The following is a 55,619-nucleotide window of genomic DNA, read 5'->3' as shown; positions in this document are numbered from 1 at the left end:
GAAAATGACCAGGAAGCCGACCAGGAAAATCCACTCGAAACCACCGCCCATAGGGCCGGCAGCAGCAGGCGCAGCGGCGTCAGCCATGGCATTAGAGATAAAAAAGCTCATTTAGCACTCCAGTTGCAAATAGTGAATCTTAGGGTCGGAAAACTCAGTCCAAGGGCGGCACAGGGAGCCCGCGCTTGGCATAGAAGGCATCGACGAAGGCGGCCAATGTACCCTGTTGAATAGCCTCGCGCAAACCAGCCATCAGGACTTGGTAATGACGCAAATTGTGGATGGTATTCAACATGCTACCCAGCATTTCCCCGCACTTGTCCAGATGGTGCAGATAAGCACGCGAGAAGTTCTGGCAGGTGTAGCAGTCACAGGTGGGATCCAGCGGCGAATCATCATGGCGATGGAACGCGTTTCGGATCTTCAGCACGCCTGTATCGATGAACAGATGCCCATTGCGAGCATTACGGGTTGGCATCACGCAATCGAACATGTCCACACCGCGGCGCACACCCTCTACGAGATCTTCAGGTTTGCCAACGCCCATAAGGTAACGAGGTTTGTCAGCCGGCATCAGGCCCGGCAGGTAATCCAGCACTTTGATCATCTCGTGCTTGGGCTCGCCCACCGACAAACCGCCGATGGCCAGGCCGTCAAAGCCGATCTTGTCCAAGCCTTCCAGCGAGCGCTTGCGCAGGCTTTCGTGCATGCCGCCCTGGACGATACCGAACAGCGCCGCAGTGTTATCGCCGTGGGCGTTCTTCGAGCGCTGGGCCCAACGCAGCGACAGCTCCATGGAAATGCGCGCCACGTCTTCGTCAGCCGGGTACGGCGTGCACTCGTCAAAAATCATCACGATGTCGGAGCCCAGGTCGCGTTGCACCTGCATCGACTCTTCCGGCCCCATGAACACTTTGGAGCCGTCCACCGGCGAGGCGAAGGTCACGCCCTCCTCCTTGATCTTGCGCATGGCACCCAGGCTGAACACCTGGAAACCACCGGAGTCGGTGAGGATCGGGCCTTGCCACTTCATGAAGTCATGCAGGTCGCCATGCTTCTTGATCACTTCCGTACCCGGGCGCAGCCACAGGTGGAAGGTGTTGCCGAGGATGATCTCGGCGCCGGTGGCGACGATGTCACGCGGCAGCATGCCTTTGACGGTGCCGTAGGTGCCCACGGGCATAAAAGCCGGAGTTTCAACAGTGCCGCGCGGGAAGGTCAGGCGACCACGACGGGCTTTACCGTCAGTGGCCAACAGTTCAAACGACATACGACTCATAAAACTCCCTCTGGGCCGCGTGGCGCCGGGTTTCGGGTGATAAACATCGCATCACCGTAGCTGAAAAAACGGTACTCGTTGGCGATGGCGGCTTGATACGCGGCCATGGTTTCCGGGTAACCGGCAAATGCCGACACCAGCATCAACAGCGTGGATTCCGGCAAATGGAAGTTGGTTACCAGGCAATCGACCACATGGAACGGCCGGCCCGGAAAAATAAAGATATCGGTGTCGCCACTGAACGGCTTGAGCACGCCATCACGCGCCGCACTCTCCAGCGAACGCACGCTGGTGGTGCCCACCGCCACCACCCGCCCGCCGCGCGCCTTGCACGCGGCCACGGCATCCACGACTTCCTGGCTGACTTCCAGCCACTCGCTGTGCATATGGTGGTCTTCGATGTTATCCACACGCACCGGCTGAAACGTCCCGGCCCCCACGTGCAGGGTCACATAAGCGCTTTCGACGCCCTTGGCGGCAATCGCGTCCAGCAGCAACTGGTCGAAATGCAATCCGGCTGTCGGCGCGGCCACAGCACCCAGGCGCTGGGAGTACACCGTCTGATAGCGCTCGCGGTCCGCGTCTTCGTCGGGGCGGTCTATATAAGGAGGCAACGGCATATGGCCGACACGCTCCAACAGGGGCAACACCTCTTCGGCGAACTTGAGCTCGAACAACGCGTCATGGCGCGCGACCATCTCGGCCTCGCCACCGCCATCGATCAAGATGCTCGACCCCGGTTTCGGCGACTTGCTGGAACGCACATGGGCCAGCACGCGATGGCTGTCCAGCACCCGCTCCACCAGAATTTCCAGCTTGCCGCCAGAGGCTTTCTGGCCAAACAGCCGTGCCGGAATCACCCGGGTATTGTTGAACACCATCAAATCGCCTGGGCGTAAATGCTCAAGCAAATCAGTGAATTGACGGTGTGCAAGGGCACCGCTGACCCCGTCCAGGGTCAGCAGTCGACTGGCGCGACGCTCGGCCAAAGGGTGGCGAGCGATCAGCGAATCAGGGAGTTCAAAAGTAAAGTCAGCAACGCGCATGATGGGGTTCGTCTAGCAGGGCCGGGAAGTCTAGCGGAAATAGTGAAAATAGACCATGAAACGTGATTGACCAACGGTAATCTCATCTCTATACTTCGCCGCCATTGAGCCCTGATGGCGGAATTGGTAGACGCGGCGGATTCAAAATCCGTTTTCGAAAGAAGTGGGAGTTCGATTCTCCCTCGGGGCACCATCTTAAAGAAAGACCTTGAAATTCAAGGTCTTTTTTTTCGCCTGTAGAAAAGTGAGTATGCGCAGGCCAACGCAGACGTTGAGGAGCCGAGACCATGGAATTGACGCTGGAAGCTGTTGCGCTTTTTGCTCTCAAGCTGGTGCATGAGACCGAAGGCGCGAGCCCGGTTCTGCGAGATGACCTCGTCATGGATGGGTATGAGCGCGAGGTGTTTGGGTTGTTGGTGCGCCAAGGAGATTTGGCCACGATTCAACGCAAGCTTGATGAGTGCATTGCCCAGGCCTTGAATACCTTAGGCGGCGCCGACACCGTACTCGGTCGCGAATTGCATAAGCTGACCACCGATGTGCAACAGGCCACCAGCCTTGATGAGCTAAGCGCGCCGCTGACCACCCTCCAGGACTATCTGAAAGATATCCAGTGAATCAATGATCAACATACCCGCCAAGTAAACCATCAGCACCGCAACACCAGCGTCCAAGCATCGCCAGACTACGGGCGCGCGAAACAGCCATGTCAAACGCTGACATCCCAGCGCCAACAGCACAAACCACACCAACGATGCCGTCATGGCCCCCGTCGCGAACAGTGCTTGTTGGCCTGCGGGTTTGGCCGCACCGATAGAGCCGATCAGCACCACCGTATCGAGCCAGGCGTAGGGGTTGGCGAAGCCGAGCACTATCGCCGTGCGTAACAGCCCGCGTTGCGAGTTACCGCCTTGAGTGTCCGGCATGGACTGGTTGCGGATGCAGGCCAGCAAGCGCTGACCACCGAACCACAGCAGATAGGCCGCGCCGGACAAGAGCATTATCGCCATCACCGCCGGCCAACTTTCCAGCACAGACCCTAACCCCGTCACGCCGATAGCGATCAGGAGGATATCGGCCAGCACACAAATAGCGACCACCCACCAGATGGGACCACGGCCGACACCTTGGCGGATCACCAAGGTGTCTTTTGGGCCGGGGGCGGCGAACAGTCCGATACCCAGAAGCAAGCCTTCGAGGTACAGGGCGTTGAAGTGAGGAAACATGGAATGTTCGAGTCCGCGAGGCGATTAGAGAAGTTGAATCGGCTGATTGCCGAAACCGGTATGACGAGCATTGACGGCGCTGTTCAGGTCAATGGGTTTGCGGCGAAAGAAGCTTGTCGGCTGCTGTTCCGGGCTCGGATTTGCAAAGTAAATCAACGAACTTCTGGCGACCGGTTGCTTAGGCGCCAGCACAGCATGGTAAGCAGCCGGAATGGACTGATCGGAAAGCTCAGTGAGCAACGACCCTGCCAGCACTGCAATCTCACCTTCCAGAAGCCGAACGGGCTCTAATGAAGCCCCCCTGACCAAGACCAGCCCTTCGCGGGTAGGCTTGATAAACGACAGCATGTGCCCATCTTCATGAGGGTCCTGAGCAAATTGACGCACGCCGTTTGTGGCCTGAGCACCGTAGACACAGAGTTGGATGTAAGACGCCAAACGCAAGGGCGCTAATGGAGCAACGCCGAACTCTGCACAGATGCCGTCCATCAATGTTTGGGCGAGCTCGCTGATCTGGCGCTCAAAACTATCCACAGCAGTGAAGAACGGGCTTTGGGTGAATTCCAAATCCGTTCGCTTCGGCGCATGCGCAGGCCAGTAACAGAAGCGTTCACACAGGTCCGGGTGGTCTTCGATGCTCGAATACTCGGCGCCAAAAGGGAAAAAACCGTCCGTGTCTTCGGCAAAGGAAAATGATTGCTTGGTGGTTTGGGAAATTGCCACGTACCCATCAATGATCTTTTTGTAGTCCTGCTGCATCGCATCTGAGATTTGCAGGGTGCCAAAGCCTGATCGAGCAATGGATTCACAGCACGCTTTTATCTGTTTCATAGCCATATCCAGAGATGGTTGTAAAGGAATGCAACAAACACGGGGTCGCAAGCATGCGAGAAACCGCGACACTGGATATAGCCAATCAAAACGCGGACTATCCATGTCCTTCACAACGTCGCCAGCAGGATGCGAGTGTGCATGGCCCACTAAACGTTGCGACGGGCAGGTTGTCCTTTTTAGCTAACAACGTGACGACTTTCACCAAGGACTGGGGATGAGTAATCAACTATGAGCATCAAGACGCGCGACACCCTCCGGGCGCTGGTCGTACGACGCAGCCGGGAACTGGGCAAATCCATGACCACCCTGGCCAAGGAAGCCGGCATATCCAGAACCTACCTTTATGGGTTGGCCGGTGGCGCCTCTCAAGATCCCTCGGTGCGCACACTGATTAAGTTGGCCAAGGCGCTTCAGGTTTCACCGCTGCTACTGTTCCGCTACTTCGCCGATTTGGCAGGCGCTCCGGTGGGCGCTCACTCAATGGCTGCCACTAACCGAGCTATCGGCCTGCAAGACCCTGGCGACGTTGCCGTCTTCAACGCAGACGTCTCCACGCCAGACCAAACCGTCGTGTTACCCGGTGAGACGTTTCAGAAGACCTGGGAGATCCAAAACCTCGGCGACCGCCCCTGGCGCGGCCGCAAGTTGGTGCGAGTAGACGGCGAATACGTGATCGCCCGACGCACCACCACGGGCGCGCCATTGGAAGTGGTGATGGACACGCACCTGCGCAGCCTGAACAACGAAATCCCCATCGCCGAAACACTGCCCGGCCAGCCGGTACACCTCACAGTGGAATTCGCCGCGCCCAAGGAAACCTGCACCGTCACGTCGATCTGGCGGATCGAGGATGAACACGGCCAGCCGTGCTATGGCCCCGCCTTCATCCTGCATGTGATCGTCAACGTCATGGCCCGCTGAGCACGAAACCAAACACTGTGTTGCCCCCACTTACCGCCGCCCTTCAACCGCCATCCTCACGGCTAAGCCCATCAACACCGAGCCCATCAGCCAACGCTGCAGCACCTGCCAACTCGGGCGGGTGACAAAGAACACCGCGATGGAGCCCGCCATGATCGCAATCACCGAGTTAACGCTTACGCTGATGGCAATCTGCGTAAAGCCCAGCACCAGGGATTGCGTCAGCACACTGCCATGGCCGTTCGGGTCGATGAACTGCGGCAGCAACGACAAATACATCACCGCCACTTTGGGGTTCAGCAGGTTGGTCACAAAGCCCATCATGAACAGCTTGCGTGGGCTGTCCTGGGGCAAATCCCGGACCTGAAAGGGCGAGCGGCCACCCGGCTTGACCGCCTGCCAGGCCAAGTACACCAAATACAACGCCCCGCCGAGCCGCAGCACGTCGTACGCAAAAGGTACCGCCATCACCAACGCGGTAATCCCCAATGCCGCGCACAGCATGTAAACCACAAACCCCAACGCAACACCGCCCAGGGAAATCAACCCAGCCGTACGCCCCTGGCAAATCGAGCGGGAAATGAGGTAAATCATGTTTGGCCCGGGCGTGAGCACCATGCCGAGTGAGATCAGGCCATAAGCAAGCCAGCTGGACAGTTCGGGCATGGCGCCGCTCCTGCATGAGTATGTTGGCCGTCATGGTAGAGCGTTGAAAAGCAGGGCGTCAGATACAGATCCGCGAGCAAAACGTCATACACCCGCACAGGCCTTTGCCGCACCACGCACTCAGGACAGGCACATGATCGACTTCAACAACAAAGGTTTCTTCAAACTCAAACAAAATAACGAATACGCCGAACGCGTCTCGGCCCTGCTGCTCGACGGCGAAGAAGTGATCGACGCCTACAAAGCCATGCGCGACGGCGTGGTCTTCACCACCCAGCGCATCATCGCCGTGAACGTGCAGGGAATTACCGGCAGCAAGAAGGACTTCACCTCGCTGCCGTACAAAAATATCGTCGCGTACTCAGTGGAAACATCCGGCACGTTTGATCTGGATTCGGAGCTGGAGATTTACTTTTCGTCGCTGGGGAAAGTGAAGTTTGAATTCACTGGGAAGACGTCAATTGTGGAAATCTCTCGAATCATTTCCAAGCACCTGCTGAGCTGACCCCTTATGCGCTTAATTGTTTATCAGCCGCTCAAGCTCGGTCGTTTGGAGGCCAGCGACAGATAAAGTAATTGACTAAACAAGCCTGCACAGGGAACTGTAGACCTCACCGGCAACACCCAAAGGTTCCTATAGCCCTTTGGTGATATGTCTTATGATCAATTCTCCCAGTCTCTTTCAACCGTTTCATACCGCCGCCTACGCGGACAACGCCTCAAGCCCTGATGCGCAGTCTGTCAGCCCGATACGAACCAAGCGCAACGTGATCGACCAAACCCAGCTCTGGCCCAATGGTTCGACGATCACGATAGCGCTATATGACGCTAACGAAGAGGAGGCAAAAGCGATAAAGGACGTGATCAACGAATGGCTGCCTTACGTCAATCTCAAGTTCAATTTTGTCTTGGGCGAAGAAGGCGACATCCGTATCGCTCTCAACCATATCAATAACACCTTCGGTTCTGCGGTAGGGACAGACGCGAAAAAAAAACCGCCACACCTGCCCACGATGATCCTGCCGGGCGATATCCATTCACCCAGATTCCGTTTCGTGGTGCTGCATGAGTTCGGGCATGGCTTGGGCGCGCTGCATGCTCACCAACACCCTAATTCAGGCATTCCTTGGGACAAGCAGAAGGCGTATGACCACATGCTCAAGCACTATGGTTGGACCCAGGACCTCGTCGACAAAAATATCTTCCCCCTAGAGCGTAGCGATAAGCACAGCTACCAACCTTACGACAGCGATTCGATAATGCATTACGAGGTCAGCCCCGACTGGACAGATGGCAGTTGGGGTCAATCGGAAACCTGGGATATCAGCGACGGCGATATCGCCCAAATGAAACAGGCTTACCCCATGCCGAAGCCACCTGCGCCGGCGCCTCTTTCCCAAGCGTTGCTTAAGCGCCCCCCCGATGAGCCAACATAACCCCTGACCAAGCGATACCGCCCGACTCGACGCACGCAGGGCATCAAGCACTTGCTCACCTCGATCAGCAGGCAAAAAAGACCTTGGCGTCCCAAGGTCTTTTTTACTGCCTGCACGGCTTAGCTGGTGCGCCTCGATCCAAACGTGGGAGCTGGCTTGTGGGGTCGCCGCATCGCTGCGAAGACGCCAGCCGCCGCCCCCCAATCAAATCACCCGCTTACACCGAAACAGCCTCGCCCTCCTCCAACACCCCATCCGCCAAATCATCCACCACCGCCTTCGCCATCTCTCCCAAATACTGTGCCGCCCAGGCGTAACGGTCCGCGCTCTTGTCCATGGCGGCATCCAACGCGATGCATTTTGGAACGGTGCAGCAGCTCGCAAGCATGCTCCAGGGCATCGCGAATGGGCACGCCGGCATTGACGCGGAATAGACAGTGGAGGTTGGGCTGTTTGCCGCAGGTGGAGAAGGTGATGACGCCGAGGGTTTTGTTGAGGGGTGGGTTGATCATTAGGCACCTCCGGGTTAAACGGTGGTGGTGACTACAGTGCTGCGAGGGTACGACCTGTCAGAAACCCTCATGGCTTAACTCCTAATGTAGAGAAGAGCCGCCACGTTCGTTTCCAGGCGAATGGGTGGCAGCTATGCGCAGGCTGGAAAACCGGGACAATAGGAACCCGGCAGACCCGAAGGCCTCCCGCACACAGCCGCCATAACACGGATATGCCAGCACAAAAACACCAGCACTCGTGATAAAAATAGTGGCACCTGTGCGCTATTGTTCCACGGGTTTCCAGGCCCGGTCGTCTCGTTAATGACGACGATCAGGACGGTAATCCGAAAATGTGAGACCTGAAGGCATGCTCTTGTATGTACAGATTTCGCGCACTGCCCCCCCATAAAATCAGAACGGTCCTACTCGCTCCAGGGCCGTTAATGCCCGGCTGACTTTTCCCACACTCACAGTCGGACATGGCCAATATCAGCCTCTGATTCTCCCTCGTAGGCTCACTCCTTCACACAAGGAAGTAAGGCCTTCAAAGATGGCTATGAAAATTGAACTGTTCTGGTACAAAAAGCTCTGCGATGACTTAAAAGCGGATGAGTACTCATCGGACATTGATGATGAGGACAGCATTCTTTACTCACTCGACCTGCATGAGGAACCAGAAATTTTTGCCGGAGTATTCAATGTCTTCCCCAGTTGGATAGGCATTCTTCAGCCGTACTTCCAGCATGTGATAGAGCCAAGCCTTTTCGACTACCAAATTTCCTTCCGCTACCAAGGCACTCGGCCGCCACCTCCTAAGCAAACCAGGAAGGAATCCTGACGCAATGAAAAAGCCCCTCCTCTACCGCTCATTCAATACCCGAACCCATGGCGTGCGACACGGTAGCGGTTTCGCCTATCGCTATGAACGGCACACTAAAAGCGAAAAAAGCTCGCTGTCCAGCCGCGGCTCAATGCACAGCCATCAACGACACGGTTTTGACTACACGCCGCTATTCCGCTTTCTCCTGTCCAAAGTCGGCCAGCCGTGGGACAAAGTTTTCAGCGAAGCCAACGCCCGATTAGATCGCCCGGAGCCGGTGTTCTGGATTGTCGCGTTACATGAGGTCGACAAGAAAGAGTATGTGGAAATGGGTGGATCTACCTACTACAGCGGCTTGTTCGTCGACCCCGCAGGCTTGCTGCAAAAAGTTAACCCACACTTGACGCCCGAACAGATGAAACCGTTTTGTAACTGCTGCACCCACACCTTCAACGGTGTGGTATTCCCGCAGGCCCCACGTTAAAACTCATCCCTACTTCACCCCACTCCCCGCCCCCTCAACCAACATCCGATTCGCCGAATCGGCCACATCAAACACCTGCTGCGCGCACGCGCCGCCTTTGAACTGCAACGCCACCCAATACACCTTCGCTCGCTCCGGCATGAAGCGACTGAGCAACGGCCCGCAAATTGAGTCGATCCGAAGAGCTTCAACGCTTACAGGGGCTGACGCGCGGGCTGCATGAAAGCGCGCGGCTGATGCTGTTCAAGAATGTGCGCGAGTGATCACTTGGGCTGGAAAGTTTCCAGGTAGGCCAGGATGTTTTCAATCTTCTCCGGGTCGCTGATGCCCCAGAAGATCATACGCGTGCCGCTGACCACCTTCTTCGGCGCCTCGATGTAGGCGGCGAGCTTGTCGCGGGTCCAGACCACGCCGGAGTTTTTCATCGCGTCGGAGTACTGGTAATCCGTGGTGGTGCCGGCGGGTCGGCCGATGATGCCGTTAAGCTCTGGGCCAAAGCCGCCGCGCGCACCTTCGCCGATGCTGTGGCAGCCGCCGCAGGTCTTGCTGAAGAGTTTGCCGCCTGCCTCGGCATCGCCCCCCGCAAAGGCCGGGCCGGTGTTGAGGATCAGGGCAAGGATCAGTAAGGCGTACTTCATGGTGGGCTCCACAGCGGGTGTTACGGCGATTATGCCTGTTTGTCAGGAGCGCATGCCCATCCAGATCACCGTTTCCGTCCACGCCGTGACCACCGGCGTGAGCGCCCTGAACCACGGGTCACGCACATCAATCTGTGCGGCCGAGTGGTCGTGGTGGTGTTGTTCCTCCTCGACGATCGAAGCAATCGCCGCCACGGCTAAGGGGTCGATGTCGTGCAAGGTATGAAGTTGATGCGCCAGGTGTTTGAGCACCACGCTTTCGACCGCGACCGTGGTAGCGACGATAGCCTTACGCCCGCACAGCCCGGTGATCAACCCCAACACCAGCCCACCCAGCCCGCAGAGCCAATAACTGCGGCAACGGCGATAACGACGGCGCTGCAACTCGGCCTGGAATATCGCACGGTGACGGCGTTCGTGGGCAAGAAACTCCTTCAACTGCGCAACCATGCCTGGGGCAAAAAACCGCGCCATAAACAATTGGCCACTGTAGATGCAGATCGCACCATGCTCGCCGGCGTGGTCGACTTTGATCATGCGGCTGGCAAGGTCTTGGTCGATCAACAGGGCGGAAGAAGCGTTCATGTTTGACGGCCTTATACGGTGGCCAGTGTGAAGCAGGCCGGTCCTTGGAGGGAAAGCGTCGGTATCGTGCAATACGCCCTGCAAATGCGCAATCTAGACCCTCCAAACGACCATCCATCGCCCCAAAGATATTCAATCGAACCTAATCATATCCGCCCCACTCCACCTTAATGAACCCTGATGGTGGAGTAAGGATCATGGCTCAGCCATCGATTTTAGTGCTGGAAGACGACGAGATCATTCGCTCGTTAATGGTCGACGTACTGGAGGACTTCGGGGCTCACGTCACCTCGTTTCCTTCGGCGGACGAAGGGATGATTTACCTGGAACGCGGCGATGATCCGGTGGACCTGATTGTCAGCGATATCCAAATGCCCGGCCTGCTCAACGGGTATGACCTGAGCAAGGTAGTGGCGCATCGTTGGCCATCAGTGCCGGTGGTGCTGACCTCCGGCAATACCAAACTGGCGGCGCAGTTGGGGGGCTCCGTGCGTTTTTTGCCTAAGCCTTGGAGTGCTGAACACCTGGTTGAGTGCGTGCAAACCGCACTGACCCAACAGGGCTCGTCCCTGCATTGATAGCACCGCAACATCACTTGAACCGAACTTGAAGCGCCGCTCTGTGGTCATTAATCACGCAAGGAGCGACTTTTCTGATCCGCCGGTCAGCCTTTTCGTATTGTACGTACAGTTGACGGCCATGAGTTGTGTAGAATCGTCGCCCGTTTCACTCGCGTCATTCATGGCCGAAAAGGCCCACACTTCGAGCCCATCGCATGCATTCACTGGACCCTGACGTTGGTGCGCCCTCATTGCTGGAAGCGCTGCGCTCAGGCACCGGCCTGTTGCATGTAGCGCTGGAAAAACGCCTGCCGTTTTTCTCTGAGTGCATGGATGCCGAGTGGTACCGGCGCTTGCTCCAGGCGTACTACGGTTTTTATGCACCGATGGAAGCTGCGCTGTACGACAGCGGCTTGATTCCGGATGGATTCGATACAGCGTTGCGGGTGAAAACGCCAACATTGCTGCGCGATCTCTACGCCCTTGGCCTGACTGACGATGCCATCAGTGCCCTGCCCCGTTGCTGCGAACACCGCACTTTCGATACCCCCGCCGCCTGCTTAGGTGCCCTATACGTGCTGGAAGGCGCGACCCTGGGTGGCCAAGTGTTACGCCGGGAAATGGCTCAGCGCCTGGGCATTGAGGCGGACAACGGCGGCGCGTTTCTTAATGTGTACGGTGCCGAGACCGGTCGGCGCTGGAAAGATTTTCTCGATTACCTGGCCCGCCAGCCACTGGACGCGCACGCCAAACAGCGCGCGGTGGCAGCAGCTTGTTCGACATTCAGCGGCTTCGAGCAATGGCTCGCCAGCCAGGAGGTACTGCTATGAACACCGAAGATTTTGAACAATTGCTTGCCAACTGTGCCGACGAACCCATCCGCACCCCCGGTGCAATACAGCCCCATGGTGTGCTGCTGACGCTGTCGGAGCCGGACCTGCACATTATTCAGGTCAGCGCCAACGTCGGCACCCTGTTCGGCCACCCGCCCGAGGCACTGCTGGGCCAGCCGCTGCACAACTTGCTGGGCGCGGAACACGCCCAAGCGGTGCGGGCCATGGCTGAACACAACACGTTTTCAGACGCGCCGGCGCTGCATGTCAGCTTCAACGGTGCGCAATTCGAAGGCCTACTGCACCGCCATCAAGACGTGCTGGTGCTGGAATTCGAACCACGCCTCACAGACTTCAAACCCCGAGCCCTGAATGGCCGCACCAGCGACCTGGGCAAGATGCTGCAACGCCTGCAGTCGGCGAAAACCCTGCAAGCGCTGTACGAAATCAGCGTGAATGAAGTCCAGGCCATGACCGGCTACGACCGGGTGCTGATCTACCGTTTCGAAGAAGAAGGCCATGGCCAGGTGATCGCCGAAGCCTCGGCGCCGTCCATGGAGTTGTTCAACGGCCTGTTCTTCCCCGCGTCCGACATCCCCGAGCAGGCCCGCGAGCTGTACCGCACCAACTGGTTGCGCATCATCCCCAATGCCGCCTATGAGCCGGTGCCACTGGTGCCTAAACTGCGCCCGGACACCGGTGAGCCGCTGGACTTGAGCTTTGCCACCCTGCGCAGCGTGTCGCCGATTCACTGCCAGTACATGCAAAACATGGGCGTGTTGTCGTCCATGAGCATTTCCTTGATGGCGGGCGACAAGCTCTGGGGGCTGATCAGTTGCGGTAACCGCAAGCCGCTGTTGGTGCCCAATGAACTGCGCATGGCCTGCCAAACCATCGGCCAGGTGCTGTCGTTGCAGATCAGCGCCATGGAAGCCCTGGACCTGAGCCGTCAGCGCGAAGAAAAACTCGAGGCCCTGGCCTTGCTTGAGCGAGCGATGAAAGCCTCTGAACAAAACGTGTTCGATGGCCTGGCCCAGCAACCGCACGTGCTGATGGACCTGACCCTGTCGGGTGGCGTGGCGATCATCGAAGACAAACAACTGCACCGCTACGGCAATTGCCCGGAGCCTGAACAAATTCGGGCACTGCACAAGTGGCTGCAAGCCAGTGGCGAGCCGGTGTTCTCCAGCCACAACCTGACCGCGGTGTACCCGCCAGCTGCCGAGTTCCAGCGAGTGGCCAGTGGTGTGCTGGCCATGACCCTGCCAAAGCCTGTGGATAACGGCGTGCTGTGGTTTCGCCCGGAGGTGAAAGAGAACATCAATTGGAGCGGCGACCCGAACAAGCCGCTGAACCTGGAAAATTCCGACGCAGGTTTACGCCTGCGCCCACGCACCTCGTTTGAAATCTGGAAAGTGGAAATGGCCGGCATCTCCACCAAGTGGAGCCACGGCGACCGCTTTGCCGCCAACGACCTACGCCGCTCAGCCCTGGAAAACGACCTGGCCCGCCAAGTGTTGCGCGAGCAACAAGCCGTGCGCGCCCGCGATGATCTGGTCGCCGTGGTGTCCCACGACCTGCGTAACCCGATGACCGTGATCTCGATGCTTTGCGGAATGATGCAAAAGGCCTTCAGCTCCGAAGGCCCACACACCTCGCGGCGGATTTCCTCGGCCATCGACACCATGCAACAAGCCGCCGGGCGGATGAACGTGCTGCTGGAAGACTTGCTCGACACCTCGAAAATCGAGGCCGGGCGTTATGTGGTCAAGCCGGTGGCGCTGGACGTCAGCCAGATGTTCGAAGAAGCCTATGCCCTGCTCGCGCCGTTGGCGATGGAGAAAGGCATAGAGCTGTCGTTCAACACAGAGCAGGGCCTGCAGATCAATGGCGACCCGGAGCGTCTGTTCCAGGTGCTGTCGAACCTGATCGGCAATGCCATCAAGTTCACCCCGCGCCAAGGCAACATCGGCATCAGCGCCATGAGCAACGGCGAGGAGATCGTGTTTTCGGTGCGCGATTCCGGCGAAGGCATTGCGCCGGAGCAGTTACCCCATGTGTTTGACCGCTACTGGACCCAGACCGAGAACAACCCCACCGGCAGCGGGCTGGGGCTCTACATCACCCAAGGCATTGTGCAGGCGCACGGGGGGCGGATCGAAGCGCAAAGTCAGGTGGGCCAGGGCAGCGAGTTTAGCTTTACGGTGCCTAAGGCCACAGAACAACTGCCTACCTGACGCGGTTAAAATGTGGGAACGGGCTTGCTCGCTCCCACATTTAGGTATCTTTTGTGTGTTGTTACACCACCACCCCGCCACCCCGGCGCTCGGCCAGAATCAACGTGCCGCCGCGCGCCAACATAATGGCCCACGACGGTTGAATGGCCCTTAGCCTTGTCACGTTTTGACCCATGACGTTTATAGCCACGTCGGCCAAGACTTTATAAGTTCAGGGCGTAGTCACAGCGCATTTTTACTTAACAAAACACTGACATCCACTGGGTTAATCTGCGGACCCTACTTGCACAGAGTCGTCATCCCTATGCTTCAAGCAGGCACACTGCCCGCCGTTCTTGCTGGACCGCTGCTGCGCCGACTGGAACCCCGGCGCCTGGTGGTGTGGCTGGTGGGAAGCCGCGAGCTGTCGCCAACCCTGCGGCTGCACGTTGACGAGCACACGCGAGATATCCCGTTGGATAAGGGCCAGTGCCAGGTGGTGCCGGTGGGGCGTCATGCCTTCATCCACTTGATCGACGTGCCGCTGGACGAAGCCCTGCCGTTGGACGTGGTGATTGGCTATGACCTGCTGATCGACAACGTCGGCATCGCCGAATGGGCGCCACACCTGTTGTATGCCGAAGGCCAACACCCGAATTTTGTATTGCACAGCCGCATCCACCAGTTAGTACACGGCTCATGCCGCAAACCGCACCATCGCGCCGACGAAGGCTTACTGTGCGTCGACCGCCTACTGGCCGAGGCACACACGCCGGGCCAACGCCCAGCTCTGCTGATGATGAGTGGTGACCAGATCTACGCCGACGATGTCGCCGGCCCAATGCTGCGAGCGATTCATGCACTGATCGCGCGCTTGGGGCTGTTTGACGAATACCTCGAAGGCGCGGTGGTGGATAACAGCGCCAGCCTCTACGGGCATCGCGCCAGCTATTACCGTCGCGCCGACCTGCTCCCGGCGCTGAACAGCAACGAGACGCTGCGCGAGCGCTTTTTTGGTGGGGTGAAGAAACCGATTTTCACCAGCAGTACCGCCGACAACCACTTGGTGACCTTTGCCGAAGTGATCGCAATGTACTTGCTCGCGTGGTCGCCCACGCCCTGGACGCTGATCGCGCCGCAACCACCGCAACTGAGCGAAGCGCAACAGCAGCGCTATGCCCGTGAGCAGGTGCACATTGAGCAATTCCGTGACGGCCTGCCGGGCGTCGCGCGGGTCTTCGCCCACCTCTCGACGCTGATGATCTTCGACGATCACGACATCACCGATGACTGGAACCTCAGCGCCCAGTGGGAAGAAACCGCCTACGACCACCCGTTCTCCAAACGCATCATCGGCAATGCCTTGCTTGCTTACCTGCTGTGCCAGGGCTGGGGTAACCAACCGAATGTGTTTAGCGAGCTGTTGAGTCAAACCCAGGCGCTGACTGCCCAGGCGACAGACCACCACCTGCAGGCCAGCGCACACGATGAGCTGCTGGAAGCGCTGCTGAAATTCCAGCACTGGCATTACGTGCTGCCCACCACGCCTGCGCTGGTGGTGCTCGACACCCGAACTCGGCGCTGGCGCAGCGAGTTCACGCTCAAGCAACCCTCCGGCCTGATGGACTGGGAAGCCTTGAGCGAGCTGCAACAGGCACTGCTGGACCACCCGTCGGCCATCATCGTTTCACCTGCGCCGATCTTTGGCGTCAAGCTGATCGAGACCGTACAAAAAGTGTTCAGTTGGTGCGGCTACCCGCTGCTGGTGGACGCCGAAAACTGGATGGCCCATCGCGGTGCGGCCCAGGTGATCCTCAACATCTTCCGCCACTCGCGCACGCCGGGTAACTACGTGATTCTCTCAGGCGACGTGCATTATTCATTCGTCTACGAAGTGCTGATCCGCCACCGCAACGCTGGCCCCCGGCTCTGGCAGATCACCAGCAGCGGCATCAAGAACGAATTCCCGCCGCGCTTGCTGGAATGGTTCGACCGCCTGAATCGCTGGCTCTACTCGCCGCGCTCGCCGCTCAACTGGTTCACCCGTCGCCGCACCATGCAGGTGGTGCCGCATATTCCGGAACATGCGCAAGCCGGTGAACGGCTCTGGAATTCAGCCGGGATCGGCCAGGTATTTTTCAAAGATCAGGGCCAACCTGAAGCGATCTACCAGCACAACGCAGATGGGAAACCTCGGACGCAGATGCTGGCGCCGCAGTAAGCCACACACCGAGATTAAATGTGGGAGCCAGCTTGTCGGGTCCCACACTCAATTTGCTTCGATTGGTGTGATAGCTCATAGCCGCACCATTAGAGCAGCGCACCCGCCCTATTTAAACCGCGCAATCCCCGATGTACAGTAGCGCCAGCCACGGAGTATCGGCGTCAACAAAGACTGGCCTTGCAAGCCAGCACACGCAGGGAAGCGCAAAGATGGACGATAACTCCGGCTATAAATCGGCTCACCGTGACTTTGCCGAATTCAACGCCGACATGTTGCATGCCGTCATGGAACTGGTCAGCGACGGCATTTGGGACTGGAACGCCAATACCGGCTTCGTCTACCGCAACCCTGGCTGGTACGAAATGCTGGGCTACCCCCGCCACTCTCTGGAGAACACTGTGTTCACCTGGGAGAACGTGATCCACGCCGAAGATTACCCCAGCGTGATGGCCGTGTTTGATGACTACATCAGCCAACGTGCGCCCCATTACCAGGCCGAGTATCGCTGCCGAAAACAAGACGGCACCTACCTGTGGATCGAAGACCGTGGCTACGTCATTGCCCGCAACCCCGACGGCTCAGTGGCGCGCATGGTCGGCGCGCACCGTGATATTCATTCACGCAAAAACTCCCTCGAACAGCTCCAGAAGCGAAACCAGTCGCTGGAAGCACTGGTGGCCGAACGCACCCGTGAATTGTCGCGGGTCAATCAGCAGCTGCAATTGCAGTTGGACGAGAACCGCTCCCTGGCCGAACAGGACGCCCTGACGCGTATCGCCAACCGTTATCGCCTGGAGAAAGTACTCCTGGAGGAATGCGAGCGTGCCGAGCGCTTCCGCTTGCCACTGGCACTGGTGGCCATGGATATCGATGACTTCAAGCCGATCAACGACCAACATGGTCACGGCATAGGCGACAACACGCTGGTGCGGGTGGTGCAAGGCTTGGAGGCTTGCGTACGCCCCGGCGATTTACTGGCCCGCTGGGGCGGTGATGAATTTATGCTGATCCTGCCCAAAAGCACCTTGGATACCGCCAAGCAACTGGCCGAACGGGTTCGGCACAAGACCACCGAGATACCCGCCGTAGGCGACTTCAAGGTGACTCTGAGCCTGGGTGTGGTGGAACGCCGTATGGGGGAATGCCCTGCCGCCTTGATGGCACGCGCCGATCAAGCGTTGTATCGGTCCAAAGCGGCGGGGAAGGATGTGGTGTCGGAGTAGATACAGCGCTCACACCGGCTCTGCCCGCTCAGCGAACCGGTGGCGCGTACTGAATACCGCCGTTGCTCCACAACGCATTGAGCCCGCGCTTGATCTTCAACACGCTGCCCTGGCCGATATTGCGTTCGAACACTTCGTCATAGTTGCCCACCTGCTTGACGATCTGCACCACCCAGTCCTTGCGCAGTTTCAAGTCTTTGCCGTAATCGCCATCGGCACCGAGCAACCGTGCAACCTCGGGGTTCTTGGTGGACTTGGCCTGCTCTTCGACGTTCTGCGAGGTGATACCCATTTCCTCGGCATTAAGCATGGCAAACAGCGTCCATTTGACGATGCTGAACCATTCATCGTCGCCCTTGCGTACCAGCGGCCCAAGCGGCTCTTTGGAGATCACTTCCGGCAACACCACAAACTCATCCGGGTGCGCCATCTTGATACGCTGGGCGTACAGGCCCGACTGGTCAGTGGTGAGCACATCGCAACGCCCGGCTTCGAGGCCCTTCGCGCTTTCGTCGGCGGTGTCAAAGGTGATCGGCGTGTACTTCATGCCGTGGGTGCGAAAGTAATCGGAAACGTTGAGTTCGGTGGTGGTGCCGGCCTGAATGCAAATAGTTGCGCCATCCAGTTGCTTGGCAGCGGTCACGCCCAACTTGTTGTTCACCAGAAATCCGATGCCGTCGTAATAGGTCACGCCGGTAAACACCAGGCCCATCCCCGAATCGCGGGAGCTGGTCCACGTAGTGTTGCGTGAGATCAGGTCGATTTCGCCCGATTGCAGCGCGGTGAAACGCTCCTTGGCGGTCAACTGGCTGAACTTCACTTTGGAGGCATCGCCAAATACCGCAGCGGCGACGGCGTGGCACACGTCTACGTCAATGCCGGTCATCTTGCCCGCGCTGTCCGGTACGCCAAAGCCCGGCAGGCCGTCGCTGACGCCGCACTGGATAAAGCCTTTTTTCTGGATCGCATCCAGGGTCACGCCCGCGTGGGCGCTGCCGGCCAAGGCCACAGCCGTAGCGGCGATGAGGGTTCTGAGGTTGTTCATGCGAGGCACTCCCTGTCGTTTTTTATTATTCGGCGCCGCACAGCCTGCGCCAGTTTATAGTGTTGCCGCGCAGTATTGACGGCTTTACTCCCCTGCCACAAACGACCTTTAGGCAAAGGCTCCTTCCGATTTGGAATGAACTGCATGATTTCAAAACGCTTGACCCCTTCAATGACCGCCCTGCAGTGCTTCGAGGCCGCCGCCCGCCACCTGAGTTTCACTCGCGCCGCCCAAGAGCTGCACCTGACCCAGAGCGCGGTGAGCAAGCAGGTTGCGCAGCTCGAAGAGATGCTGTGCCACAACCTGTTCGAACGGGTGCGCCAACGCTTGTACCTGTCGCCAGCGGGCTCGTTGTATTTGGCCGAGGTCCACAAGATCCTCACTCAGGTGGACATCTCCAGCCGCTATATCCTCAGTTATGGTGGCGAGACTGAAGTACTGCGCATCGCCACTCAGCCGACGTTCGGCGACCGCTGGCTGGTGCCCAAGCTTAAGGACTTTGCGGCCAAGCATCCGAACATTCACCTGGAGGTACGCAACGAACTTGAGCCCTTCGATGTGTTACAGGCCAAGGCTGATATTGCGTTTTTCTTCGGCCAGGGCTCGTGGCCAGGGGCGACGTGCATCGAGTTGTTTCGCGAAGCCGTGGTGCCGGTCTGCGCGCCAGGATTTGTCGCCGAGGGCAGCGATGCTTCGTCGCGCCACACCTTGCTGCAATGCACTTCACGTCCGCAAGCCTGGCACGAGTGGTTTCTGGAACAAGGGCTGCATTCGCAGAACAGCTACCACGGGCCGCGATTCGACACGTTCTACATGTGCATTCGCGCGGCGCAATCGGGCTATGGCGTGGCGTTGGTGCCGCAGTACTTGGTCGCCGACGAATTGGCCAGCGGGAGCTTGATGATCCCTTGGGATTACACAATGCCCAGCGCTGGCGCGCACTTTATCGCGCATGCCGAACATGCGGGTGAGATCCCCAAAGTGAAGGCGTTCCTCAGTTGGATGGTCGACTACTTAAACGCACATCCCGACTTTTAATAATGACCCGGCGACTTTATTTCGTTTGCGGCAAGGCCGGGCGCACGGCTTAGATAAAAAGACGCCCGCCATTGCCGAGTCAAAGATTCATGAGCCGCGAAACCATCAGCCAGTCGATTTCCATCGTCCACCCCATCAGCCTCAGCCACGGCAAAAACGCCGAGGTCTGGGACACCATGGGCAAGCGCTACATCGATTTTGTCGGCGGCATCGGAGTACTCAACCTCGGGCATTGCCACCCGGGCGTGGTCGAGGCGATTCAACAACAGGCGACCAAGCTGACCCACTACGCGTTCAACGCCGCGCCCCATGCGCCCTATATCGAATTGATGGAGCGTCTTACCGCGTTTATACCGGTGGATTACCCGGTGAGCGGCATGCTCACCAACAGTGGCGCGGAGGCCGCAGAAAACGCCTTGAAGATCGTGCGCGGGGCGACTGGCCGCACGGTGGTGATCGCCTTTGACGGCGCCTTTCACGGCCGCACCCTGGCCACACTCAACCTTAATGGCAAGGTGGCGCCCTACAAGCAAAAAGTCGGCGTACTGCCTGGGCCTGTGTATCACCTGCCCTACCCCAGCGCCGATAACGGCGTGACCTGTAGCGAAGCCCTCAAAGCGATGGAGCGTCTGTTCAGCGTGGAAATCGACGTCGAGGACGTGGCCTGTTTCATCATCGAGCCGGTGCAGGGCGAAGGCGGTTTCCTCGCCCTTAACATTGAGTTCGCCCACGCCCTGCGACGTTTCTGCGATGAGAAAAACATCCTGCTGATTGCTGACGAAATTCAGTCCGGCTTCGGGCGTACCGGCCAGCGTTTCGCCTTCTCGCGCCTGGGCATCGAGCCGGACTTGATCCTGCTCGGCAAGAGCATCGCCGGTGGCGTGCCATTGGGCGCGGTAGTCGGGCGCAAAGCCTTGCTCGACAACCTGCCCAAAGGCGGCCTGGGCGGCACCTACTCCGGCAACCCGATTGCTTGCGCGGCCGCATTGGCCACGCTGGATGCAATGACGGATGAACACCTGAAAGCCTGGGGTTCACAACAGGAAGAAGCCATCGTCAGCCGTTATGAACAATGGCGTGCGCAAGGTGTGCCCTATCTGGGGCGCCTGACCGGTGTGGGCGCCATGCGTGGCATCGAACTGGCTAACGCCGACGGCTCGCCGGCGTCCAAGCAATTGACCCAACTGCTGAGCCTGGCACGGGACGCCGGTTTGCTGCTGATGCCGAGCGGCAAGTCGCGACACATTATTCGGCTGCTGGCACCGCTGACCACCGAGCCCGCGGTGCTGGAAGAAGGCCTGGATATTCTTGAGGCCTGCCTCAAACAGCTGACTTAATAGCGTGCATCGACAGGCTTACCGCCGTTGGGCCAGTCTTTGACCTTGTCCGGGAAATCCGGGCGAGGTTGGCCGGAGAAATACGCCGCCACGTCCACCGCTTCCTGGTCCGACAAGCCGCCCTGCCCCAAAGGGAATTTCTCGTGGAAGCCGATCGGCATGTTGCGTTTGACGAACGCCGCCGCTGTGTAGGGCCGCGCCATGCCAGCGCCGATGTTGAACGACTGCTCGCCCCACAACGGCGGGTACACCCGCTCGCCGTCGGCACGCGCCAGGCCTTCGCCGTTGACGCCGTGGCACACCGCGCATTGCTTGGCATACACCTGCTTGCCGTTCTCAAGGTCCGGCTTGATCGACGGGTCGATCTTGCCCACACCGCGCCCGGCCACTTTGTCTTCGGGGCGGGTGTTGTTTTTCATCCAGTCGAAGTACGCGACCATCGCCTGCATATCCGCTGATTGTGGCGACAGTGGTTTGCCGTTCATGGAGCGACGGAAACAACCGTTGATACGCTCCTCCAACGTGACCACCTTGCCGGCGCGCGGCGCATAGCTGGGGAAGAACGCCGACACGCCCACAAACGGCGAACCATCCGCCACAGTGCCAGCGTTGAGATGGCAACTGGTGCAGTTGAGCGAGTTGCCGACGTTATCCGGCAGCAGCGCCTTGGTCTGCAAGTGCAGACGCATGCCGCGAACCACTTGGTCGGCATTCGGTGCAGCGAGCAAGTCGGCCAGGCGAGGGGTTTCGAAGGCCGACGAATCAGTGGTGGTGGGGTTGAGTTGGTCACGCATTGTTTTCACTTGGGCGGCGCTGATCGGCGTGCCCTCGTTGCCCCAACGGGTCCGCACGAAGCTCAGGATCTCGGCGATTTCCTGATCCGCCAACCGGCTGAACCCAGGCATGGTATAGACCCGTGGATGGGTGGCGGTTTGTGCGGTCTCCCAGCCGGTCAGAGTAATATGCAGCAGCGAAGTTGGGTTGCTGGCGGCGATGCTCGGGTTGCCAGCCAGCGGTGGGAACAAGCCCTTCACACCGCCGCCGTCACTGCGGTGGCAGTCGCTGCAAAACTGCATATACCCCAGGCCGCCACGGCTGGTGTACAGGTCGGCTGGCGGCGCGGCAGGCGTGCGGGCTACCGACGGCATCGGCAGATCGTCTTTACCTGGCGGCAGGGCTTTGAGGTAGCTGGCGATGGCCGTGAGGTCGTAGTCACTGAAGTGCTGAGTGCTGTGGTGAATCACATCGGCCATGTTACCCGCCACCGTGGCGAAGCGGTTTTGCCCAGTTTTGAGCAGTTGCACGGTGTCTTCCACGGTCCACAGGTTACGCAGGCTCAAGGCACGCCAGTGTTCGACGGTTTCGCCGGCCAGGTAATGCTGGCCGCTGCGACCGTCATCACTCATGGCTTTTTCCTGGAAGGCGATGCCGCGTGGCGTGTGACAGGAGCCGCAGTGGCCAAGGCCCTGGACCAGGTAGGCGCCACGGTTGAGCACCTCGTTACGGCCCGGGTCGGGCTGGAACGGCTGTTTGTCGAGAAAGACAAAATTCCACAGCGCCAGGCCCCAGCGTTGATTGAACGGGAAGCCCATGTCCGCCTCAAGGTTGGCCTGTTGCACGGGTTCTACGCCTTGCATCAGGTAGGCGTACAAGGCGTGCATGTCCTCCTCGCTCATTTTGGCGTAGGACGGATACGGCATGGCGGGGTAAAGATTCATGCCTGTGGGCGTCACGCCTTCGCGCATCACCTTGTCGAACTGCTCGAAGGTGTAGCTGCCGATACCCGTCTCCCGGTCCGGTGTGATGTTGCTCGAATAGATCGTGCCCATCGGCGTGCTCAACTCCAGCCCGCCGGCCATCACCTTGCCTTGCTTGGCGGTGTGGCAGGCGATGCAGTCGCCCAGTTGTGCAACGTACTTGCCGTGTTCCACTTCGGTGGCAGTGGCGTGCAGGGGTAGCGCCAGACAGAGCGTCGCCCCCAGCAAAGCTAGGCGGGACAGGGAAAAGGCCATGAAATTAATCCTTTAATCACCTGGCCGCTGTGGTCTGCGCGGCGCAGGTAGGTCGTCGTTTTTATGGGTTCATCAGGCCTTGGTGTTGTAACGGATTTCGCGGCGCGGGGTGTTGATGTGGGTCAGGGGCAAATCGATGGACAAACCCAGGGAGCCTCAACGACTATCCACCGCCTACCCACACTGCACGGAAGCCCCCATGCTCGATATCCTCCAAGGCACGCCCCTCTGGGTGTACGCCGTTTACCTGTGGATTTGTTACTACGGCATCAAGGCCTGCCTGGTCGGGCGTGAGAATCGTCGCTCGTTGATGATTCTGCCGGTGGTGCTGGTGGTGTGGTCGCTGATGTCGCTGGCGCCTTCGATCCTGTCGAGCGGCGCCTGGGTTTGCGGTGCATTGGTGGGCAGCCTGCTGGGCATGCTGCTGTTCAACGCCGACGGCGCGCGGCTCGATGCCAATGGCGAAACCCTGGTGTTGCCGGGCACGTGGAAACCCCTGCTGATCTCGCAGTTGTTCTTCGTGGTCAAATACTACTTCGGCTACCAACAGGCGGTGCATCCGCTGTTTTTGAGCACGCCGCAGATGCTGGTAGCGGTGGGCGGAGTGTCGGGGTTTACCGTTGGTCTGTTCTGCGGGCGCGCCGTGCGGCTGCAGCGGGCGCTGACGGCCTTGCGCCGCGACAAGGGCGTTGTGCTGCCTTGACCTGATCTCCCCAGCCACTGAAAATGCGCGACGCTTTTTTGTCCCGTTTACTGACGTAGTGAAATTTCAATGTCCGATTCTTACACCGAACAATCAGCCCAAGAAGAATCCGTAGCAGCCCTGCAATCCAAAGCTGAATACGAAAACGCCATCAATCTTTCACAGCATGTGCCTGCGGCCAAGATCATCAGCGAGATGGTGCTGGACGCGTTCCACACCTCCAAGGAAAGCGACCAGATCCGCGAGCTGCGCGTAGCTATCCGCCAGGCCCACGACGCCTTCGACGACGACAAGGCCTACGACCTGATGGGTCAGCTCAAGCAACTCAAAGACGCCGAGGCGGCCGATAACATCGCCTTGGAAGACCTCAGCAGCAAATTCTCGATCAGCCGCATCCTGTCCAGCTTCAAGGACGACCCGGAGTTTCAGGAACTGGTCTACGGCCTGGCCCTCAAAGTGCTGAACCAGTCTCACCAGGCGATCAGCAACCCAAGCGCCGGCAAGGGCAAAGCCGCACGGCCGAAGAAAGAAGCCGAAGTGTTTGTGATCAGCAAGGATGGCATCAGCGTCACCCTGCCGCTGCGCACGCCGCGCTCCAAGCTGAGCGTTGACCGTGAGGCGTTCGAGTTCCTGGGCTTCAGCTTTGTGGGCGAAGGCGATGAAGCGGAGCTTGAGGTCGAAAGTTTTGTGGATAACTCCGGCGCCGAGCAGCCGCTGAGCCGCAAGAGTGTGATCACTGCACTGCAGCAGCAGACGGCGTTTGATGGATACAGCATTGCGCAGCAGTAATACCGATGAACTAAAGGTGGGAGCTGGCTAACCCGCGCCCTTCAACCACGCTACGGTCTCATCACGCAACTGGGCGTTGAGCGCCTTGCGCTGTGGCAGCCGCTTGATGCCTAGCAGGCTCGCGCGGGGCCGAGCAAGGAGACGGCTGCCGGCACGTTGTCACCGCCGAACACAGCCAGCCGCGCCAGCACCGGCAGGGCTGCACCGAGGGAGAGAAGGGACCGACGACTTACGCTGATCCTGGGGGACTACTCCTTGTAGACGGGTGATCGATTCGCACAGTGCGTACAAGGAAGTATGACGAGGAACGTCTCAGCGGATTTAACCCAGCACTGGGGATTAACCCTCCAGGTAGTCAGCAATGGGATAGCGCGCGCACAAGGCTTCCACTTCGCTGCGCACCTGCTCACACACCACAGGCTCAAGCCGGTAGTCCTGCTCACCCAACGGCGTCACGCTGTCCAGCACACGGCAAACCAGCTCGATAACTCGCCGGCAGCCTTCGCGGTCGAGCCTGCGTTGCGCCAGGGAACCGGTGCCGATACACACCCCGCTGGTCACCCACGACGAGCGCGTTTCGCCCGGTACGCGGTGTTTGTTCACGACAATGGCGCAACGCTCCAGCGCCGATTCGGCGATGGCACCGGTCATCGCGCCCTGCAGCCGGATCAACACCGTATGGTTGTCGCTGCGCCCACCGACCACCTCGTAACCGTGGGCCTGGAACGCGCCAGCCACAGCATCGGCCAGCGTACGCACCCGCCCCATGCAGGCGTCGAATTCCGGCGATTTCGCGTAGCCCAACGCGGCGGCCTTGGCCGCGATCAGGTTGACCGCCGGCGCGCCCTGCATGCGCGGGAATACGGCCTGATCGAGCACGCGACTGAAGGTGGAGCGCAAGCCGAGAACCTTGGTGTTGGCGTCGCGGCCAGACAGAATCAGCCCGCCGCGAGGGCCACCGAGTTGCTTGTGGGTACAGGTGACGGTGACGTGGGCGGCGTTGATCGGGTTCGGGTGGCGACCCGTCACCACCAGCCCGGCGATATGGGAAATGTCCGCCAACAAGATCGCGCCTGCCTCGTCAGCAATCGCGCGAAACCGCTCGAAGTCCACCACCCGAGAGTAAGCCGACGCACCGCAAATAATGATACGTGGGCGATGTGCGAGGGCCAGGCTGCGCACCTGCGCGTAATCGATCAGGCCCTCGGCGGTGGTGCCGTAGCGGATGGCCTTGTAATAGGCCCCGGTGAAGACAGCCGGACTGCCAAGCGTTAGATCACCGCCGTGGTCATGGGCCATGCCGAGCAATGTATCGCCAGGCTCAAGCAGCGCCGAGAGCACTTGGGCAATCGCGTTGGACGCCGAGTGCGACTGCACGCTGGCATAGTGGGCGTCGAACAGTTCCCGTGCGCGTCGAATGGCCAGGGCTTCGACCAGATCGACGTTCTCGCAACCGGCACGCTGGCGTTTACCAGGCATACCTTCGGCGCTCACATTGACCAGTGCCGAGGCGCAGGCCACCAAGGTTCGTGGTTTGACCGCGCAGGAGGATGAAACCAGAGAGAGCGTACGGTGCTGACGCGAGACTTCGGCGTCGAGCAGGCTCGCCAGCTCAAAATCTTCAGCGTGTAGATCCGCCAAGCCACGACGCAGTAGGTCGGCCTGATCTTTGAGTTGTGAGCTATTGACTGCCATGAGTGCGGGTCCCTTCCTGGGCGTTGCGTGTCGGTCCGTCCTGAACCGAGGGATTTTATTAAACAGGAAGTTGAACAATAAATTAAACATTTTCCAAATTAAATGTTCTTTCTTGCGCGCTCAAAGGATCGCAGAAGCACCGGAGCAGCGCATCCGGGACTTTATTATTGGGGCCCACGCATGCAACACTCCCGCCGCCGCGACGCCGCAAGCGCCGCGCACAAGGACGGCTATGACTAAAAGGAAGTGGTGAACACGTGATACACAGACGGGAAAAAACCGAGCACTTGAAGAGCAACATCAAGTACTTGATTAAAAGTCGCGGTGAAACGCAGTTGTCGTTATGCAGCGCCGCCGGCCTGACCAGGACCACCATCTACAACATCCTGGAAGGCAAGGTCGTCAACGTCCAGCAGTCCACCCTCCGCAAGATTTCGGATTTCTTCGGTGTCTCTTACGACGAAATTGAAACTCTCGATTTTGAAGCCAAGGAAATCATCGAGAGCAGTATTTCCCCACAGGGCAACATGAACCCGGCGGCCGTGCCGATCCTCAAGGAAAGCCTGGTTATACAGAACCTGGATAAGCGCATTGGCGAATTGGCGACGTTGTACCCGCTGACCTACTACTTCGGCACCTCGCGCAACCTGATTGCGGTGCGCCTGGAACATGCAATCCCCGGCATTAATGAGCCTGGCGATGTGTTGATTGTGCAAAAAGGCTCTTCCAGCGACGGCAAAGAAAAGCTGGTGTATGACCGGGTCACCAAACGCATGCTGATTACCCTCGAAGCCTGTGCTCACTCAGATCGCCTGTGCGTGGTCGGCGATATCATTGAGGAGCGCTTCAATGACAACGCTTGAAACAGGTATCGAAAACAGCAAATACAAGCTGCTGGGCTTTGAAAATGACAAGCACCTGGCCGTGATCATGGTGATCGCCACGGGCAAGGTCATCAAGCTGAAACTGAGCGAAGTACTCAACAGCGAAATAATGGACGACCTCAACAAAATGGAAGTTAAGAACATGTACAAGAAGTTTTATTCACAAGGAGGGGCACTCACCGCCTACGACATAAACGACCGCAACGAAAACTCCTGGATGATTTACATCATCCTGAATTTGCTGCTGTTCACGTTTTACATCTTCACCAGTATTGCCGCGACCAAGCCTCTCTACCTCGAATCGCTGGGCATCATCGTCACGCCGGGCACGTTTCTATACCCGCTGACCTTTTTGATCGTGGACTTGCTCAACGAGCAATTCGGCTTGCGGTTGGCCAGACGCGCCATTCTGTTTGCGTTTGCCAGCAACGCAATGATCATCATCTTGCTCTATGGCTCGACCTTCCTGCCGGGGCTGCCAGGGTGGAAACTGGACGGGCCGTATAACGACGTGATCATTCAAGTGTCTTCGGTATTGGTCGCCTCCTCCGTGTCCTTCCTAGTGTCGGAGAATATAAACTCCTACCTGCTGTGCAAGATCAAAGAGTTGACCAATTCCAAATACTTGTACCTGCGCATTTTCCTCAGTACGTTCTTCGCGGTCATCATCGACAGCTTCCTGTTTTGCTTCATCGCCTTCTACGGCGCCATGCAAACCAGTGACATCCTGAGCATGATCTACGTGCAGATTGCGATCAAAGTCGGCTTTGCGTTCTTCAATATTTTGCCGGCCTATGGTGCGCGCGCGTTGTTCAAGCGCTGGATCACCGGCGCCGCTGCCTGATGCAAATCAGTTAAGGAGCAACACCGTACCTGTGGCCAGGGAGCTTGCTCCCTCGCCACACAGTGAGCGGTTTAGCTCAGCTGCAACTTACCCTTCAGGCTTTGCATCACCTGCGCCTTGTTCTGCAGATACTCATTCAAACCGCGTGCACGCAAGTTGCACGCGTCGCAATTACCGCAGCCACTGCCGATGATGCCGTTGTAGCAGGTCAGCGTCTGGTGACGGATCAGCTCCAGCTGGTTGTGGTAATCGGCGAGCGCCCACGTCTCGGCCTTGTTCAGCCACATCAGTGGGGTTTCCAGGCGCAATGGGTATTCCATGCCCAGCTCAAGCGCCTTGTTCAGGGCTTTGACGAACTCGTCGCGGCAATCGGGGTAACCCGAGAAGTCGGTTTCGCACACGCCGGTAATCACGCTTTGAGCTTTAACCTGATAGGCGTAGATCGACGCCAATGTCAGGAAGAGGATATTGCGGCCTGGCACAAAGGTGCTTGGCAAGCTGCCGCCAGCACTGTCCACGGTCGGTACGGGAATGTTGTCACGGGTCAGGCTGCTGATGGCCAGCTCGTTGAGCAAGGACACATCCATGACTTTGTGAACGGTGGCGCCCAGCTGCTTGGCGAGCTTCTGCGCGACTTCAATTTCCGCCACATGGCGCTGGCCATAATCAAAGGTGATGCAGTGCACTTCGTCATACAACGGCAATGCTTGGATCAGACAAGTCGTCGAATCCTGCCCGCCACTGAACACGATCACGGCTTTTTTACTCATTACGTTGCTTCCTGCATTTGTAGAATGTGCGCATAGTTTAAAGGCCACTCAATAAAAAACCCCGCGCTTCTTTCGAAGGCGGGGCTTTTTTTAATACTCAACCACTCAGTGAGCGTAGGTCAGCAACAGCTCTTTGGGCACTTGGAAATCCAGGGACATCATCACGCTGAGCGCGGTGATGGTGAAGATCGAGAACACGAACAGCTTGCGCGCCCAGACGGTGTCATCCACCGCCTTGTAGCCCGTCCAGGCCATGTACAACCAGTACATGCCCATGGCGGCGGCGACGGCGAGGTAGCTCATGCCGGCGTAGCCACTGAAGGTCAACATCAAGGTCGCCACGAGGAAGGCCAGGATGTAGAGCAGGATGTGTTTCTTGGCCACCTGAATGCCACGCTTGACCGGCAGAACCGGAATCGACGCAGCCAGGTAGTCATTGAAGCGGAAGATCGCGATGGCATAGGAGTGCGGCATCTGCCACAGGCTGAACATCACCAGCAGCACCAGCGCGGCCATGTCGAAGCTATTAGTCACCGCCACATAACCAATCACCGGCGGCATCGCGCCCGACAGACTGCCCACCAGCGTGCCGTGAACCGACTTGCGCTTGAGGTACAGACTGTAAAGGCCGACGTAGATAACAAAACCGATCACGGCAAACAGCGCCGCCAACGGGTTGGCCACCTTGTACAACAGTGCCACACCGGCAACACCCAGGACGGTCGCGTAGATCAGTGCCAGTTTCAGGGAGATGAGGCCCTGGACCAGCACACGATTCTTGGTGCGCTCCATCTTGATATCGATGTCGCGGTCGATGCAGTTGTTGAACACACAACCGGAAGCTACCACCAGGGACGTACCGATCATTGCAGCCAGGAAGATGGCCAGATCGACATGTCCCTTGGAGGCCAGGAAGAAACCGCCTGCCACAGAAAGCACGTTACCGAAAATGATCCCCGGTTTGGTGATTTGGATAAAGTGCTTAAGCGACATCGGGTCTTACCTCACTTCGCCATCATGAACGTATGGATGCTGAACATGATCCATATCGACAGGCCAACCAGCAGCAGGATCACAAGACCTGCGAACACGAATGCAATCACGTTATCGCGCTGCTCTTTGGAGCGGTCCAGGTGCAGGAAGTACACCAGGTGAACCAGCACCTGAATCACCGCGAATGCCAGAACGATCATCAAGGTGATGGACTTCGGCAGGGTCGGGTACATCACCAGACCAAACGGGATGAGCGTCAGGATTACCGACAGGATGAAGCCGATGGCGTACGACTTAACGCTGCCGTGGCTCGAATCATGGCTGTCATGGTCATGGGAGTGTGCATTAGCCATTACAGAGTCCCCATCAGGTAAACAACGGTGAAGACGCAGATCCAGACCACGTCCAGGAAGTGCCAGAACAAGCTCAGGCAGCTCAGGCGAGTCTTGTTGGTGTTGGTCAGGCCGTGCTTATTGACCTGATACATCATCACCGCCATCCACAGCAGGCCGGCAGTTACGTGCAGACCGTGGGTACCTACCAGCGTGAAGAACGCGGACAGGAAGCCGGAACGGTGCGGGCCGTAGCCTTCGGAGATCAGCAGGTGAAACTCGTTGATCTCCATGCCGATGAAGCCCAGGCCGAACAGGAAGGTCAGTGCCAACCAGCTCAGTACGCCTTTCTTGTTGCCCTTGTAGAAGGCCAACATGGCGAAGCCGTAGGTGATCGAGCTGAACAACAGCAAGGCGGTTTCGCCGAGCACGTAAGGCAGTTCGAAGATGTCGTGGCCCGATGGGCCACCCGCTACGTTGTTTACCAGTACCGCGTACACCGCGAAGATCGACGCAAACAAGATGCAGTCGGTCATCAGGTAGAGCCAGAAACCGAATACGGTCATTGGCCCCGAGTCGTGGTGATGGTCATCGTGCCCATGGTCATCGACATGGGCGTGTCCAGCATTGGTCACTAAGTTCGACATGGTTTAAGCCTGTTCCAACGAGGTTTCTACACGGTTGGCCGGAATTTTCTTCTCGGCTACCAGGCGAGCGTGTTGCTCGGCTTCGATGCGCTCGATCGTCTCGACCGGCACCATGTAGCCTTGATCATCACGGGCAGCGTGAATGATGAAGTAACCGATAGTGCCAACCAGGCCCACGATTGCCAGCCACCAGATGTGCCAGATCATCGCGAAACCGAACACAGTCAACAACGCGCCCATCACCACGCCAGTGGCGGTGTTGTTCGGCATGTGGATCGGCTCGTAGTGCTTAGGTTGCTGGTACGCAGTACCGTCTTCCTTCGCTTCGGTGAACGCATCGATTGTGTTCGCAGTAGGGATCACAGCGAAGTTGTAGAACGGAGGTGGCGACGAAGTCGACCATTCCAGGGTGTGGCCATTCCATGGATCGCCAGAGTCGCAGGCGTTCTGCTTGCGATCACGGATGCTCACGTACAGCTGGATCAACTGGCAGGCGATGCCCACAGCGATCATTACCGCACCGAACATGGCAACGTACAGGTACGGTACCCACTCAGGGTTGGTAGTGGCGTTCAGACGACGGGTCATGCCCATGAAGCCCAGTGCATAGAGCGGCATGAACGCGACGAAGAAGCCCGAGATCCAGAACCAGAATGCAGCCTTGCCCCAGCCTTCGTGCAGCTTGAAGCCGAACGCTTTCGGGAAGTAGAAGCTAAAACCAGCGATGTAACCGAATACAGCACCACCGATGATCACGTTGTGGAAGTGAGCGATCACGAACAGGCTGTTGTGCAGTACGAAGTCAGCACCCGGGATGGCCAGCAGTACGCCGGTCATGCCGCCGATAGCGAAGGTCACCATGAAGCCCAGGGTCCACAGAACCTGGCTGGTGATACGCAGACGGCCGTGGTAGATGGTGAATAGCCAGTTGAATAGCTTCACCCCCGTCGGGATAGAAATCAGCATCGTCGCCAGGCCGAAGAAGGCGTTGACACTGGCCCCCGAGCCCATGGTGAAGAAGTGGTGCAGCCACACCATGAAGCCCAGCACCGAGATCGCGCCGGAGGCGTAGACCATCGAGTGGTGACCGAACAGGCGCTTGCCGGTAAAGGTCGAGATCACTTCAGAGAAGATACCGAACGCTGGCAGGATCAGGATGTACACCTCAGGGTGACCCCATGCCCAGAACAGGTTCACGTACATCATTGGATTGCCACCAAGTTCATTGGTGAAAATGTGGAAATCCAGGTAACGGTCAAGCGACAGCAGCGCCATGGTAGCGGCCAGGATCGGGAACGAAGCCACGATCAGGACGTTGGCCCAGGTGCAGGTCCAGGTGAAGATCGGCATGTCCATCAGTTTCATGCCAGGGGCGCGCATTTTCAGGACGGTGGCCAGGAAGTTGACCCCCGTCAGTGTCGTCCCGAGTCCTGATAACTGTAGCGCCCAGATGTAGTAGTCCACACCCACGCCCGGACTGTACTGAATGCCCGACAGCGGCGGATAAGCAACCCAACCGGTCTTGGCGAATTCGCCGACGCCCAGGGACAGGTTGATCAGCACCACGCCAGAAACCAGCAGCCAGAAGCTCAAGGAGTTCAGGAACGGGTAGGCAACGTCACGCGCACCAATCTGCAGCGGCAAGGCAAGGTTCATCAAGCCGGTGAAAAATGGCATCGCCATGAAGATGATCATGATCACACCGTGAGCGGTGAAGATCTGGTCATAGTGTTCAGGCGGCAGGTAGCCAGGCGAACCCTCGGTGGCCATGGCCAACTGGGTACGCATCATGATGGCGTCAGCAAAACCACGCAGCAGCATGACCATGGCAACGATGACGTACATGACACCGATTTTCTTGTGGTCGACAGAGGTCAACCACTCGGTCCACAGGTAGGTCCATTTCTTGAAATACGTGATTGCAGCAAACAGTGCCAGACCACCCAGCGCGATCATGGCGATGGTCACCATCACGATCGGCTCGTGGAACGGGACCGCATCCCAACTTAATTTACCAAACATCGTTTACTCCTCTGCCCCAGCAGTTGAATGCGAGCCCGTGTCAGAACCTTCAACCACGGCCACTTCTTTCTTCTCGTGCTTGACCGGCTTGCCTGGCTTCATACCTTCGTACTTGTCGACGATTTTCTGAAACAGGTCCGGCTCGTACGTGGAGTACAGAGCGACTGGGTTGTTCTGGCTTGGTTTGGTCAGGGCGTCGTATTCAGCTTGATCAAGCTGTTTAGGTGCGGCCTTGACTGCGGCTACCCAGGCGTTGAAATCTTCCTGGCTCGTCGAGATCGCTTTGAATTTCATGCCGGTGAAGCCAGCACCGCTGTAGTTAGCGGAGATGCCTTCCATTTCAGCTTTCTCGTTCGCGATCAGGTGCAGGCGGGTCTGCATGCCTGCCATCGCGTAGATCTGGCCGCCCAGTGCAGGGATGAAGAACGAGTTCATCACGGCGTCGGAGGTGATCCGGAAGTTAAGTGGGGTGTTCTCAGGGAACTGGATTTCGTTAACCGTGGCGATACCCAGGTCCGGGTAGATGAACAGCCACTTCCAGTCCAGCGCGACCACTTCGATGTTGATCGGCTTGACGTCGGATTCCAGCGGACGGTAAGGGTCCAGCTCGTGGGTCGACTTATAGGTGATGTAACCCAGGGCGATGATGATGAGGATCGGCACCAGCCACACGGCGATTTCGATCTTCGTGGAGTGCGACCACTTCGGCGCGTAGGTGGCGCTGGTGTTCGACGCGCGGTATTTCCAGGCGAAGGCGAACGTCATGATGATCACGGGCACCACGACCAACAGCATCAGCAGAGTGGCAGTGATGATCAGGTTGCGTTGATCCAGACCGATCTGTCCTTTTGGGTCCATCAAGGTCCACTTGCAGCCTCCCAGCATTAACAGCATGCCGAGCAGCGGCAAAAAGCCTAGTAATCGGGGGTACCTGTTTTTACTCATCTCACGACCTCTAAAGCAGCTTGCGCAATGCAGTTGGGTTTTGATCGCCAACACTTCACCCTGCCAAGGGTTGGCATTTCTCTTCGATTGAATAAGAGCCTGCCCGGCACGCCATAAATGGACGTTTCACGGACCTGCGGTGAGTTCTTATTCGATTTCGTGGTTAAAGGCCTTGTTACAGACCAATTCCATTTGGTGCGGATAGTTGAAAGGCTGCCGGAACCAGGGGTCGCACAGAGCCATCCATCTGCCCCTCGACCGCTCCAATGCTCAAAGATTGAACAGCACCGGACATTCAGTGCGGGCGATTGTAGTTAGCTAGCGATGTATAAACCATGTCTTATAAAGAAATAATTTTTATCGATTCCAGCAACAATCCTTCACCAATCTTGCAAAGGTTCGGGATCTTATCGTGTTCGATTCTCAACAAAAACCACAAAAATTGCCGTGTTATTGCGTAAAACGCTCCATCCCTTACACCCTGTAAGGGCATGCTAAACGGATGCAAGTGCCCATAAAACAAGGCATTCGCAGATCACCGATTGGCTCAGGCGACACGCCGTTCGCGGCATCGTTCAAACGATGAACTGACAGCACATCTTCGCCGTTTTATGCAAATTTAAGGGGTCGCTTGGTGCGTCAGAAACGTCCTGCGACAACGTCCGTGTGACAACATGTCGCACGCTTCCCGCGCCTTAAGTTGTCCTTCGTCACGCCCCTCTCGCAAATCCCTACATACAAAAACGCCCCGCCCTTCATTGGATGAAGAACGAGGCGCTTCAGGGAGCCCATCTCAGGCCTTGCGCTGGCGATTCCGGTAAATACCCAGTGGCACCAGGATTACGGTCAGCACGAACGCGACCAACGCCCATTGCGCCAGGGACAGGCCTAGGACTGGCGGGTAAGGAGTGCTGCAGAAACCGTCGACTTGGAAGCCCAACGGGAACACCTTGGCCAGCGGCAACTCATCGACGATCGGCTGCAGAACATCGACGCCGCAGCTGACTTCGGGAAAGAACTGGGTGTACACGTGATGGCCGGCCGCAGCCACGCCGCCCAAGGCGCTGAGTACTACCAGCCCTTCAAACACAGTGACGGCCCCCCTGGTACGCATGGCGGCGCCAATGAACGCAAACACTGCGATCAACAGCAACGCATAGCGCTGCAGGATGCACAGCGGGCACGGCGCCTCGCCCAATACCACTTGCATGTACAGCGCACCGCCGATCAGCGCCAGGCAGATGATGCCCAGCAACACCAGAAAGCGCCGCTCCCTGCCTAACCGCAATTCGTCACTCATCCCGTTTCCCTTTGCCTGATTATGGTTGTGCCTGATGGCCGCAAGTTTACACACAGGGCATGGTTAAAACAGAGAGGGGTTAACGGCGGATTAATCGGGAGGAATGCAAAACTAAAGGTGGGAGCGGGCTTGCTCGCGAAGGCGCAGTGTCAGTCAACTTGTTAAGTGACTGATCCACCGCCTTCGCGAGCAAGCCCGCTCCCACATTTTTAACCGCGTTACTCCAGAGCGGCAGCCGGGCCGAAGAATTCGTAGCGGGCTTGGTTATCGGGCACGCCCAGGGCTTTGAGGTGGCGCTTGATCGCCGCCATGAAGCCTTTAGGGCCGAGGAAGTAGGCATCCACGTCGCGCTGCTCAGGCAACCAGGCCGCCAGTTGCTCCTGGCTCAGCATCCCGACCTTGTCCGCCGCCGGGCTTACGCCGTCGTCCTCGGCGTAGCAGTAGAAGCGCTTGAGTTGCGGATGCTTGGCGGCCAAGGCATCCACCCAGTCGCGGAACGCGTGCACGCCGCCATTACGCGCGCAGTGGATAAAGTGCACCGGGCGTTCGGTGGCCAGGGCCGCTTCGAGCATCGGCAGAGTGGGCGTGATGCCCACCCCGCCGCTGATCAGCACCAGCGGTTTGTCGCTGGGCGCCAGGGTGAACTCGCCCGATGGCGGGAACAGGTCGAGGGTCGCGCCGATGTGCATCTGGTCATGCAGGTAGTTGGACACCCGCCCACCGGCCTCGCGCTTGACGCTGATACGGTACACGCCCGAGTCACTCAAGGCGGACAACGAGTAGTTGCGGCGCACTTCCTCGCCCTCCAGCATCAGCCTCATGCCAATGTACTGGCCTGGCGCGGCCGCCAGGATCGGGCCGTTGTCCACCGGGGCAAAATAGAATGAGATGATCTCGTCGCTCTCCTCCACGCGCTTCACCAACAGGAACGGCCGCGCACCGCGCCAGCCGCCTGGGGCCTGGGCTTTTTCGTCATAGATGGCGGCTTCGGCGCCGATCAGGATATCGGCCAGTTGGCCATAGGCGGCGCCCCAGGCACTCAGCACCTCAGGCGTGGCAATCTCGCTGCCAAGCACTTCGTAAATGGCCCGCAGCAGGCAGGTGCCCACGATCGGGTAGTGCTCCGGGAGGATCTGCAAGGCCACGTGCTTGTTGATGATTTTGGCGACCAGGTCGCCCAACTGGTCCAACTGGTCGATATGCCGCGCATACATCAGCACGCCATTGGCCAGGGCGCGGGGTTGGTCGCCGTTGGCCTGATTGGCTTGGTTGAACAGCGGGCGAACGTCTGGGTACTCACTGAGCATCATGCGGTAGAAATGGGTGATCAACGCTTCGCCGCCGCTTTCCAGCAGGGGCACAGTGGATTTGACGATGGCACGGTCTTGGGCACTAAGCATGGCAAACTCCTGGGTCTTTTTACTGATCTCCCTTACTTAGTCAGTATTCATGCCAACTAATAATTCTATATATTTCAACAATTTAAATAATATGTAGTCAGTATGACTGCCTACAACTTATAGTCATAAAGACTACAAGGAGTCATTATGACTGCGAAATTACTGCTCACCAGCCTGCTGCCTCTGGTCGCCGACCTGTCCCGCGAGCTGCCCGAAGGCGAGCGCTACCGGCGCCTGCTGCAAGCCATGCGCACCCTGCTGCCATGCGACGCCGCCGCCTTGTTGCGCCTGGACGCTGAATGGCTGGTGCCCTTGGCAGTCGACGGTTTAAGCCCGGACACCCTCGGCCGGCGCTTCAAAGTCAGCGAGCACCCGCGTTTCGCCGTATTGCTAAGCAGCCCCGGCCCGACCCGCTTTGACAGCGACAGCGAGCTGCCCGACCCCTACGACGGTTTGGTCGATGGCCTGCACGGGCAGTTGGAAGTGCACGACTGCATGGGCTGCCCGCTGTTTATCGACGACAAACCGTGGGGGTTGCTGACCCTCGACGCCCTGGACACCGAGCGCTTCGAGCGCTTCGAGCGCGTCGAACTGGACGCCCTGCAAGCCTTCGCCAGCCTGGCTGCAGCTACGGTCAACGTCGCCGAACGTATCGAACGCTTGGCATTGCGCGCCGAAGATGAGCATCAGCGCGCCGAAATCTACCGCCAGGCCAACGGCCAGCAGCACAAGGAAATGATCGGCCAGAGCAAGGCACACAAGCGCCTGGTCGAAGAGATCCAACTGGTGGGTGGCAGTGACCTGACCGTGCTGATCACCGGCGAAACCGGGGTGGGCAAAGAGTTGGTGGCCCAGGCTATTCACGCCGCATCGGCTCGTGCAGACAAACCCTTGATCAGCCTCAACTGCGCCGCCCTCCCGGAAACCTTGGTGGAAAGCGAGCTGTTCGGGCATGTGCGCGGCGCCTTCACCGGCGCACTGAACGAGCGCCGTGGCAAGTTCGAACTGGCCAATGGCGGCACCTTGTTTCTGGATGAAGTCGGTGAGTTGTCACTGACGGTGCAGGCCAAGCTGCTGCGCGTGCTGCAAAGTGGCCAGCTGCAGCGCCTGGGCTCGGACAAGGAGCATCAAGTGGACGTGCGCCTGATCGCCGCCACCAACCGCGACCTTGCCGAAGAGGTGCGCAACGGCCGCTACCGTGCCGACTTCTACCACCGCCTGAGCGTGTACCCGCTGCAAGTGCCGGCGCTGCGTGAGCGCGGCCGCGACGTGTTGTTGCTGGCGGGGTTCTTCCTCGAGCAGAACCGCTCACGCATGGGCTTAGGCAGCCTGCGCCTGACCAGCGATGCTCAGGCGGCACTGCTGGCCTACAACTGGCCGGGAAATGTGCGGGAGCTGGAACATTTGATCGGACGCAGCGCACTCAAAGCGCTGGGAAACTGTCGCGAACGTCCGAAAATTTTGAGTTTGAGCGCCCAAGACCTGGACTTACCCGACGCCAGCGCACCGCCGGTGACCGAAGCACCAGCCGACGCCCCCCCCATCGTCACCGGCGACCTGCGCCAGGCCACCGAGCACTACCAGCGCCAAGTCATCAGCGCCTGCCTGGAGCGCCACCAATACATCTGGGCCAGCGCCGCCCGCGAACTCGGGCTGGACCGCGCCAACCTCGGCCGCATGGCCAAACGCCTGGGCCTCAAATAACCCAACGGGCTTGCTAAGAGGTGGCAAACACCTCGGTCAATGAGGGAGCAAGCCCGCATACACTAGATTGCCTTCACCTTGAAGACCGGGTTCACAGGCTTAGCCTTTCTAAACACCAACACATTCCCCACCATCACCAACACCAACCCCATCAACGCTGGCGCGGTCCACTGATAGCCCTCGGCAAACGCCGACACATTCAGCGCCACCACCGGAAACAACACCGTGCAATACGCCGCGCGCTCCGGGCCCATGCGCCCAACCAGCGTGAGGTAGGCGGTGAACCCGATCACCGACCCCGCAATCACCAAGTACCACAGCGCCCCGACATACCGTGCGCTCCAATCCATGTCGAATGGAATGCCACGGACCGCGCAATACATCGCCAGCATCACCGAACCATACGCCATGCCCCAGGCATTGGTGGTCAACGGCTTGAGCCCGGCCTTCTGCTGCAGGCTCGAGAGCATATTGCCCGCCGAAAAACACATCGTCCCCAACAGCGCCAAGCCCAAGCCAAGCAAGGTCTGCGGGCTGGCGGTATGCCCGACCAACTCCGGCCAGAACAAGCACCCCAATCCCAGCAACCCAAGCGCGCCGCCCATCAATACGTTACGCGCGACCCGGTGGCCGAAAAACACCCGCGCATTGAGGGCGTTCCACAGCGTCGCCGTGGAAAACACCACCGCCACCAGCCCGCTGGGAATCCACTGGCTGGCCGTCAGAAAGCACATGAAGTTGACGCAAAACAGGCACAGCCCCTGGGCCAGGCAGATCAGGTGCCCGCGCCGGTTCATCACCTGCAACTTGCGGCTGAGCAGCAACAGCACAAACAGCACCAGCGCTGCCAAGCCAAAGCGATAGACGATCGACACGGGAATCGCGACGACGCCCAATTGCCATTTAAGCGCGATCCAGGTGGTGCCCCAGATCAGCACAGTGAGTAAATATAGGAAAAGGTTCATGGTGGGCTCCGGTGATTGAGCCACAGTGTCGCCCGCCGACCTGCGGGCGCTCTTGCATATTCTTGCGCTTTTGTCAGACGGTGGGCTCACAGCGCCAACCGTGCGGAGTAGGATGCAAGGCGTCGGAGAGAACAACCATGCCAGACCTGGAATCGCTGCAAGTCTTTCAAGCCCTTAACCGCTCGCCCAACGCGCGCCTTGAAGCCTGCGCCGAGCTCGGTGACGGCTTGTCTGCGGCATTGTGGAGCAACCATCATGATTCCCAGGACTATCAGGCGCCGACGCACCACACCTTGTCCTGCTACATCGGCGGCGGCACCGGCACCTTTCGCCGCGACCAGCCCGGCACCAAGGGTGGCCCCGACAAACTGTGCATCCTGCCGGCCGAACACCAATCAGCCTGGGTGATCAACGGTGAAATCCGTCTGGCCCATGTGTATTTCAGCCCGGAGCAATTCGCCCTCGGCTGCGTGACCCTGCTCGACCGCGAACCGCGTGAACTGCGATTGCGCGAAAGCACCTTTCTCGAAGATGCGAATCAAGCCCGACGCTTTCACCAATTGATCGCTCTCAACTGGCACGAACCCGCCGAGCGCTTGCTGACCAGCAGCCTGGCGCATGAAATGCTCAGTCATACCTTGCTCAGCCAAGTCGGTGCTCGCGACGGGCTGCGTTTGAAAGGCGGCTTGGCGGCGCATCAGCGGCGCCTGTTGGTCGACTACATCGACCATCACCTGGAAGACCCGATCAGCCTGGGGCAACTGGCCGGAATGTGCGCGCTATCGGAATACCACTTCGCACGGATGTTCCGCCAAAGCTTCGGCCTGCCGCCCCATCAATACCTGCTGGCGCGCCGCATCACACAGGCCCAAAGCCTGCTGCGCAACGGTGCCCTGCCCCTGGCTGAAATTGCCTGGCTGTGCGGCTTCTCCAGCGCCAGCCACTTCAGCCAACGCTTTCGCCAGGCCATGGGTGCAACACCCGGCGAATACCGCCAGGCGTTCTGCGTCAGAACGCAGACTCTGTAACCGCTGAGCTCGCCACAGGGAGTCGTTGTCGCGCTTAGCTGCGCCTACGCCATTAACCCCAACGTCTTGGCTTTCGCCACCGCCTGCGTTCGCCGCTCCACCCCAAGCTTGCTATGGATACGCCGAGCATGAGTCTTGACTGTGTGCAGCGAGATAAACAACCGATCAGCGATTTCCAGGTTGGAGTTGCCAAGGGCAATCAGTTGCAGCACCTCCAACTCGCGTTGGCTCAGGGGGTTTTCCGTCACGCCGCCCGGCGACGCCTGTGTCTCCAGGCCCAGCTCACTCAATAGCCCCGGCGAGCGCAAGCGCAGCTCACGAATCGCCTGCTGCACCTGGCAACGCGCGGCCAGCGCCAACCCGGCTTGCAGCGCACGACGGGCCACTGCAGTGTCACCGAGTTGCCAGGCCACCTCGCCGAGTACCAGCTGCAACTCGGTTTCCAGGCAAAGCATGCCGCGCTGCCGGGTGGTTTCAAGCAAGGCCGTCAGCCGCGCGATAGGTTGATCGGCACAGCCCAGCTTCACCTCAGCCAGCACCAGCAAGTATTCCAGGCGCGGGATCAGTTCCAGCGTGGCCGGCGGCGCCTGCTTGGCACATGGCCCACGAAAATGGCGCAGCACCCGGCGCATCGCTTCCAGCGTCAATTCGGCGCGACCTTGCTGCAACCAGAAGTGCCCACTGACCAGCAGCAGCACCGCGCGATACACCGTGTCCGGCACGTGGCGTTGCTGCATCAGGCGCTCAGCTTCGCGCAATTGAATGAAGGCCTGGGCATAATCGCCACGGTTCGCCGCCAACAGCGCCAGGCCGAGAAAGCCGTACAGCACGCGCTTGTCCTGGCTGTGCAGGCACATCGCCAAACCGGCCTGAAAACACTCGGCCGCCAGCGCATCCTGCCCTTGGCGCAGCGCCAGGTGCCCGCGCCGCAACGCGATGCGCCCCACCAACGGCCCGGCCTTGAGCCGCTGCCCCACCAACATCGCCTGCACCGTTTCCAACAGGCTTTGCGCCCGATACGGCGCGCCACGTTGCTCCAGCAATTGCGCGTGATCCAGCTCCAGCAAGGCCTCCAACACCAACGATCCATGGGCGCGGGCCAGGCACAGGGCTTCACGGTTCAGCGCTTGCCCCACTTCCAGCTCACCGCGCAGCAAGGCTTGCTGGGTGAGGCCCGAGAGGCACATCAGGCGCGACGTCCAGGCGCTGTCAGGTAAGGCTTGCAAAGCCTCCAGGAAATGCGCGCGCGAGCGCTCGGCATCGCCGCCTAAATGCAACAGCCAGCCCCATTGCGCCTGCCAGCGCGCCAATAGATAACGCTGTTGTGCCGCCGTCGGCTGCGGCGCGAACCGCGCCAACTGATCGATGCACACGCCCGCCTGGTCGAAGCGCCCGGCAAACAGCAATGCCGCCGTAACCAAGCCGACCAGTTGCGCCGAACCAAGCATTAATTCATCGCCATGCTGCTCGTGCAGACGCAATAAAAGCACCGCGTTCTGCTGACGAAACACGTCTTCGAAACTGAAGTGCTGCAACAGGCTCACCGCCACTTCGTAGGCTTCGGCCAGCAGCGCCTGTTCGAATGCGGCCTGCCAGTCCTGCTGCGTGGTGAACCATTGGCAGGCGCGCCGGTGCCAGGCGCGCTTGGCTGGCCAGGGCTCATCGCGCAGCAATTGCGCCAGCGGCGCAAACACGTGCAGCCAATCGGTGGTGTCTTCCCACGGCTGGATAAACGCACCCAGCGCCTGCAAATCACGCAGGTACTGATCGCCGTCGCCAAAACCGAACAGGTGCTCACACAAACCCGTGTTAAAGCGCGGCAGGTGCGCCAGTACGCGCCAAGCCTCAGCCAGTTCGGCGGGTAACGTGCTGAAGAGCTCGTGTTGCAGATACTCGAGCAGGGTCTTGTCCGGGTGACCGTCGCCCAGTAACGCGATGCGTACACCCGCGCACCAACCACCGCTGAATTGCATCACGCTGTCGAGGGTTTGCTGCGAGCCGAGCAGTTGCTGGACTTCCGCAAGGCTGAACATCAACTCATTGCATTCCATCAGCTCATCGTCGAGCAACAGACGCGGCCAGTTGCACAGCGGGCGTCGTCTCGCGCCCAGCCACCAGGTCAGCACCGGGCTGGCGGCGATGAGCAAGCGGTCGAGCAAGGCGTCCAGCTCGGGGGCGGGCAGCCGGCAGAAATCATCGAGGAATATCCACGCCGGGGTTTGCCAATGGCTGAGGTCGAGCAGCAATGTAGCTTCATCCACAAATGGCACGCCGAGGGTGTGCGCCAGCCGCCGGCAGAAATCCAAAGGGCTGAGCACGGCGCCATTGAGCGCCAGCCAATACACCTGGCGACCTACCGGCGCCTGCAACGCACATTCGGCGAGCAGCGCGCTCTTGCCACTGCCACCCGGTGCGCAGAGCAACTTCACCCTGACCTGCGCTGCGAGCAAAGGCTCGGCCAGGCGCGGGCGCAACAGATGGTGAGCGGACAGCCGTGGCATGAATCCAGGACGGTCCAGGCAGCGTGTCATGGCAGTCATTGCTGCATCCTGCTTTTTATTGTTATTCAACCTGGCGCCTACCCTAGTCCTGTGGTCGGCGGTTGTTGAAGAAGTATTCAGCGGGGTGATTGGTAGCCATGCACAAAACAAAGTGAGAGGGGGCTTGCTCCCGATGACGGAGTGTCAGTCAGCTTATAAATGACTGATCCACCGCTATCGGGAGCAAGCCCCCTCCCACATTTTTGTTCCCCGTTGAATCAGGGATCAGCGAACGCCCGCCGACCTCAACGCCGCCGGTGTGTAATCTGCCGCCTTGGCCGGGAAGCCGAACACGAAGCTGCTCTTCTCCTCGTTCTTCATCCCCAGCGCGATGTAGCGCCCGGCGATGATGTCGTACAGCGTTTCCACGGTGTAGGCCGGCACTTGGTGGTCGTAGTAGAACTGCGCATGGCCTTCGGCTACACGCCACAGTTGGCCACGGCCGTCATAGTGATCCACCAACGCGACCTGCCAGCTGTCTTCATCAATGTACATGTGCCGCTTGGCGTAGATGTGCCGTTCGCTCGGTTTGACCGTGCCGATCACTTCCCACACGCGGTGCAGTTCATAACGGGTCAGGTCCTGGTTAATGTGCCCGGCCTTGATGATGTCGTCGTACTTGAGAGTCGGCGAATCCAGCTTGTAGCTGTTGTAGGGAATGTACATCTCTTTTTTGCCGACCAGCTTCCAGTCGTAGCGGTCGGGCGCACCGGAGAACATGTCGAAATTGTCCGTAGTACGCAGGTCGTCGGAGGCGGTGCCTGGGCCGTCGTAGGACACTTGCGGCGCGCGTCGCACACGGCGCTGGCCGGCATTGTAGATCCAGGCCAGGCGTGGCTCCTTCACTTGGTCGAGGGTCTCGTGCACCAGCAGCACATTACCCGCCAGGCGTGCCGGCGCGGTGACCGACTGTTTGAAGAAACTCAGCACGTTGGCCGCCTTGGCCTGGTCGATATCAGGGATGGCTTGCGGCACCGCCACTTCTTCTTCGAAGCGGATCGGCGTGTAGCTGCCGTTCGTTTGCGGGGTGGCCTGGGTGATGATGCGCTTGAGGTTGCCGCCGTGGTAACGGGTAATGTGGTTCCAGAGCACCTCCACACCATTCTTCGGAATCGGGAACGCGTAGTAGCGGTTGCCGGTGAAGTTTTCCAGGCCGTTGCCGTCGTTGATCGCGTGCACGTTGAGCGCGCTGCGTTTGATCGACTCGTAGATGTCCGGTGGCAGGTTGACCGTACGGTGGGTCGGGTACACCGGGATCTTGTAGGTCTGGGGGTAACGCTTGAACATCGCCACCTGGCCGTCGGAGAGTTTGTCTTTGTACGTGTCTACCGTGGCGGCGGTGATCACGAACAGCGGTTTTTCATTGGCAAACGGATCGGCGAGAAAGCCTTTGCTGTCCACTGCACCTGCGTTTTTGGGGATGCCACCGGTCCAGGCTGGGATTGAGCCGTCGGCGTTGCCGGCTTTTTCGGCGCCGACCGGCGTCAGAGTGGTGCCGAGCTTGGCGGCCTCTTCGGGTGACACCGCCGCCATCACGTTAGCGGCCAGCAGACTCAGGGCCATCACTGCAAATATCTTACGCATAGGTTCTTGTCCTTCCTTAAACCAGATCAGAAGTTCACGCCGAAGCTGAGGGCGATAAAGTCGCGGTCGGTGAGGGTGTTGTAGTCGCCGCCAAAAAAATCGGTGTAGCTCAAGCTGGCGGTGTAGGTGTTGCGGTAGTCCGCATCCACGCCGACGCTGACCGCCTTGGCACCTTGGTTGAAAAGCCCGTTAGGCCCATAGCCGCTGACGTCGTGGGACCAGGACAGGTTGGGCTTGAGGTTCACCCCGGCAAACACGTTGCTGTAGTCCAGAATCGCGCGGGCGCGATAACCCCAGGAATTGGCGGTGACGAAGCCGTCGGTATCGCCTTGGAAACCGTAGGCGCCGAACACCGAGTCGCGGCCGTAGCGCAGCTTGGTTTTGGCTTCCAGCCCGCCGACGTGCACATAGGCCGCCTCGCCCACCAGGGTCAGGCGTTCGGCACCCAGCACCTGGTCGAAGAACTGGGTCATAGTGCTCTGGATCTGGGTGATTTCCTTGCGTCGATAACCGGCATTGTCGGAACCGAACGAGCTGCTGATCGGCGAGGCGGCATTGCCGGCAATCGGGTTGACCAAGGCCAGGGTCAGGTCGGTGGTGTTGAGTTGCACCGGGGCATTCGGGCGGTAGCTGATTTCGCCGGTCCAGGCCGTGCCGGTGGGCAAGGTGGTGGAGAAGCTGGCGCCGTAGAGGCGAATGTCTTCCGGATAATCGAGGTAGTACTGGCCACGGCCGAGCATGGTGCTCTGAGCCAGGCCCGCGCCGCTGCCGGGTGCGATGGCGTTGGCGGTCGCCGCGATGCGCCCGATAGTGGCCAGGTTGGTGTTGGCGGTCAGCGTGCCGACGGTGGGCGTGCGGCTGTGGTAGTTCATGAAGTACAGGCCGTACTCGGTGTCATCGCCAAGCCAGCGCAAGGCCGCGCCAAACTGGCCGCCATCGCGGGCTTCACGGTCGTTGGCGCGTTGCACCACCACGCCCTCGCGCGTGACTTGAAAGCCTTGGCCGAACGCAGCGGCCACCGGTTGCAGCGGCGCAATCGCCGGGCTGCCGACGGTGTAGTTGCTGTTGCAGCCGTGAGCCACCACGTCATTGCCGAAGAAGGTGCCGCAGTTATCCACCACGGTGTTTTCCCAGTTCAGTTGGTAGAAACCTTCCACCGACAGTTGGTTGGTAAGGCTCTGGGAGGCGAACAGCATATTCACCGGAATCAGGCCTTCCTTGATCTCCGCGCCGGGGCGGCGGAAAGCCGATACGTCGATGGGGTTGATGCTGTTGATCGAGTTACCGATAAACGTACTCTCGCCCCAACTCACGACCTGCTTGCCGACGCGCACGTTACCGGGCAGGTCACCGATGGAATAGTTGTGATAGACGAAGGCATCCAGCAGCTCATAACCGGAGGAGCGCGCGCCTTCGTCGCGGTGGTGGTTGCTGATCTGCTTGAACTCGCGGTCTTCGTCCTGCAGTTCGAAGTCGTACCAGTACTTGCCGCGCACGAACACGCCGCTGTCGCCGTATTTGAGCTCCAAGTCGTGGATGCCCTTGAATATCTTGGAGAAGGTCTCACCCTTCTTGAAGTTCAACCGCCCGTCATCACCGGTCGAAGCCTGCCCCGTGCCGCCATTGGGAACGCCCACCAGCTTTTTGTCGGCATCGCGCATGCCCCAGCTGGCGCCAACCGACAGCGAAGAATCGAATTGCCCTTCGATCTCGCCAATGTTGAACGAAACCGCCTGTGCCTGTGCGCAGCAGCCCAGTGCAACCGCCGTGGCCAGCGCCTGTGGCGTGAAGATGGCGCGCATTGTTGTTTTTGTCATGCGTCTTCCCCGGTGAGTGACAGAAGGTCTCACCCTACTGCCGCTCGTCAGGAGCGATAAGCGCACAAAAGGGGTATTCGTACTGTCGCTCGAAAGGATTAATAGGCGCTCTGGCTCGGGTTTGGGCACGGCCATGGATGCGGTAGATGACGCGCTATCAGAAAGATAAATAGGCCAAAGATCGAAGATCTTTCCCGCGCTCCGCGTGGAATGCCTCCTGGGAGGCTCCGCCTCCCGGCCCAGCGAACAGGCCTCAACCCTTGCATAGCGCGCGACGCAGAGCGTCACGCGTTGGCTTCCCACGCAGAGCGTTGGACCGATCGTTACTGGTTTGGTAACAGTCCTTGTCCTGAATCGGGATTACTCATTTTGTTACAGACGACTACTCTTAACGCACTTTCAGGGCAAATGGCCCGCTTGCTCCACAGCAAGAAAAGTCTTATTCCAATAGATTGTCCATCTGTATCAATCTATTACCGGTGTTCACTGACGTTGATTTGTCGCTCCTTGATCCAACGTCTTACTTCGGCCGCTGCCTTTGCAGCGGCCTTTTTTATGCCGCAATAAAACGGGGCGCCCTCAGCGCCCCGTCGTATTCAATAGTGTTCAAGCAACGATCAGAGGCTGAACTTCTGCAAGTTGGCCATCATCTCCTTCAATGCCTCGATATTGTCTTTGGGGTGAGCAGCGCCTTCAAAGTCACAAATCTGCGCCCAGTGTGCCGCCACGTCGTCCGGTGAGAACCCCGCTTCAGGATCAAAACCGACACCCAGGCTGCGCTCCCATCGAGTCTTGCCGATCCAGCCGCCGCCGACTTCAAACAGCCCCGAAGTTTCCTGGCACGCCTCGCTGCCCAGGTACACCACCAGCGGGCTGACCAGCTCCGGCTTGAGCCGCTCGAACACTTGCGGCGGGATCAGGCCTTCAGTCATGCGGGTGCCGCCAGTGGGCGCGATCGCGTTGACCAGAATGTTGTTCTTGCGCCCTTCCAGCGCCAGAGTGCGGGTCAGGCCATACAGACCCAGCTTGGCCATGCCGTAGTTGGATTGGCCGAAGTTGCCATAGATACCCGAGGTGGATGCAGTAAAGATCACACGCCCATAACCCTGCTCGCGCAAATACGGCCAGGCGGCGCGGGTGACTTTGTAGGCGCCTTCGACATGCACCCGGTAAACCAAGTCCCAGTCGCTGTCGTCCATTTTGTGGAAGGTCTTGTCGCGCAGGATACCGGCGTTGTTGACCACCACATCGATGCGGCCGAATGCGTCGAGCGCGTTCTGTACGATTTTTTCACCATCAGTGACGGAATCATGGTTGGCCTCGGCAATGCCACCGGCCTCGCGGATCTGCGCGACCACCCGGTCGGCGGCCGAGGCATTGGCGCCTTCGCCTTGGGTGGAACCACCGAGGTCATTGACCAGCACTTTGGCCCCGTGCTTGGCGAACAGCAGCGCATGAGCCCGCCCCAACCCGCCGCCGGCACCGGTAACAATCACGACCTTATCCTGGAACTGCACTGACTCACTCATACCGAACTCCGCTGGCGACACTGGGAAATGGGGTGAGTGTCAGGCACACAGCCTTTGGTCACAATAAAGTCGGCCGAGGCTGAATGGTGCGAGATAAGGCAGCAGGATGATTGCTCCATGGCGAGCTCGCCACAATAAGCCCACTCTACACAACGAGGGGCTCAGGAATAGGCGACTCGCGGCGCCGTCTGACCAATACGCTCGCGAAACGCCAGGTAATGCTTGAGCACCAGCACCGGCGCTTCGATCTGCGGGTAGTGGCCGATATTAGCCAGCAACACGCTGTCAGCGTGCGGCACCAACTGGTGATAACGCTCGACCATGTGTGCGCCGGAGATCGGGTCGCCTTCGCCGTCGATCACGCGCAATGGCACCTCGCCGCGCTGCATCGCATCCACCCACCGCTCACGCAGGCGACGGCGCTGGGGAATATAGGCAATCAGCTTGTGCAGGATGCGCGTACCGTCATTGCAATTGATCAGGCTCCAGAAATCATCCAGCGCACTTTCACTCGGCCGCGTATTCGGGCCGAATATCTGGCTGAAGCTGTTCGACAAGGCATTGCGCCCGAAGGCACGGCCTATCATCCAGCCGAGCGGGCTGAGCAACAATTTTTGCACCCGTGTCGGGCGATGGGTTTCCGGGAACAAGCCGCCGTTCAGGAACACACAACTGGCCATCTGAAAGCGGCCCTCGTAATAGCGGGCGAGCAACTCCTGGGCGACGCTGTCGCCATAGTCATGGGCCAGCACATGCACCGGTTGCTCTACGCGCAGGTAGTCGAGCAGCGCCTGCTGCAAGTCGGCCTGCTCCAACAGGCAATAGTCGTGATCCACCGGCTTGGCCGAGTCACCGAAACCGAGCATGTCGCAGGCGATCACCAGGTTGCGCTGGGCCAGCGGCTGCCACAGGTAGTGCCAGTCCCAGCTGGCCGTGGGGAAGCCATGAATCAACAGCAGCGGTTCGCCCTGCCCGGCCACCCAGTAACGGATCGTACGGCCACGAAAGACGAATTCCTGGCTACGTTTGCGCCAAGCTCTGAGCGGGATTTCGGCGAGTGGCATCAGCTTTTATACCCGGGATCTTGCAGGTCCAATTTACGCAGCAGCGCAGGCCAGGCCAGCGCACCTCCCATACCTTGGGCGCTCTTTGTGACAGCCGCCATCATCGCCTTGGCCCCCGCCAGAATCTGCGGTTCGATGGCTATCAATTCGGTGCCGCCATTTTGCGCCAGCACCTGGATATCGCAGGCGCGCTGGAAGGTAAACATCATCAGGAACGTATCGGCGATGGTGCCACCGCAGGTCAGCAGGCCGTGGTTGTGCAGCATCAGGAAATTGCTTTCGCCCAGGTCCGCCTGCAAGCGGGCCTTTTCTTCATGGTTCAGTGCCACACCTTCGTAGGCGTGATAGGCCAGGCTTGAGAGCACAAACAACGACTGCTGACTGATCGGTAACACGCCCTGCTTCTGCGCGCAAACAGCCACACCGGCGGGCGTGTGGGTGTGTATCACGCATGCCACGTCGTGGCGTACTTCATGGATGGCGCTGTGGATGGTGTAGCCCGCAGGGTTGATTTCGTAAGGGCTGTCCATCAGTTTGTTGCCGGCCTGGTCGACCTTGACCAGGCTTGACGCGGTGATTTCGTGGAACATCAGCCCGTAGGGGTTGATCAGGAAATCATCGGTGCCCGGCACCTTGGCGGAAATATGGGTGAAGATCAGATCATCCCAGCCATGCAAGGCGACCAGGCGATAACAGGCCGCCAAGTCGACACGGGCCTGCCATTCGGCAACGCTGACCTGATCTTGGACATTCTGTGGCGATAGAACGGGGGCTAGGCTCACGGCAACGACCTCCTTGGCGCACTTTTTTATTATTTTTTTGGTTGAAGGGCCAGTCTAATCAGACGCCGTGGCACAAGGAGTTGCCTTCGCAGCCAGCTTGATGACTGAGCGAGTCATCCAAGAGAATAGTCCAAGTTGCGTCAGAGAAGCACCGCCAATAAAGGCACGACGAACAGGTTGAGCCCCCGTCAACACCAGCCCCCCCACGACCGAGCCTTCTCGCCGCGCGCCGCCGGCGTACGCAGCGGCAACCAGGGGTGGCAGACGACCTGGTGTTATTGCCCGGAATGGTCGCCTGTGGGCTGGTGCGACCGGGCGTAGTACGCCTGATACTCAAGGCGCCCAGAGTTGGCTTGCGTTGCTGCGTGAGTTTTCGGTCAACCGCGCAGTGCAGTGACCAGCTCGGCCAGCCATGGCTCGGCGTCGGCTTCCGGGGTGACGCTTTCGCTGGCATCCAGGCGCAGCATCGGCAGTACTTCGCGTACGCCCAACTCGCCGAACAGCTCACGCATTTGCTCGCCACCGCCACAAAAGGTATCCCCGTAGCTCGCATCGCCCAGGCCGATCACCGCGCCGGGCAGGCCGCGCCAGGCAGCGGGCAGCTGGTCGCGAATGCTCGAATACAGCGGTTGCAGGTTGTCGGGCAGCTCGCCCATGCCGGTGGTCGACGTCACCGCCAAAAAGGCCTCAGGGGCAAAAGCCTGCACGTCGGCCAAGGTCGCGCGCGGGTTGTGCCAGGCGTCAAAACCGGCCGCGTTGAGGAGGCCAGCGGCGTGGCGGGCGACTTCTTCAGCGGTGCCGTAGACCGAGCCGGAAAGGATGGCGACTTTCATCAATCTGATCCTGTAGTTGAGCGAAAGCCTGGGATATTAACAGCTGGCGCAAATATTTCGGTGTAAGCGGCGCAACATCCAAGACATGTCATAAACTCCAGTCTTCAAAAACAAGGCATGGACCGCTCAATGATTAACGCCAAGCTGATGCAGATGGTCATCAACGCTTCCAACGACGGCATCGTCGTCGCCGAACGCGAAGGCGAAGACAAGCCACTGATCTACGTCAACCCTGCTTTTGAGCGAATGACCGGCTACACGCTGGACGAAATCCTGTATCAGGATTGCCGTTTTCTACAGGCCGGTGACCGCGACCAACCCGCCCTGATGGCCATTCGCGAAGCCCTCGACCACGACGGCGCCTGCCGGGAAATCCTGCGCAACTACCGCAAGGACGGCACGCCGTTCTGGAATGAGCTGTCGCTGTCCACGGTGTACAACGAGGCCGATAAGCAAACCTATTTCGTTGGTGTGCAAAAAGACGTCACCCCCCAGGTAAAAGCCCAGCAACGGGTGGCACAGCTGGAAGCGCAAGTGGCCGAACTCAAAGCACGCTTGGCGGCAGTTGAGGCGAGGAGCGGAATTAACAAGTTGCAGTAAATGCGGTCTTTAGAGCGATAATGGCCTTTTAATTCCTCACCCTTTGAGCTACATCAATGCAACGCGATGCGCTATTGACCCAGGATGAACTGGATTTTATCCAGGGAATGCAGCACAACCCGCAGCTCAACCTGCGGGATGCGTGGTCGAGCCTGACCGTTAACGGCGGTGCACAGGTTCGCGACTTGCTCACGCGGTTGGCCGCTCACGACCACGTCACCATCCAGGCGCAGTTCGATAACCAGCAACTCACCTTTCCCCTGCACCTGGTGGAGGATGAGTTTCATGCGGTGCATTTGCGCTTGGGCGTACCGAGTATTTTCGAAGACGGCCCGATGATCCGTCCATGGCGCCTGGCGCTTGAAACGCCGGTGGCGCTGGAGAACGTGCGAGGCAACCCGGGCGCCTTGCGGGTGCACGAGGTGTCATTCAAGGGCGTACTGGTGGAGATTCGTGGCCGGGTCAAACCGCCGAAAACCTTTTCACTGTGGTTTAGCCCGTCTGGCTACGAGCGGATCTCACTGCGTGGCACGCTGGAGCGCGAAACTGCCCGCGGCTTGTTTGCCTACCGCTTGAGCCAGAGCGATGCCGATGAAATCGAGCGCCTGCGCCAGTTCATCCTGCACCAGCACCGTTTGGTGCACCCGCACGTACACGCCTGATATCAGGTATCCAACTGCCCACTGAGAAACTGCTGCAAGCGGATCGGCATCAAGCGCCCTTCGCTGCCCAGACAACCGATGGCGGACCCGGCCAACTCTTTTTCGGCCAGGTCCGATGCGGCACCGGCCAGCAGCAGCGGGCAATCCAGGGTCATCGCCAAGCGAGTCAGGCGCCCAGCCAGGTCATGGTTATGTGAGTGGTTGGAGAAGAGGACGAGCGCCTGGGGACGCATTTTTTCACAGACCAGTGTCAACTCGTCCAAGGGTTGACCCATGCCAAGCACTTTCACCGGCCTGTCCTCGTGACTGAGCAACAGCGCCGCCACCATCAACTCCAATTTACGGCACTCGCCAGGCATGGCCGCCAGCAATACCCGTGGCGCAGTTGAGGTGCCCGCACGCCGCAGGTATTCGAAGGTCTGCATGCGCAGGAAGGTATCGTAGAAAATCCATTCACTCGCTTGGCCGAAGCGGCCTTGGTGGCGCAGCAGGTCGTTCCAGAGAGGTATCAGGATATTCTGGTACGCCACGCTGAGCGGGTAGATAGCCAGAACCTGAGCGTACAGGCTCTGCAGCTGACGATCATCAAACCCACTGACGGCCTGTACCAAGCGCACCCGCCACTGTGGCCATTCACTGTCACTGGCGGTGTCGCGCTCAGCACGAATCGCTTCCGCCTGCTGATCGTCGCGTGCGAGGATCTTGCCGACCTTGCTCACGGCTACGCCGCGTTCGATCCAATCGAGGATGCGATGGATGGTCAAAATATCGCCTTTGGAGTAAAGGCGATGCCCACTTTCGGTGCGCGTGGGCTGGATGAGACCATAACGCCGTTCCCATGCACGCAGGGTGACCGGGTTAATACCTGTCAATCTCGACACTTCGCGGATCGGGAATAGCGCATAAGGATCAGTGGAGTACCCCTCGGCAATTTCGCGAGTATGAGCAGTAATTTCGGGCATCTGCGGTTGAAAACGTCCTTATGAACTTGGATCCTATTTAACGCCTTTAAACTTGTCTTTTTCAAGGGCTGCTCCGTCAGACCAATGTCGCTGGCGTATTTTTGCAAAACAGGAATAATCCTTGCCTGTTTTTTCTACGTCGCTGCACCACCCCGCAGCCTCGTTCGTGTGCCACCTACCCGGATCGGCGCACCCGTACATTTGGAGATACACAATGTCTACCTCACCCGTCACCTTGATGGTTGCGCGCCGCGTGGCCAAAGGGCGCTACGAAGACTTGATGGCTTGGCTGCGCGAAGGCGAGCAGTTGGCCACGGACTTCCCCGGTTACCTGGGTTCCGGCGTGCTCGCCCCCCCGCCCAATGACGATGAATTCCAGATTATCTTCCGTTTCGCCGACGAAAAAACCCTGCACGCCTGGGAGTTTTCCGCTTCGCGCAGCGCTTGGTTGAGCCGTGGCAGTGAACTGTTTGCCGACCCGTCCGAGCATCGCGTCAGTGGCATCGACGGCTGGTTCGGCGCCGTAGGTGCACGGCCACCACGCTGGAAACAGGCCGTGGCAATCTGGCTGGCGTTTTTCCCGGTGTCGCTGCTGTTCAACTTCGTCCTTGGTCCGCTGCTCAACGAACTGGACTTGGCCCCGCGCGTGCTGGTCAGCACCCTGGCGCTCACCCCATTGATGGTTTATTGGTTCATTCCGCTGTCGACCCACCTGCTGGCGAACTGGCTGCACCCTACACCGCCACCGCGCAAGGCTGCCGAAGCCGCCGCTTGAGTACAGGGGTGGCCGCTCGCTGGTATAGTTTCATCCTGCCAGCGACGCGAGCCTCCCATGACTGCAACAAACGCCCCGATCCTGATCACCGGTGCCGGCCAGCGTGTCGGCCTGCATTGCGCCGAGCGCCTGCTGGACGAGGGCCATCCGGTGATTTTCAGCTACCGCAGTGAACGCCCCGGTGTGCAGGCCTTGCGCGAGCGTGGCGCAGTCGGTGTGTTTGCCGACTTCTCCAGTGAAGCCGGGATTCTGGCCTTCATCACAACACTGAAGACCCACACCGACAGCCTGCGCGCGATCGTCCATAACGCCTCGGCGTGGGTCGCGGAAACGCCGGGCGACGAAAGCCGCGCATTTACCGACATGTTCAGCGTGCACATGCTTGCGCCGTACCTGATCAACCTGCATTGTTCACCTTTGCTGCAACGCTCAATACCTGCCGATATCGTGCATATCAGCGACGATGTGGTGCGCAAGGGCAGCCGCAAGCACATTGCCTATTGCGCCACCAAAGCGGGGCTCGACAGCCTCACGCTGTCGTTCGCTGCGCAGTTCGCGCCGCTGATCAAGGTCAACGGCATCGCGCCGGCGATGGTGATGTTCAACGAAGGCGACGACGCGGCCTACCGCGCCAGGGTCCTGGCCAAGTCCGCACTGGGACTCGAGCCTGGGCCCGAGGTGATCTACCAGAGTGTGCGTTACTTGCTGGACAACCCTTATGTCACCGGTACCACCCTGACCGTCAACGGCGGGCGGCATATCAAGTAAGCCGTTTGTGAGGATGTTGTATGACCCTGCCCCAACACTACCGCGAGATTCTCAAAGGCCTGGGTGAAGACCCGGAACGCGAAGGCTTGCTCGACACCCCCAAGCGCGCCGCCAAGGCCATGCAGTACCTGTGTCATGGCTACGAGCAGAACCTGGACGAAATCGTCAACGGCGCGCTGTTTGCATCCGACAATGACGAGATGGTGATCCTCAAGGACATCGAGCTGTATTCGCTGTGCGAGCACCACCTTCTGCCCTTTATCGGCAAGGCCCATGTGGCCTATATTCCGACCGGCAAGGTGCTGGGCCTGTCAAAGCTGGCGCGCATTGTCGACATGTACGCCCGGCGTCTGCAGATCCAGGAAAACCTCACGCGGCAAATCGCCGACGCCATCCAGCAAGTCACCCAGGCCGCAGGCGTAGCGGTGGTGATCGAAGCCAAGCACATGTGCATGATGATGCGCGGCGTGGAAAAACAGAATTCAACCATGAACACCTCGGTGATGCTCGGCGCCTTCCGCGAGTCGAACACCACCCGCATGGAGTTCCTGCAACTGATTGGACGGAGCAAGTAGCAATGCCACAACTTCAACCAGGCATGGCGCGCATCCGGGTCAAGGACTTGTGCCTGCGCACCTTTATCGGCATCAACGAGGACGAAATCCTCAACAAGCAGGACGTGCTGATCAACCTGACGATCCTGTATGCCGCTCAGGAAGCCGTGCGCGACAACGACATCGACCACGCGCTGAACTACCGCACCATTACCAAGGCCATCATCGCCCACGTCGAAGGCAACCGCTTCGCCCTGCTCGAGCGCCTGACCCAGGAACTGCTGGACTTGGTGATGAGCAACGAATCGGTGCTGTACGCCGAAGTCGAAGTGGACAAGCCTCATGCGCTGCGCTTTGCCGAGTCGGTTTCGATTACCCTGGCGGCCAGCCGCTAACCCCAGAATCTGCAGTGAGCCCTATGAACGATCAACAACGCCTCGAACTCGAAGCTGCCGCCTTCCGCCGACTGGTGGCGCACCTGGACAGCCGCAAGGATGTGCAAAACATTGACCTGATGAACCTCTCGGGCTTTTGCCGTAACTGCTTGTCCAAGTGGTACAAGGCCGAGGCCGACGAGCGCCACATCGAGCTGAGCTTGGATGACGCCCGTGAAGTGGTGTACGGCATGCCGTACGCCGAGTGGAAAGCCCAGTACCAGAAAGAAGCCAGCGCCGGCCAACAGGCGGCGTTTGCCAAAGGAAAAACCCATGATTGATTTGAACACCCTGCGCGCCAGCCTCAACAGCGGCGAACATGCGTTTGCCGACACCTTGGCGTTTGTTGCCGCCGGTTACGACTACCAGCCGCAAGCTTTCACCAACGGCAACGTGGAAAACGCCGCCGGGCAGAATGAAGGTTCGTGCAAGACCCTGGGCCTGGCGCTGCTGGAAGGCTTGAGCGATCAGGAAGCGCTGCTGGCGTTTGGTGAGCATTATCGGTCAGTGGTGGCGACGCCGCAGGGCAGTGATCACGGCAATATTCGGGCGTTGATTGCGCAGGGTTTGGCGGGTGTGAAATTCACCGCACAGCCGCTGAGCCGTAAATCCTGAGTCAAACATAGATCAAAATGTGGGAACGGGCTTGCTCGCGAAGGCGGTAGATCAGTCGATACATATGTTGCCTGACATACCGCTTTCGCGAGCAAGCCCGCTCCCACATTTGAACTGCGGTGATCATCAGATCGTGCGTATAAAAAAACCGGCCTCTCAGCC

The 55,619-nt window shown here is 59.1% G+C and carries 55 protein-coding genes, 1 tRNA gene and 3 pseudogenes (1 of these 59 running past the window's edge); 29 read left to right on the top strand and 30 right to left on the bottom strand.

Annotated features, from left to right (window positions below; all coding sequences use genetic code 11):
• The 3 genes in view from yajC to queA are tightly spaced (at most 43 nt apart) and all read right to left on the bottom strand, a layout consistent with a single transcriptional unit that may run on beyond the window.
• Positions 1 to 111 carry the start of a preprotein translocase subunit YajC gene (gene yajC, locus FW764_RS17970; protein WP_003175975.1) on the bottom strand. 228 nt of this gene lie to the left of the window's left edge, so the window shows 111 of its 339 coding nt (coding positions 1-111); its start codon is at positions 109 to 111; its stop codon lies off the left edge, out of view.
• A gap of 43 nt (positions 112 to 154) precedes the next feature.
• Positions 155 to 1,270: a tRNA guanosine(34) transglycosylase Tgt gene (tgt, locus tag FW764_RS17965; RefSeq protein ID WP_003175976.1), complete on the bottom strand. Its 1,116-nt coding sequence runs from the start codon at positions 1,268 to 1,270 to the stop codon at positions 155 to 157.
• Between the two features lie 5 nt (positions 1,271 to 1,275).
• Complete coding sequence (gene queA, locus FW764_RS17960; protein WP_446435022.1) at positions 1,276 to 2,325, bottom strand: tRNA preQ1(34) S-adenosylmethionine ribosyltransferase-isomerase QueA; 1,050 nt, start codon at positions 2,323 to 2,325, stop codon at positions 1,276 to 1,278.
• Positions 2,326 to 2,433: 108 nt separating this feature from the next.
• Here queA and FW764_RS17955 point away from each other — a divergent pair.
• A tRNA-Leu gene (locus tag FW764_RS17955) sits at positions 2,434 to 2,518 on the top strand.
• Positions 2,519 to 2,612: 94 nt separating this feature from the next.
• A complete protein-coding gene (locus FW764_RS17950) occupies positions 2,613 to 2,942 on the top strand; it encodes a hypothetical protein (RefSeq protein WP_446435021.1) in 330 nt (109 codons plus the stop codon).
• Here FW764_RS17950 and FW764_RS17945 read toward each other — a convergent pair.
• Positions 2,892 to 3,551, bottom strand: coding sequence for a LysE/ArgO family amino acid transporter (locus tag FW764_RS17945; protein ID WP_446435020.1), 660 nt, complete (start codon positions 3,549 to 3,551; stop codon positions 2,892 to 2,894). The genes FW764_RS17950 and FW764_RS17945 overlap by 51 nt on opposite strands.
• 24 nt (positions 3,552 to 3,575) lie before the next feature.
• Positions 3,576 to 4,382 (bottom strand): 2OG-Fe(II) oxygenase family protein, encoded by an 807-nt coding sequence (locus FW764_RS17940; protein ID WP_446435019.1) that lies wholly within the window; start codon positions 4,380 to 4,382, stop codon positions 3,576 to 3,578.
• A 231-nt stretch (positions 4,383 to 4,613) separates the two neighbouring features.
• On the opposite strand from FW764_RS17940, the gene FW764_RS17935 reads away from it, so the two are divergent.
• A complete protein-coding gene (locus FW764_RS17935) occupies positions 4,614 to 5,306 on the top strand; it encodes an NBR1-Ig-like domain-containing protein (RefSeq protein ID WP_446435018.1) in 693 nt (230 codons plus the stop codon).
• 30 nt (positions 5,307 to 5,336) lie between these two features.
• Here the strand turns inward: FW764_RS17935 and FW764_RS17930 are convergent, their stop codons facing one another.
• On the bottom strand, positions 5,337 to 5,972 hold the full coding sequence (locus FW764_RS17930; RefSeq protein ID WP_446435017.1) for a LysE family translocator: 636 nt from the start codon (positions 5,970 to 5,972) through the stop codon (positions 5,337 to 5,339).
• A 133-nt stretch (positions 5,973 to 6,105) separates the two neighbouring features.
• Here FW764_RS17930 and FW764_RS17925 point away from each other — a divergent pair, with 133 nt between their 5' ends.
• Positions 6,106 to 6,477: a PH domain-containing protein gene (locus tag FW764_RS17925; RefSeq protein WP_446435016.1), complete on the top strand. Its 372-nt coding sequence runs from the start codon at positions 6,106 to 6,108 to the stop codon at positions 6,475 to 6,477.
• A 154-nt stretch (positions 6,478 to 6,631) separates the two neighbouring features.
• Entirely contained in the window at positions 6,632 to 7,408 is a 777-nt protein-coding gene (locus FW764_RS17920) for a M12 family metallopeptidase (protein WP_446435015.1), read from the top strand.
• A 217-nt stretch (positions 7,409 to 7,625) separates the two neighbouring features.
• On the opposite strand, the pseudogene FW764_RS17915 reads toward FW764_RS17920, so the two are convergent.
• A pseudogene (locus tag FW764_RS17915) lies at positions 7,626 to 7,920 on the bottom strand (DUF3077 domain-containing protein).
• Between the two features lie 532 nt (positions 7,921 to 8,452).
• Between FW764_RS17915 and FW764_RS17910 the strand changes: the two are divergent.
• Together FW764_RS17910 and FW764_RS17905 are read left to right on the top strand one after the other, a co-directional pair.
• Positions 8,453 to 8,740: a colicin E3-like toxin immunity protein gene (locus tag FW764_RS17910; protein WP_446435014.1), complete on the top strand. Its 288-nt coding sequence runs from the start codon at positions 8,453 to 8,455 to the stop codon at positions 8,738 to 8,740.
• Positions 8,741 to 8,744: 4 nt separating this feature from the next.
• Positions 8,745 to 9,206 (top strand): hypothetical protein, encoded by a 462-nt coding sequence (locus FW764_RS17905; RefSeq protein ID WP_446435013.1) that lies wholly within the window; start codon positions 8,745 to 8,747, stop codon positions 9,204 to 9,206.
• 263 nt (positions 9,207 to 9,469) lie between these two features.
• Here FW764_RS17905 and FW764_RS17900 read toward each other — a convergent pair whose 3' ends face one another.
• Both FW764_RS17900 and FW764_RS17895 read right to left on the bottom strand, forming a co-directional pair.
• Positions 9,470 to 9,844, bottom strand: a complete 375-nt coding sequence (locus FW764_RS17900; RefSeq protein ID WP_446435012.1) for a c-type cytochrome — start codon at positions 9,842 to 9,844, stop codon at positions 9,470 to 9,472.
• Between the two features lie 42 nt (positions 9,845 to 9,886).
• Positions 9,887 to 10,429: a demethoxyubiquinone hydroxylase family protein gene (locus FW764_RS17895; RefSeq protein WP_446435011.1), complete on the bottom strand. Its 543-nt coding sequence runs from the start codon at positions 10,427 to 10,429 to the stop codon at positions 9,887 to 9,889.
• A gap of 197 nt (positions 10,430 to 10,626) precedes the next feature.
• Between FW764_RS17895 and FW764_RS17890 the strand changes: the two genes are divergently transcribed.
• From FW764_RS17890 to FW764_RS17870, 5 genes are all read left to right on the top strand, one after another.
• Positions 10,627 to 11,007 (top strand): response regulator, encoded by a 381-nt coding sequence (locus tag FW764_RS17890; RefSeq protein WP_446435010.1) that lies wholly within the window; start codon positions 10,627 to 10,629, stop codon positions 11,005 to 11,007.
• Positions 11,008 to 11,204: 197 nt separating this feature from the next.
• Positions 11,205 to 11,819: a biliverdin-producing heme oxygenase gene (locus tag FW764_RS17885; protein WP_446435009.1), complete on the top strand. Its 615-nt coding sequence runs from the start codon at positions 11,205 to 11,207 to the stop codon at positions 11,817 to 11,819.
• Positions 11,816 to 14,059, top strand: a complete 2,244-nt coding sequence (locus tag FW764_RS17880; RefSeq protein ID WP_446435008.1) for an ATP-binding protein — start codon at positions 11,816 to 11,818, stop codon at positions 14,057 to 14,059. The genes FW764_RS17885 and FW764_RS17880 overlap by 4 nt, the downstream gene beginning before the upstream one ends.
• A gap of 304 nt (positions 14,060 to 14,363) precedes the next feature.
• Positions 14,364 to 16,259 carry an alkaline phosphatase D family protein gene (locus FW764_RS17875; RefSeq protein ID WP_446435007.1) on the top strand — a complete coding sequence of 632 codons (1,896 nt, stop codon included), beginning with the start codon at positions 14,364 to 14,366 and terminating at the stop codon, positions 16,257 to 16,259.
• A gap of 212 nt (positions 16,260 to 16,471) precedes the next feature.
• Positions 16,472 to 17,485, top strand: coding sequence for a diguanylate cyclase domain-containing protein (locus tag FW764_RS17870; RefSeq protein WP_446435006.1), 1,014 nt, complete (start codon positions 16,472 to 16,474; stop codon positions 17,483 to 17,485).
• Between the two features lie 28 nt (positions 17,486 to 17,513).
• On the opposite strand, the gene FW764_RS17865 is transcribed toward FW764_RS17870, so the two are convergent.
• Positions 17,514 to 18,530 carry an amino acid ABC transporter substrate-binding protein gene (locus FW764_RS17865; protein WP_446435005.1) on the bottom strand — a complete coding sequence of 339 codons (1,017 nt, stop codon included), beginning with the start codon at positions 18,528 to 18,530 and terminating at the stop codon, positions 17,514 to 17,516.
• A 144-nt stretch (positions 18,531 to 18,674) separates the two neighbouring features.
• Between FW764_RS17865 and FW764_RS17860 the strand changes: the two genes are divergently transcribed.
• Both FW764_RS17860 and FW764_RS17855 read left to right on the top strand, forming a co-directional pair.
• Complete coding sequence (locus FW764_RS17860; RefSeq protein ID WP_446435004.1) at positions 18,675 to 19,568, top strand: LysR substrate-binding domain-containing protein; 894 nt, start codon at positions 18,675 to 18,677, stop codon at positions 19,566 to 19,568.
• 89 nt (positions 19,569 to 19,657) lie between these two features.
• Positions 19,658 to 20,905, top strand: coding sequence for a 2-aminoadipate transaminase (locus FW764_RS17855; protein WP_446435003.1), 1,248 nt, complete (start codon positions 19,658 to 19,660; stop codon positions 20,903 to 20,905).
• Here the strand turns inward: FW764_RS17855 and FW764_RS17850 are convergent.
• A complete protein-coding gene (locus FW764_RS17850) occupies positions 20,902 to 22,917 on the bottom strand; it encodes a c-type cytochrome (protein WP_446435002.1) in 2,016 nt (671 codons plus the stop codon). The two genes, FW764_RS17855 and FW764_RS17850, sit on opposite strands and share 4 nt — an antisense overlap.
• Positions 22,918 to 23,116: 199 nt before the next feature.
• Here FW764_RS17850 and FW764_RS17845 point away from each other — a divergent pair, with 199 nt between their 5' ends.
• Together FW764_RS17845 and FW764_RS17840 are read left to right on the top strand one after the other, a co-directional pair.
• On the top strand, positions 23,117 to 23,620 hold the full coding sequence (locus tag FW764_RS17845; RefSeq protein ID WP_446435001.1) for a DUF6622 family protein: 504 nt from the start codon (positions 23,117 to 23,119) through the stop codon (positions 23,618 to 23,620).
• 69 nt (positions 23,621 to 23,689) lie between these two features.
• Complete coding sequence (locus tag FW764_RS17840; protein WP_446435000.1) at positions 23,690 to 24,409, top strand: hypothetical protein; 720 nt, start codon at positions 23,690 to 23,692, stop codon at positions 24,407 to 24,409.
• 30 nt (positions 24,410 to 24,439) lie between these two features.
• Here FW764_RS17840 and FW764_RS17835 read toward each other — a convergent pair.
• A pseudogene (locus FW764_RS17835) lies at positions 24,440 to 24,600 on the bottom strand (aminotransferase); the annotation flags it as partial.
• Between the two features lie 148 nt (positions 24,601 to 24,748).
• Entirely contained in the window at positions 24,749 to 26,104 is a 1,356-nt protein-coding gene (locus FW764_RS17830) for a serine hydroxymethyltransferase (protein WP_446434999.1), read from the bottom strand.
• 257 nt (positions 26,105 to 26,361) lie between these two features.
• On the opposite strand from FW764_RS17830, the gene FW764_RS17825 reads away from it, so the two are divergent.
• Both FW764_RS17825 and FW764_RS17820 read left to right on the top strand, forming a co-directional pair.
• The gene (locus FW764_RS17825; RefSeq protein WP_446434998.1) at positions 26,362 to 26,967 is read left to right on the top strand and encodes a helix-turn-helix transcriptional regulator; all 606 of its coding nucleotides are present in this window, start codon (positions 26,362 to 26,364) and stop codon (positions 26,965 to 26,967) included.
• On the top strand, positions 26,954 to 27,832 hold the full coding sequence (locus tag FW764_RS17820) for a queuosine precursor transporter (protein WP_446434997.1): 879 nt from the start codon (positions 26,954 to 26,956) through the stop codon (positions 27,830 to 27,832). Before FW764_RS17825 ends, FW764_RS17820 begins: the two co-directional genes overlap by 14 nt.
• 71 nt (positions 27,833 to 27,903) lie before the next feature.
• Here FW764_RS17820 and queC read toward each other — a convergent pair whose 3' ends face one another.
• From queC to cyoA, 6 genes are all read right to left on the bottom strand, one after another.
• Complete coding sequence (queC, locus tag FW764_RS17815; protein WP_446434996.1) at positions 27,904 to 28,602, bottom strand: 7-cyano-7-deazaguanine synthase QueC; 699 nt, start codon at positions 28,600 to 28,602, stop codon at positions 27,904 to 27,906.
• Between the two features lie 105 nt (positions 28,603 to 28,707).
• On the bottom strand, positions 28,708 to 29,595 hold the full coding sequence (gene cyoE, locus FW764_RS17810; RefSeq protein ID WP_014719864.1) for a heme o synthase: 888 nt from the start codon (positions 29,593 to 29,595) through the stop codon (positions 28,708 to 28,710).
• Between the two features lie 11 nt (positions 29,596 to 29,606).
• On the bottom strand, positions 29,607 to 29,948 hold the full coding sequence (cyoD, locus tag FW764_RS17805) for a cytochrome o ubiquinol oxidase subunit IV (protein WP_017734785.1): 342 nt from the start codon (positions 29,946 to 29,948) through the stop codon (positions 29,607 to 29,609).
• Positions 29,948 to 30,574, bottom strand: a complete 627-nt coding sequence (locus FW764_RS17800) for a cytochrome o ubiquinol oxidase subunit III (protein WP_010206435.1) — start codon at positions 30,572 to 30,574, stop codon at positions 29,948 to 29,950. The genes cyoD and FW764_RS17800 overlap by 1 nt, the downstream gene beginning before the upstream one ends.
• 3 nt (positions 30,575 to 30,577) lie before the next feature.
• Entirely contained in the window at positions 30,578 to 32,596 is a 2,019-nt protein-coding gene (gene cyoB / locus FW764_RS17795) for a cytochrome o ubiquinol oxidase subunit I (RefSeq protein WP_446434995.1), read from the bottom strand.
• 3 nt (positions 32,597 to 32,599) lie between these two features.
• The gene (gene cyoA / locus FW764_RS17790; protein ID WP_446434994.1) at positions 32,600 to 33,541 is read right to left on the bottom strand and encodes a ubiquinol oxidase subunit II; all 942 of its coding nucleotides are present in this window, start codon (positions 33,539 to 33,541) and stop codon (positions 32,600 to 32,602) included.
• A 27-nt stretch (positions 33,542 to 33,568) separates the two neighbouring features.
• Between cyoA and FW764_RS17785 the strand changes: the two are divergent.
• Positions 33,569 to 33,859: pseudogene (locus FW764_RS17785) on the top strand (hypothetical protein).
• A gap of 475 nt (positions 33,860 to 34,334) precedes the next feature.
• Here the strand turns inward: FW764_RS17785 and FW764_RS17780 are convergent.
• Positions 34,335 to 34,841: a disulfide bond formation protein B gene (locus FW764_RS17780; RefSeq protein ID WP_083356824.1), complete on the bottom strand. Its 507-nt coding sequence runs from the start codon at positions 34,839 to 34,841 to the stop codon at positions 34,335 to 34,337.
• A 218-nt stretch (positions 34,842 to 35,059) separates the two neighbouring features.
• Positions 35,060 to 36,241 (bottom strand): NO-inducible flavohemoprotein, encoded by a 1,182-nt coding sequence (hmpA, locus tag FW764_RS17775; RefSeq protein WP_446434993.1) that lies wholly within the window; start codon positions 36,239 to 36,241, stop codon positions 35,060 to 35,062.
• Positions 36,242 to 36,388: 147 nt separating this feature from the next.
• Between hmpA and norR the strand changes: the two genes are divergently transcribed.
• On the top strand, positions 36,389 to 37,945 hold the full coding sequence (gene norR / locus FW764_RS17770) for a nitric oxide reductase transcriptional regulator NorR (RefSeq protein ID WP_446434992.1): 1,557 nt from the start codon (positions 36,389 to 36,391) through the stop codon (positions 37,943 to 37,945).
• A 62-nt stretch (positions 37,946 to 38,007) separates the two neighbouring features.
• On the opposite strand, the gene FW764_RS17765 is transcribed toward norR, so the two are convergent.
• On the bottom strand, positions 38,008 to 38,910 hold the full coding sequence (locus FW764_RS17765) for a DMT family transporter (RefSeq protein WP_446434991.1): 903 nt from the start codon (positions 38,908 to 38,910) through the stop codon (positions 38,008 to 38,010).
• 137 nt (positions 38,911 to 39,047) lie between these two features.
• Between FW764_RS17765 and FW764_RS17760 the strand changes: the two genes are divergently transcribed.
• Positions 39,048 to 39,938 carry a helix-turn-helix domain-containing protein gene (locus FW764_RS17760; protein ID WP_446434990.1) on the top strand — a complete coding sequence of 297 codons (891 nt, stop codon included), beginning with the start codon at positions 39,048 to 39,050 and terminating at the stop codon, positions 39,936 to 39,938.
• A 44-nt stretch (positions 39,939 to 39,982) separates the two neighbouring features.
• Here the strand turns inward: FW764_RS17760 and FW764_RS17755 are convergent, their stop codons facing one another.
• The 7 genes from FW764_RS17755 to FW764_RS17725 form a co-directional block, all read right to left on the bottom strand.
• A complete protein-coding gene (locus FW764_RS17755; RefSeq protein WP_446434989.1) occupies positions 39,983 to 42,478 on the bottom strand; it encodes a LuxR C-terminal-related transcriptional regulator in 2,496 nt (831 codons plus the stop codon).
• Positions 42,479 to 42,703: 225 nt separating this feature from the next.
• Complete coding sequence (locus tag FW764_RS17750; protein ID WP_446434988.1) at positions 42,704 to 44,062, bottom strand: DUF1329 domain-containing protein; 1,359 nt, start codon at positions 44,060 to 44,062, stop codon at positions 42,704 to 42,706.
• Between the two features lie 26 nt (positions 44,063 to 44,088).
• Positions 44,089 to 45,879, bottom strand: a complete 1,791-nt coding sequence (locus FW764_RS17745; protein ID WP_446434987.1) for a DUF1302 domain-containing protein — start codon at positions 45,877 to 45,879, stop codon at positions 44,089 to 44,091.
• A 617-nt stretch (positions 45,880 to 46,496) separates the two neighbouring features.
• Positions 46,497 to 47,408, bottom strand: a complete 912-nt coding sequence (locus tag FW764_RS17740) for an SDR family oxidoreductase (RefSeq protein ID WP_446434986.1) — start codon at positions 47,406 to 47,408, stop codon at positions 46,497 to 46,499.
• 161 nt (positions 47,409 to 47,569) lie between these two features.
• On the bottom strand, positions 47,570 to 48,472 hold the full coding sequence (locus tag FW764_RS17735) for an alpha/beta fold hydrolase (RefSeq protein WP_446434985.1): 903 nt from the start codon (positions 48,470 to 48,472) through the stop codon (positions 47,570 to 47,572).
• On the bottom strand, positions 48,472 to 49,254 hold the full coding sequence (locus FW764_RS17730; protein WP_446434984.1) for a class II aldolase/adducin family protein: 783 nt from the start codon (positions 49,252 to 49,254) through the stop codon (positions 48,472 to 48,474). Before FW764_RS17730 ends, FW764_RS17735 begins: the two co-directional genes overlap by 1 nt.
• Before the next feature lie 377 nt (positions 49,255 to 49,631).
• Positions 49,632 to 50,087, bottom strand: a complete 456-nt coding sequence (locus FW764_RS17725) for a flavodoxin (RefSeq protein WP_446434983.1) — start codon at positions 50,085 to 50,087, stop codon at positions 49,632 to 49,634.
• Positions 50,088 to 50,216: 129 nt separating this feature from the next.
• Between FW764_RS17725 and FW764_RS17720 the strand changes: the two genes are divergently transcribed.
• Positions 50,217 to 50,687 carry a PAS domain-containing protein gene (locus tag FW764_RS17720; protein WP_446434982.1) on the top strand — a complete coding sequence of 157 codons (471 nt, stop codon included), beginning with the start codon at positions 50,217 to 50,219 and terminating at the stop codon, positions 50,685 to 50,687.
• A gap of 56 nt (positions 50,688 to 50,743) precedes the next feature.
• A complete protein-coding gene (locus FW764_RS17715; protein WP_446434981.1) occupies positions 50,744 to 51,349 on the top strand; it encodes a hypothetical protein in 606 nt (201 codons plus the stop codon).
• A 2-nt stretch (positions 51,350 to 51,351) separates the two neighbouring features.
• On the opposite strand, the gene FW764_RS17710 is transcribed toward FW764_RS17715, so the two are convergent.
• Positions 51,352 to 52,311, bottom strand: a complete 960-nt coding sequence (locus tag FW764_RS17710) for a MerR family transcriptional regulator (protein WP_446434980.1) — start codon at positions 52,309 to 52,311, stop codon at positions 51,352 to 51,354.
• A 214-nt stretch (positions 52,312 to 52,525) separates the two neighbouring features.
• On the opposite strand from FW764_RS17710, the gene FW764_RS17705 reads away from it, so the two are divergent.
• Genes FW764_RS17705 through FW764_RS17680 form a run of 6 tightly spaced genes read left to right on the top strand, consistent with a single transcriptional unit; the run spans position 52,526 to position 55,457 of the window.
• Positions 52,526 to 53,086 (top strand): antibiotic biosynthesis monooxygenase, encoded by a 561-nt coding sequence (locus tag FW764_RS17705; protein ID WP_094949362.1) that lies wholly within the window; start codon positions 52,526 to 52,528, stop codon positions 53,084 to 53,086.
• A 57-nt stretch (positions 53,087 to 53,143) separates the two neighbouring features.
• Positions 53,144 to 53,854, top strand: coding sequence for a dihydromonapterin reductase (gene folM / locus FW764_RS17700; RefSeq protein WP_446434979.1), 711 nt, complete (start codon positions 53,144 to 53,146; stop codon positions 53,852 to 53,854).
• 20 nt (positions 53,855 to 53,874) lie between these two features.
• Entirely contained in the window at positions 53,875 to 54,429 is a 555-nt protein-coding gene (gene folE, locus FW764_RS17695) for a GTP cyclohydrolase I FolE (RefSeq protein ID WP_446434978.1), read from the top strand.
• Positions 54,430 to 54,431: 2 nt separating this feature from the next.
• Positions 54,432 to 54,803 carry a dihydroneopterin triphosphate 2'-epimerase gene (gene folX, locus FW764_RS17690; RefSeq protein ID WP_003194073.1) on the top strand — a complete coding sequence of 124 codons (372 nt, stop codon included), beginning with the start codon at positions 54,432 to 54,434 and terminating at the stop codon, positions 54,801 to 54,803.
• 23 nt (positions 54,804 to 54,826) lie between these two features.
• Entirely contained in the window at positions 54,827 to 55,123 is a 297-nt protein-coding gene (locus FW764_RS17685) for a DUF1244 domain-containing protein (RefSeq protein WP_446434977.1), read from the top strand.
• Positions 55,116 to 55,457 carry a HopJ type III effector protein gene (locus FW764_RS17680; RefSeq protein WP_446434976.1) on the top strand — a complete coding sequence of 114 codons (342 nt, stop codon included), beginning with the start codon at positions 55,116 to 55,118 and terminating at the stop codon, positions 55,455 to 55,457. Before FW764_RS17685 ends, FW764_RS17680 begins: the two co-directional genes overlap by 8 nt.
• Positions 55,458 to 55,619 lie beyond the last annotated feature (162 nt).

The organism is Pseudomonas sp. 1152_12 (genome assembly GCF_052850675.1).
Note: the sequence above shows the minus strand (reverse complement) of the source record. Positions and strands in the feature narration are given on the sequence as shown.

Excerpts from the sequence above, each read along its gene's own strand:
- tgt (WP_003175976.1), bottom strand. The coding sequence starts at position 1,270 with ATGTCGTTTGAACTGTTGGCCACTGACGGTAAAGCCCGTCGTGGTCGC.
- queA (WP_446435022.1), bottom strand. The coding sequence starts at position 2,325 with ATGCGCGTTGCTGACTTTACTTTTGAACTCCCTGATTCGCTGATCGCT.
- FW764_RS17950 (WP_446435021.1), top strand. The coding sequence starts at position 2,613 with ATGGAATTGACGCTGGAAGCTGTTGCGCTTTTTGCTCTCAAGCTGGTG.
- FW764_RS17945 (WP_446435020.1), bottom strand. The coding sequence starts at position 3,551 with ATGTTTCCTCACTTCAACGCCCTGTACCTCGAAGGCTTGCTTCTGGGT.
- FW764_RS17940 (WP_446435019.1), bottom strand. The coding sequence starts at position 4,382 with ATGAAACAGATAAAAGCGTGCTGTGAATCCATTGCTCGATCAGGCTTT.
- FW764_RS17935 (WP_446435018.1), top strand. The coding sequence starts at position 4,614 with ATGAGCATCAAGACGCGCGACACCCTCCGGGCGCTGGTCGTACGACGC.
- FW764_RS17930 (WP_446435017.1), bottom strand. The coding sequence starts at position 5,972 with ATGCCCGAACTGTCCAGCTGGCTTGCTTATGGCCTGATCTCACTCGGC.
- FW764_RS17925 (WP_446435016.1), top strand. The coding sequence starts at position 6,106 with ATGATCGACTTCAACAACAAAGGTTTCTTCAAACTCAAACAAAATAAC.
- FW764_RS17920 (WP_446435015.1), top strand. The coding sequence starts at position 6,632 with ATGATCAATTCTCCCAGTCTCTTTCAACCGTTTCATACCGCCGCCTAC.
- FW764_RS17910 (WP_446435014.1), top strand. The coding sequence starts at position 8,453 with ATGGCTATGAAAATTGAACTGTTCTGGTACAAAAAGCTCTGCGATGAC.
- FW764_RS17905 (WP_446435013.1), top strand. The coding sequence starts at position 8,745 with ATGAAAAAGCCCCTCCTCTACCGCTCATTCAATACCCGAACCCATGGC.
- FW764_RS17900 (WP_446435012.1), bottom strand. The coding sequence starts at position 9,844 with ATGAAGTACGCCTTACTGATCCTTGCCCTGATCCTCAACACCGGCCCG.
- FW764_RS17895 (WP_446435011.1), bottom strand. The coding sequence starts at position 10,429 with ATGAACGCTTCTTCCGCCCTGTTGATCGACCAAGACCTTGCCAGCCGC.
- FW764_RS17890 (WP_446435010.1), top strand. The coding sequence starts at position 10,627 with ATGGCTCAGCCATCGATTTTAGTGCTGGAAGACGACGAGATCATTCGC.
- FW764_RS17885 (WP_446435009.1), top strand. The coding sequence starts at position 11,205 with ATGCATTCACTGGACCCTGACGTTGGTGCGCCCTCATTGCTGGAAGCG.
- FW764_RS17880 (WP_446435008.1), top strand. The coding sequence starts at position 11,816 with ATGAACACCGAAGATTTTGAACAATTGCTTGCCAACTGTGCCGACGAA.
- FW764_RS17875 (WP_446435007.1), top strand. The coding sequence starts at position 14,364 with ATGCTTCAAGCAGGCACACTGCCCGCCGTTCTTGCTGGACCGCTGCTG.
- FW764_RS17870 (WP_446435006.1), top strand. The coding sequence starts at position 16,472 with ATGGACGATAACTCCGGCTATAAATCGGCTCACCGTGACTTTGCCGAA.
- FW764_RS17865 (WP_446435005.1), bottom strand. The coding sequence starts at position 18,530 with ATGAACAACCTCAGAACCCTCATCGCCGCTACGGCTGTGGCCTTGGCC.
- FW764_RS17860 (WP_446435004.1), top strand. The coding sequence starts at position 18,675 with ATGATTTCAAAACGCTTGACCCCTTCAATGACCGCCCTGCAGTGCTTC.
- FW764_RS17855 (WP_446435003.1), top strand. The coding sequence starts at position 19,658 with ATGAGCCGCGAAACCATCAGCCAGTCGATTTCCATCGTCCACCCCATC.
- FW764_RS17850 (WP_446435002.1), bottom strand. The coding sequence starts at position 22,917 with ATGGCCTTTTCCCTGTCCCGCCTAGCTTTGCTGGGGGCGACGCTCTGT.
- FW764_RS17845 (WP_446435001.1), top strand. The coding sequence starts at position 23,117 with ATGCTCGATATCCTCCAAGGCACGCCCCTCTGGGTGTACGCCGTTTAC.
- FW764_RS17840 (WP_446435000.1), top strand. The coding sequence starts at position 23,690 with ATGTCCGATTCTTACACCGAACAATCAGCCCAAGAAGAATCCGTAGCA.
- FW764_RS17830 (WP_446434999.1), bottom strand. The coding sequence starts at position 26,104 with ATGGCAGTCAATAGCTCACAACTCAAAGATCAGGCCGACCTACTGCGT.
- FW764_RS17820 (WP_446434997.1), top strand. The coding sequence starts at position 26,954 with ATGACAACGCTTGAAACAGGTATCGAAAACAGCAAATACAAGCTGCTG.
- queC (WP_446434996.1), bottom strand. The coding sequence starts at position 28,602 with ATGAGTAAAAAAGCCGTGATCGTGTTCAGTGGCGGGCAGGATTCGACG.
- cyoE (WP_014719864.1), bottom strand. The coding sequence starts at position 29,595 with ATGTCGCTTAAGCACTTTATCCAAATCACCAAACCGGGGATCATTTTC.
- cyoD (WP_017734785.1), bottom strand. The coding sequence starts at position 29,948 with ATGGCTAATGCACACTCCCATGACCATGACAGCCATGATTCGAGCCAC.
- FW764_RS17800 (WP_010206435.1), bottom strand. The coding sequence starts at position 30,574 with ATGTCGAACTTAGTGACCAATGCTGGACACGCCCATGTCGATGACCAT.
- cyoB (WP_446434995.1), bottom strand. The coding sequence starts at position 32,596 with ATGTTTGGTAAATTAAGTTGGGATGCGGTCCCGTTCCACGAGCCGATC.
- cyoA (WP_446434994.1), bottom strand. The coding sequence starts at position 33,541 with ATGAGTAAAAACAGGTACCCCCGATTACTAGGCTTTTTGCCGCTGCTC.
- FW764_RS17780 (WP_083356824.1), bottom strand. The coding sequence starts at position 34,841 with ATGAGTGACGAATTGCGGTTAGGCAGGGAGCGGCGCTTTCTGGTGTTG.
- hmpA (WP_446434993.1), bottom strand. The coding sequence starts at position 36,241 with ATGCTTAGTGCCCAAGACCGTGCCATCGTCAAATCCACTGTGCCCCTG.
- norR (WP_446434992.1), top strand. The coding sequence starts at position 36,389 with ATGACTGCGAAATTACTGCTCACCAGCCTGCTGCCTCTGGTCGCCGAC.
- FW764_RS17765 (WP_446434991.1), bottom strand. The coding sequence starts at position 38,910 with ATGAACCTTTTCCTATATTTACTCACTGTGCTGATCTGGGGCACCACC.
- FW764_RS17760 (WP_446434990.1), top strand. The coding sequence starts at position 39,048 with ATGCCAGACCTGGAATCGCTGCAAGTCTTTCAAGCCCTTAACCGCTCG.
- FW764_RS17755 (WP_446434989.1), bottom strand. The coding sequence starts at position 42,478 with ATGACTGCCATGACACGCTGCCTGGACCGTCCTGGATTCATGCCACGG.
- FW764_RS17750 (WP_446434988.1), bottom strand. The coding sequence starts at position 44,062 with ATGCGTAAGATATTTGCAGTGATGGCCCTGAGTCTGCTGGCCGCTAAC.
- FW764_RS17745 (WP_446434987.1), bottom strand. The coding sequence starts at position 45,879 with ATGACAAAAACAACAATGCGCGCCATCTTCACGCCACAGGCGCTGGCC.
- FW764_RS17740 (WP_446434986.1), bottom strand. The coding sequence starts at position 47,408 with ATGAGTGAGTCAGTGCAGTTCCAGGATAAGGTCGTGATTGTTACCGGT.
- FW764_RS17735 (WP_446434985.1), bottom strand. The coding sequence starts at position 48,472 with ATGCCACTCGCCGAAATCCCGCTCAGAGCTTGGCGCAAACGTAGCCAG.
- FW764_RS17725 (WP_446434983.1), bottom strand. The coding sequence starts at position 50,087 with ATGAAAGTCGCCATCCTTTCCGGCTCGGTCTACGGCACCGCTGAAGAA.
- FW764_RS17720 (WP_446434982.1), top strand. The coding sequence starts at position 50,217 with ATGATTAACGCCAAGCTGATGCAGATGGTCATCAACGCTTCCAACGAC.
- FW764_RS17715 (WP_446434981.1), top strand. The coding sequence starts at position 50,744 with ATGCAACGCGATGCGCTATTGACCCAGGATGAACTGGATTTTATCCAG.
- FW764_RS17710 (WP_446434980.1), bottom strand. The coding sequence starts at position 52,311 with ATGCCCGAAATTACTGCTCATACTCGCGAAATTGCCGAGGGGTACTCC.
- FW764_RS17705 (WP_094949362.1), top strand. The coding sequence starts at position 52,526 with ATGTCTACCTCACCCGTCACCTTGATGGTTGCGCGCCGCGTGGCCAAA.
- folM (WP_446434979.1), top strand. The coding sequence starts at position 53,144 with ATGACTGCAACAAACGCCCCGATCCTGATCACCGGTGCCGGCCAGCGT.
- folE (WP_446434978.1), top strand. The coding sequence starts at position 53,875 with ATGACCCTGCCCCAACACTACCGCGAGATTCTCAAAGGCCTGGGTGAA.
- folX (WP_003194073.1), top strand. The coding sequence starts at position 54,432 with ATGCCACAACTTCAACCAGGCATGGCGCGCATCCGGGTCAAGGACTTG.
- FW764_RS17685 (WP_446434977.1), top strand. The coding sequence starts at position 54,827 with ATGAACGATCAACAACGCCTCGAACTCGAAGCTGCCGCCTTCCGCCGA.
- FW764_RS17680 (WP_446434976.1), top strand. The coding sequence starts at position 55,116 with ATGATTGATTTGAACACCCTGCGCGCCAGCCTCAACAGCGGCGAACAT.